Source organism: Streptomyces sp. NBC_01549, assembly GCF_026339955.1.
Lineage (GTDB): Bacteria > Actinomycetota > Actinomycetes > Streptomycetales > Streptomycetaceae > Streptomyces.
The window spans coordinates 3,754,767-3,812,437 of record NZ_JAPEPW010000001.1 but is presented as its reverse complement, the minus strand read 5'-3'; the positions used below and the strand labels follow the sequence as shown (position 1 = coordinate 3,812,437).

Below are 57,671 nucleotides of genomic sequence, written 5' to 3'. Positions count from 1 at the left end.
TGATGGCCTCGGGAATGCCCGGCACCTCGTGATCGAGCACGCGCCGGGTGGCCTCGGGCGTCCGGTCGGTGGGCGAGATCCCGGTCCCGCCGGTGGTCACGATCACGTCGTACCCGCCGTCGACACCCGCGCGCAGCGCCGCTTCCACCGGGTCGCCGTCCGGCACCACCCGGGGACCGTCGACCTCGAAGCCGCACGCCGTGAGCCCCTCGGCGATCAAGGGGCCGCCCCTGTCCTCGTAAACCCCCGCGGCGGCTCTGTTCGAGGCCGTGACGACGAGCGCGCGGTACGACGGTGCCGTCATGCCCGGCTCCAGTCGCCCGACTTTCCGCCCGTCTTCTCTTCCACCCGTACGTCCGTGATGACCGCCCCCTTGTCGACCGCCTTGACCATGTCGATCACGGTGAGGGCCGCCACGCTGACCGCGGTGAGGGCCTCCATCTCGACGCCCGTACGGTCGGTGGTCTTCACGGTGGCGAGGATCTCGACGGCGTCGTCCGCGACCGACAGATCAAGCTTGACACCCGACACCGACAACGGGTGACAGAGCGGGATCAGATCCGGGGTGCGCTTGGCGCCCATGATGCCCGCGATGCGCGCGGTGGCCAGGGCGTCGCCCTTGGGGACGCCCTCACCACGCAGCAGTTCGATCACACGGGGCGAGACCAGGACACGGCCGCTGGCGCGGGCGGTGCGCGCGGTCACGTCCTTCCCGGAGACGTCGACCATACGGGCGGCGCCCGCCTCGTCGATGTGGGTCAGTCGGTCCTGCGTACTCATGTCTGCGCGGCGCTCCCGGTCGGGCCTCTTGTGCGCGACACGGTACCGCCACTCGGGGCACTCAGCCGAGCAGGACCACTTCGACCTCGGTGCCGGACTCGACCGAGGTGACGTCCTCGGGGACGACGATCAGCGCGTCGGCCTGGGCGAGGGCCGCGACCAGGTGGGATCCGGCGCCGCCGACCGGGGTCACCCTGCCGTCGGCGTACCTCCCGCGCAGGAACTGCCGGCGGCCGTCGGGCGAGGTCAGCGCCTTGCCGGTCTCCAGGGTCGCCTTGGTGGTGGGGCGGTGGACGTCGTCCAGGCCCATCAGAGTGCGGATCGCGGGGCGGACGAACAGCTCGAAGGAGACGTACGACGAGACGGGGTTGCCCGGGAGCGCGAGCAGCGGGGTGTGCTCGGGGCCGATCGTGCCGAAGCCCTGGGGCTTGCCGGGCTGCATGGCGAGCTTGCGGAAGTCGATGCCGCTGCCCGCCTCGTCCTCGTCGCCCACCGAGGACAGGGCCTCCTTGACGACGTCGTACGCGCCGACGCTCACGCCGCCCGTGGTCACCACGAGGTCCGCGCGGATGAGCTGGTCCTCGATGGTGGCGCGGAGCGTCTCGGCGTCGTCGGCGACCGCGCCCACCCGGTAGGCGATGGCCCCGGCGTCGCGGGCGGCGGCGCACAGGGCGAAACTGTTGGAGTCGTAGATCTGGCCGGTGCCCAACGCCTCGTCGGGCTGGACGAGTTCGCTGCCGGTGGACAGGACGACCACGCGCGGGCGCGGGCGCACGCGTACGGTGCCGCGACCGATCGCGGCGAGCAGGCCGATCTGGGGCGGGCCGAGGATCGTGCCGGCCTCGAGCGCGCGGTCTCCCGCCTTCACGTCGCTGCCCTTCGCGCGCACGTGCGCGCGTGCCTCGGCCGGGCGGTGGACGTGCACCTGGCCGGAGGCGCCCTCGGGGGCGGCGCTGTGGGCCCGCATCCCGGAGACCGGACCCTCGCCCAGACCGCCGTCGGTCCACTCCACCGGGACGACGGCCTCAGCACCGGGCGGCAGCGGGGCGCCGGTCATGATGCGGGCTGCCTCACCGGGGCCCACATGGGGCTGCTCGCCCTGGCCTGCCGCGACATCGCCGACGACCGTGAGGACCGCCGGGTACTCCTCGCTCGCGCCCGTGACATCGGCGACCCGGACCGCGTACCCGTCCATCGAGCTGTTGTCGAACGGCGGCAGGGAGACCGCCACCGTGACGTCCTCGACCAGGACACAGCCCTGGGCGTCGAGGAGTTGCAGCTCGATGGGTTCGAGGGGACGAACGGTCGCGAGGATGTCCTCCAGGTGCTCGGTCACCGACCAGAGGTGGTCCTGGCCGGTGACACGGGTCGCGGCGCTGCTCAAATTCCTACATCTCCTCGGCTACGTAACTGCGAAGCCAGGTCCGGAAGTCCGGGCCCAGGTCCTCACGTTCGCACGCGAGCCTGACAATGGCACGCAGATAGTCGCCACGGTCGCCTGTGTCATAACGGCGCCCCTTGAAGACGACGCCGTGCACGGGGCCGCCGACCTTCTCGTCCTGCGCGAGCTGCTGGAGGGCGTCGGTGAGCTGGATCTCGCCGCCGCGGCCGGGCTCGGTCTTGCGGAGTATGTCGAAGATGTGCGGGTCGAGAACGTAGCGCCCGATGATCGCGTAGTTACTGGGCGCGTCCGCCGGGTCCGGCTTCTCGACCAGGCCCGTCACCTTGACGAGGTCGCCCTCGTCGGTGGTCTCGACGGCCGCGCACCCGTAGAGGTGGATCTGCTCGGGCGCGACCTCCATGAGCGCGATGACGCTGCCGCCGTGCTGCTCCTGGACCTCGACCATGCGGGCGAGGAGGGGGTCACGGGGGTCGATCAGGTCGTCGCCGAGGAGCACCGCGAAGGGCTCGTGACCGACGTGCGGAGCCGCGCACAGGACGGCGTGGCCGAGGCCCTTGGGGTCGCCCTGGCGCACGTAGTGCATGGTGGCCAGGTCGCTGGACTCCTGGACCTTGGCGAGCCGGTCGGCGTCGCCCTTCTTCTGAAGGGCGGACTCCAGCTCATAATTGCGGTCGAAGTGGTCCTCGAGAGGGCGCTTGTTGCGGCCGGTGATCATCAGGACGTCGTCGAGACCCGCCGACACGGCCTCTTCGACCACGTACTGGATCGCCGGCTTGTCGACGACCGGCAGCATCTCCTTGGGAGTGGCTTTGGTGGCCGGCAGGAACCGGGTGCCGAGGCCTGCTGCGGGGATGACAGCCTTGCTGATCCTGGGGTGCGACTCAGTCATGCCCGTAACCATATCCGGTGGCTATGAGCAGAATCTGATACTCCACCTTAATAACTCTCATATGAGCGCACAAGGAACGGTAAGGGAGCGATCCGTGAGCCACGCCGGACGTGAGGCAGAGCCTGACAAGCGAATGTTGCGGCGAGGATTCCTCGCGGTGAGGAGCAGGTTGACACCCTACGACCTGCGGGAAGCCGCCGGAACCCTGGCCCTGCGGGCGCTGGAGCTGCCGGAGCTGGCGCGGGCGCGCACGGTGGCGGCGTACGTCTCCGTGGGGAGCGAGCCGGGCACCCTCGCACTCCTGGACGCGCTCCACGCGCGCGGGGTGCGCGTGCTGCTGCCCGTCCTGATGGCGGACAACGACCTGGACTGGGGCGCGTACGCCGGAGAGGGCTCCCTGGAGCGTGTCCAACACAGCGGCAGGATGGCCCTCTTGGAGCCGGCGGGCGAGCGATTCGGCCCCGAGGCCGTCCAGGAGGCGGACACCGTCCTGCTGCCCGGCCTGGCCGTGGACCGGCGCGGGATGCGCCTGGGGCGCGGCGGCGGCTCGTACGACCGCGTGCTGGCCCGTCTGGAGCGCGCGGGGGCCGATCCCGCGCTGGTGGTGCTGCTGTACGACGCGGAGGTCGTCGAGCGCGTCCCGGCGGAAGCGCACGACCGTCCCGTCCACGCGGTGGTGACGCCTTCGGGGGTGCGCCGCTTCGGCTGACGGAGCCCGGGTGCTGAAAGGGCCCTCCACGCGTGCGTGGAGGGCCCTTTCAGCTGTCGCCGTCAGTGGCTCACGGTCGCCGTCGAAGGCTCACGGCTTGAGCACCAGGGTGTCGCTCGTGCTCTTGTCGACCGCCTTGCCCGAGAAGGACCACGGCAGCAGTTCACCCTTGGCCCACTTGTCCGTCTGGTCGGTGTAGTGGGCGCTGTAGGCGTGCCCTGAGGCGCCGGAGAGGTTGATCCACTTCGACTTGTCGAAGTCGTCGAGGTTGACCACCATCCGCATGGAGGGCACCCAGACCACTCCGTAGCCGCCCGCGGCGTTCCAGCCGGTCGCGTTGACCGTCGCCTCGCCGCCGCTGAGCTTCCAGGGGCCGCGGTTGAGCATGTACTGCAGGACGCCGGGACCGTCGGTGCCCAGGGTCTGGTTCTTCAGGAACAGGCGGTGCAGCCGGCCCCAGCTCCAGGTGTCCATGTCCTTGCCGAGCTTGGCGGTCAGCTCCCAGCGGGCGTCCTTCATGGCCCGCCCGAACAGCTCGTCGCGGTTGTCGGCCGCCTTGTCCAAGCGCGTCTTGGGCGCCTTCCACCAGTCGTCGTTCTGGTCGTCGATGATCTTGCGGACCACCTCGAACCAGCGGTCGCCACCGTCCGGCTGCGCCTGGTCCGCCTCGCGCTGACCGCACTCACGCACGGTCTGGTTCTCGTCCGCGGGGCCGGTGGTGTCGACCGGGGCGACGTTCAGGCACTGGCCCTTGACCCGCAGCTCCTTGGGCAGCTTGTTGCCGAAGGCCAGCTTGAGGATGTTGCGCCAGGTCGCGTTGAAGTACGCGGCCGCCGCGGAGTCGGCGTCCTGGGTGTAATCCCAGCCCTCCAGCAGCTTCTGCGCGTCACGGACGTTCTTGTCGGGGACGTCGATCTTGAGCAGCTTGGGCACGATCAGCTTGGCGATCTCGCTGCTGTCGTCGAGCTGCATCTGACGCATGTCGTCCGTCGAGATCTTGCCGCCGCCCTTGGTCTTCGCCTCGATGAGGTCGGTGATCCGCTGGCTGCGCGTTCCGTAGCCCCAGTCCGTGGTGAGCGTGTAGGGGTACTTGTCCTTGTCGACGACCGCCTGGTTGGCGGTGACGATGTAGCCGCGCTTCGGGTCGTACTCGTAGGGCAGCTCGGACTGCTTGATGTAGCCGGTCCACGTGTACTTGGGGTCCCAGCCGGGCGACGGGAGCGAGCCGTCGTCGCCCTTCGCCCGGGTCGGGATCTTGCCGGGCAGCTGGTAGCCGATGTGGTTGTCGGTGTCGGCGTAGATCAGGTTCTGCGAGGGCACGTCGAAGGACGCGGACGCCTTGCGGAACTCGGACCAGTTCGACGCCTTGTCCAGCTGGAAGACGGCGTCCATGGAGTTGCCCGGGTCCAGGGCGGTCCAGCGCAGCGCGATGGCGTAGCCGTCACCGCGGTCGGGCGCCCCGCTGTCGACGGTGGCCTTCTTGCCGACCTTGACCAGTTCGTCGTCGCGGTCGGAGAGCAGTGGCATGCCGTCCTTGGTCTCCCGGACGACGATCGTCTTGCTGGCGCCGCCCGCGACCTTGATCGTTTCCCTGCGGGTCGTGAAGGGCAGCACCTTGCCGTCGTACTCGTAGCCCTCGCCGGTGATCTTCTCCAGGTAGAGGTCGGTGACGTCGACCCCGGAGTTGGTCATGCCCCAGGCGATGTCCTGGTTGTGGCCGATGACCACGCCGGGCATGCCCGCGAAGGCGTAGCCGGAGACGTCGTACTGGCACTTGCTGGAGACGCTCGTGCAGTGCAGGCCCATCTGGTACCAGACCGAGGGCAGCGAGGCCGACAGGTGCGGGTCGTTGGCCAGCAGCGGCTTACCGGTGATGGTGTGCTCGCCTCCGACGACCCAGGAGTTCGAGCCGATGCCGTTGCCGTTCACGCCGACGGCGGTAGGCACGTTGTCGAGCACGTTGTAGAGCTTGGAGAGCTGGCTCTGCAGGCCGTTGGGTGCGGTGGCGTTCCCCGCGAGGCCGGTGCCCGACGTGGACTGCGTCCCGCCGCTCGTCGTCGTGCTGCTGCCCTGGACGTACGACCCGGTGACGCTGTCGTACTGGCCCTCCTGCGTGATCGTCTTGTTCCGGCTGTACGGGTACTCCGGGTACAGGTCGGCGATCTGCTTCGGGCCGAGACGGCTGGTCATCAGGGAGCGGTCGATCTCGTCCTGCATGTTGCCGCGCAGGTCCCAGGCCATCGCCTTCAGCCACGCGACCGAGTCGACCGGGGTCCACTCCTGGGGCTTGTAGTCGTTGGTGAAACCAAGGGCCGCGTACTCCAGGGAGATGTCCTTGCCGTCCTTGCCCTTCAGGTAGGCATTGACTCCCTTGGCGTACGCCTGGAGGTACTTCTTCGTGGAGGCCGACAGTTTCTTGTCGTACTCCTCCTTGGCGACCCGGTCCCAGCCCATCGTGCGCAGGAACTCGTCGTTCTTGACCTGGCTCGAGCCGAACATCTCGGAGAGCCGGCCCGAGGTCATGTGACGGCGGACGTCCATCTCGTAGAACCGGTCCTGCGCCTGGACGTAGCCCTGCGCCATGAACAGGTCCTCGTCGGACGAGGCATATATCTGTGGGATCCCGTTGCCGTCCCGCTTGACGTCCACGGGGCCTGACAGCCCCTCGAGCGTGAGGGAGCCCGTGGTCTGCGGGAAGGAGGCACGGACGGTACTGGCCCCCCAGTAGCCGCCATAGGCAACGCCTCCGAAGAGGGCCAGAACCAGGACGATCAGGAACAGTCGGGCCTTGCGCCCCTTCTTCCTGCCGGACTTGCCCGGCTTCTGGCCGGAAGAGGCGGTGGTGTTCGGGGGCATCGCTGTCCTTGCTGTCCTAACGCGAGCGGCAGGCGGTCCTGGAGTGCTGGAGCAACCATAGGCGCAGGGCCCGACGCGCCTTGACGCGGAGTCGGGTACCAGGGCGGACGAACGTTCGATCTCGACCCCTGGAGCGTCAAGAAAGCGTCAAGAGTTAGGTAAGGTAACGAAGTACTTGGACTCATGTACCGACTTCGGGTGTCCGGATCGACGTGCGCGGATCGACGCGATCGCCTCGATTCCACGTGTCGACATCGACGCGATCACATCGAATCGACGTGTTCACATCCACACGTTCGAATCCAGTGCCCGGATTGGCGAGAAGGGAACAGCCGCTGACTGTCCACCACCTCAACCAACTCCTGCTCGTCTGCTCGCTCGTTCTGCTCGTCGCGGTGGCAGCGGTTCGTATCTCTTCGCGCAGCGGGCTCCCCAGCCTGCTCGTCTACCTCGGCATCGGCATCGCCATGGGCCAGGACGGGGTCGGCAACGTCCACTTCAACAACGCCGAACTGACCCAGGTCATCGGGTACGCGGCCCTGGTCGTGATCCTCGCCGAGGGCGGTCTCGGCACGAAGTGGAAGGAAATCGAGCCGGCACTGCCCGCGGCCACCTCACTGGCACTGGTCGGCATCGCGGTGAGCGTCGGGGTGACGGCCACGGCCGCTCACTACCTGATCGGCCTGGAATGGCGGCAGGCGCTCATCATCGGCGCGGTGGTGTCCTCGACGGACGCGGCGGCCGTCTTCTCGGTGCTGCGGAAAGTACCCCTCCCCGCGCGCGTGACGGGCATCCTGGAGGCCGAGTCCGGCTTCAACGACGCCCCGGTGGTCATCCTCGTCGTCGCGTTCTGCACGGCGGGCCCCGTGGAGCACTGGTACGTGCTGCTGGGTGAGATAACCCTGGAGCTGGCCATCGGTGCGGCCATCGGCCTCGCGGTGGGCTGGCTCGGCTCCTGGGGGCTGCGGCACGTGGCACTGCCCGCCTCCGGCCTCTACCCGATCGCCGTGATGGCGATCGCGGTCACCGCGTACGCCGCGGGCGCGCTCGCGCAAGGCAGCGGCTTCCTCGCCGTCTACCTCGCGGCGATGATGCTCGGCAACGCCAAACTGCCGCACTGGCCCGCCACCCGAGGCTTCGCCGATGGGCTCGGCTGGATCGCCCAGATCGGCATGTTCGTCCTGCTCGGCCTGCTGGTCACCCCGCACGAGATGGGCGACGACATCGTGCCGGCCCTCGTCATCGGCCTGGTGCTCACCATGGTGGCGCGCCCGCTGAGCGTCGTGGTCAGCCTGCTGCCCTTCCGGATTCCGTGGCAGGAGCAGACGCTGCTGTCCTGGGCGGGCCTGCGCGGCGCCGTACCCATCATCCTGGCGACCATCCCGATGGTGAACGGCATCGCGGAGAGCCGCCGGATCTTCAACATCGTCTTCGTCCTGGTCGTCGCCTACACCCTCATCCAGGGCCCCACGCTGCCCTGGCTGGCCCGGACACTGCGCCTGGGCGAGTCCGAGGGCCCCGCCGACCTCGGGATCGAATCGGCGCCCCTGGAGCGACTGCGCGGCCATCTGCTGTCCGTCGCGATCCCGGAGGGCTCCCGCATGCACGGCGTGGAGGTGGCCGAACTGCGCATGCCCTCGGGGGCCGCCGTCACCCTCGTCGTGCGCGACGGAACGTCCTTCGTGCCGCTGCCCACGACCGTCCTGCGACGCGGTGACGAACTGCTCGTGGTGGCCACCGACCCGGTCCGGGACGCGGCCGAGCGACGGCTGCGCGCGGTGGGCCAGGGCGGCAAACTGGCGAGCTGGCTGGGCCTGCCGGGCAACGGCACCGGACCACACTCCCGACATTCCGGACAGTGAACGGGACACGAAGAGGCGATGTGCATTCACAGGCGAACACCGCCATGGTGCTCACTTTCACAGGCACCGCAGCGCTCACCCCTGTACGATGAAGGCACACCTTGATCGAACCAACTCTGCCTGAAGCAGAGCTGGCGCGACCGTATGGCGGTCGTGACGCCCTCGCAGTGGGCGGCGCGGCATCTACCGCAGTTCCGCGCAAGAGGACAGCTCTCGGCGCCCGCCCGGCATAAGGGGTCGCGCCACCAGGCGGCAGAAAGGCACGGGCCGTGGCATCCACGGTCACCTCCCGCCCCGGGTACGGACAGCTGCTGCGAACCCGCGGCGCCTGGACGTTCCTGCTTCCCGGCTTCGCCGCACGTCAGCCCTTCGCGATGCTGACTCTCTCCCTCGTACTCCTCGTCCAGCACACCACCGGCTCGTACGGGGCCGCCGGCGCCGTCGCCGCCGTCACCGGCGTCTCCATGGCACTGTTCGCGCCCTTCACCGGCCGTCTCGCCGACCGCCACGGACAGCGGGCCGTCCTGCTGCCCGGCGTCCTGGTGCACGCCCTGGCAGGCTTCTCCCTGACGGCGCTGGCGCTGTCGGACGCCCCCTTGTGGGCCCTTTTCGTCGCCGCCGTGCCGACCGGCGCCTCGGTGCCCCAGGTCGGGCCCATGGTGCGTGCCCGCTGGGGCGTGAAGCTCCAGGACTCGCCCCTGATGACCACCGCGGCGGCCTTCGAGTCCGTGACGGACGAGCTGACCTTCGTGTTCGGCCCGCTGCTCGCCACGGCGCTGTGCACCGCCGTGCACCCGGCCGCGGGCCTGCTGACCGAGGCCGGGCTGACCCTGATCGGCGGTCTCCTCTTCGCCGCGCAGAAGAGCACCCAGCCCGCTGTCGCGGCCGCCGGGCACACACGCGTGGAGCACGGTTCCGCGCTGCGGGTCCCCGGAGTGCGCGTGCTGATCGTGACCTTCCTGGGCATCGGCTCCGTCTTCGGCGGTATGCAGGTCTCGCTCGCCGCGTTCAGCGAGTCGATCGGCGAGCCCGGTCTGAACGGCGTCCTGTACGGCGTCTTCGCCGCGGGCAACATGCTCTCCGGCGTCGTCTGCGGCGCCGTCGCCTGGAAGGTGGCCCCGCGGCGGCGGCTCGTCATCGGCTACGCCGCCCTGACGCTCGCCGCGTCCGGACTGTGGACCGCGCACTCCGTGGTCGTGCTCGCCGGCATCGGCCTCCTGGTCGGCATGTGCATCGCTCCGTCCCTGATCACCGGCTACACGCTGGTCGAGGGCCTGGTCCCGGCGGGCGCCCGCACCGAGGCCTTCACCTGGCTGACCGGCGCCGTCGCGCTCGGCCAGGCGGCGGCCGTCACGGTCGCGGGACAGCTGGAGGACCACTTGTGGGACGGTGCCGGATTCCTGGTGCCGATGGCCGGTACGGCACTGGCGCTCGCGACCCTGCTGGCCCTGCGCTCACGGCTGACAACACGGCCCACCGAACGCACCGTCGCACGTGGCGTCGGTCACCGAGTGCCGGTGACAGTGGACTGATCTCGCGGAATACGTCAGTATGGACTGTCGTTAGCACTCACTGAGTGAGAGTGCCAGGAGGAAGACAAGTGCCGACCTACCAGTACCAGTGCACCGAGTGTGGCGAGGGCCTCGAGGCGGTGCAGAAGTTCACCGACGATGCCCTGACCGAGTGCCCCAACTGCGGTGGCCGCCTGAAGAAGGTGTTCTCGGCCGTCGGCATTGTCTTCAAGGGCTCCGGCTTCTACCGCAACGACAGCCGCGGCTCCTCGTCGAGCAGCTCGCCGGCGACCAAGCCGTCGACCCCTTCGACGTCGTCCTCGTCGTCGACGACCTCGTCGTCTTCGTCGGACTCGAAGTCGTCGAGCGCGAAGTCGTCGGGCAGCGGCTCGTCGAGCAGCAGCTCGGCCGCGTAGAACCCGAACAGCGGTCCGGCCGCGGCTCGGCCGCACAGGACTTTTCCCCGGGGACCCCGCCGTCGTACGACGGCGGGGTCCCCGGCGTTTTCGGAGGCAGTCCTTCGAAGCCAGCTACTGTGCTTGTCATGGCGAACGCAGAGATCGGTGTCATCGGTGGCTCGGGCTTCTACTCCTTCCTCGACGATGTGACCGAGATACAGGTCGATACCCCCTACGGGCCGCCGAGCGACTCCCTGTTCCTCGGCGAGATCGCCGGACGACGGGTCGCCTTCCTTCCCCGCCACGGCCGCGGCCACCATCTGCCGCCGCACCGCATCAACTACCGGGCCAACCTCTGGGCGCTGCGCTCCGTCGGCGCCCGGCAGGTCCTCGGGCCGTGCGCGGTGGGCGGGCTGCGGGCCCAGTACGGTCCGGGAACGCTGCTCGTGCCGGACCAGATGGTCGACCGTACGAAGACACGGACGCAGACGTTCTTCGACGGGCTGCCGCTGCCTGACGGCACCGTGCCGAACGTCGTGCACGTGTCCCTGGCCGACCCCTACTGCCCCGTCGGCCGCAAGGCCGCCCTCGAAGCGGCGCGCGGGCGCGACTGGGAGCCGGTGGACGGCGGCACGCTCGTGGTGGTCGAGGGGCCGCGGTTCTCCACCCGCGCCGAGTCGCTGTGGCACCAGGCGCAGGGCTGGTCCGTGGTGGGCATGACCGGCCACCCCGAGGCCGCGCTCGCCCGTGAACTCGAACTCTGCTACACCTCGTTGACCCTGGTCACCGACCTCGACGCGGGCGCGGAGGCCGGCGAGGGCGTCTCGCACGACGACGTGCTGAAGGTGTTCGCGGCGAACGTGGACCGGCTGCGGGACGTGCTGTACGACGTGGTGGCGGCACTGCCGGGGAACGGGACGCGGGACTGTCTGTGCACGAAGGCGCTGGGCGGCATGGATCCGGGGTTCGAGATGCCGTGACGGCGCCTGCCGACAGCTGCCGACTGGCGCCGACAGGCCCCGACGGGCGCCTCGGCGGGGCCTTCCCCCGTGTGGAACCTCCCGTTCGGGTGAGGGAGTTGTCCACAACCCGTCGGTAGTCCACCGGCGCCGACGGGTACCGTCGCGAGGCCTCATCGTGGGATCGCAAGCCGATCTCTCGTCGCAGGTGGTGGTCCCATGGCACAGCACGCTCCTCTTGTACGCCCGCTTGTACGCCCGCATGTACGCCCGCAGGACACGGATCTCGTACGGGCGCCGGGCATGGATCCTGTACGTCAGCGCGGCATGGATCCTGTAGGGCCGCCCGGCACGGATCCTGTGCGGCCGCCCGGCGTGGACACGCCTCCGATCTGCGAGGTGCCTCAGTTCGCCCCCGTGCACGTGCGCGGCGGACGGTACCGGCTGCGGCGCCTCACCCGGCACAAGCGGCGGGCCGTGGCCGCGGGGCTCGCCGTCACGGCGGCGGCCCTCGTGGCGGCGGGCCCAGGTGACGCCGGGCGGGCCCGGGGCCATCCGACGGGAGCTCCCCCGTCCACGTCCGCTTCCTCTCCTCTGTCCCCTTATCCCTCCCCCCTCCTCTCTCCTCGCTCTTCTTCCTCTTCCCTGCGGGGGCGGGGCGCGGTGGAGATGGTGGCGGCGCCGGTGCGGATCGCCGACGCGGCCACGGTGCGGCTGCTCAGGCCCGGCGACCGGGTCGACGTGATCGCGGCGGACGGTGGCAGCGAGGGACGCGTGGTCGCGGCCGGGGCACGGGTGGCCGAGGTCCCCGACTTCGCCGCCACCGAGACCGGAGCGCTGGTGGTGCTCTCCGTGCCCCGGGCGACGGCGGCGCGGCTCGCCGGCGCGGGCACCACCGCCCGGCTGGCGGTGACACTGTGCTGAGCGCCGCTCCGAACACAGTGCGGACTGCCGTCCTGGATATCGAATCGGTGTCAAGTCGCCAGATCGAGCCGCCTCGTTGGACAGGTCCGGCGTGCCCTGCCGTAGGTTGCGGAGCTGTTTGTTCCACAACTTGTGCAGAGGGGCCTCTTAGTCAGCGAGAAGAAGCAACCCGGTGTCCTGGAGGGCTTCAAGGCCTTTCTGATGCGGGGCAACGTCATCGACCTGGCGGTCGCGGTGGTCATCGGCGCGGCCTTCACCAACATCGTCAACTCGGTGGTGAAGGGCGTCATCAACCCGCTGGTGGGTGCGATCGGCACGCAGAACCTCGACAGTTACAGCTCCTGCATCAAGACCTGCACCGGCACTGGGGACACGGCTACAAGCGTCCGGATCCTGTGGGGCTCGGTGCTGGGCGCCACGCTCAGCTTCGTGATCACCGCGGCCGTCGTCTACTTCCTGATGGTCCTGCCGATGTCGAAGTTCCTGGCCCGGCACGCGGCCCGACAGAAGGCGAGGGAGGGCACCCAGGAGGTCATCGAGGTGTCCGAGCTGGAGGTGCTCAAGGAGATCCGCGACGCCCTTGTCGCCCAGCGCGCTTCGGGACGCAGCCAGTACTGACGACGGGGCCGACTCCGCAAGCTCGGGGTCGGCGTCGGGCGGCTCGGGCGGCGAGGCCCGGCGGTTCAGAGGTGGTGCGGCGGCTTCTCGTCGAGGAACCGCTTCAGGTCCGCCGCACTGTCACTCTCGCCGCCGGACTGTTCGCCCCATCCCCGGTCCGTGTCGTCCGAGGACTGCCGGTCCAGCGGGTCGTCAAAGATCAGCGCGGACTTCGGATCACGCGGTGCGGACGCGTCACGCGGTTCGGGGGTGGGGGCGGTACTCATGCGTCCCAGGGTACGCCGAGGGGCCTCCGGCCCATCCAGGCACGGCCGCGGACCCCAGCCGAGCAACCCGGACTCCTTTCTGCTGTGCTTGGCCCTATGACGTCCAGCACCACTCCCGAGCCCACCCCGACGCCCAGGACGGCCCGGCTCGGGCCCCTGCGCAGAATGACCGCCCGGAGCAGGGACGAGGAGCACCGCGTCGCATCGCCGCTGGAGCTCTTCTTCGACCTGTGCTTCGTCGTGGCCATCGCCCAGGCGGGCATGCAGCTGGTGCATGCCGTGGCGGCGGGACACGCGGGCGAGGGCATCCTCAACTACGCGATGATCTTCTTCTCGATCTGGTGGGCGTGGATGAACTTCACCTGGTTCTCCTCGGCCTACGACAACGACGACGCGCTCTACCGGGTCGTGACGCTGGTGCAGATCGCCGGTGTCCTGGTCCTCGCCGCCGGGGTGTCTCAGGCGTTCGAGCACCATGTGTACACGGCCGTCTGGCTCGGCTACGTGATCATGCGCTTCGCGTTGATCGCCCAGTGGCTGCGGGCGGCCCGCGGCGCTCAGGGCCCCGAGAAGACCATGGCGTTGCGGTACGCGGGCGGTGTGTTCCTGTGCCAGATCGGCTGGCTGGGGCTGCTGGTCCTGCCGCAGTCCGGGCGTCCCTGGGTGTTCCTGGTGATGGCGCTCGCCGAGATGTGCGTCCCGTTGTACGCGGAGAAGGACTTCGTCACCTCCTGGCATCCGCACCACGTCTCCGAGCGGTTCGGCCTGTTCACGATCATCGTGCTGGGCGAGACGATCGCCGCGTCGACGGTCGCCGTGAAGTCGGCGGTGGACGAGCACGACGCGCTGCGCGAGCTGTTGCCGATCGCCGCCGGCGGACTGCTGATCGTCTTCGCGGCCTGGTGGATCTACTTCGTGGTGCCCATCCACGGGCATCTGCGGTCCAACAGACAGTCGTTCCTGTGGGGCTACGGCCACTATCTGATCTTCTCGTCGGCGGCCGCGATCGGCGCGGGCCTGGAGGTCGCGGTCGAGGAGGCGGTGGGCAAGACACAGATCTCGACGCTCGCCGCGTCCGCCGCGGTGACACTGCCGACGGCGCTGTACTTCCTCACCGTGTGGCTGTTGCACGCGCGTCATTTCAAGGTGGGCATCGCACAGCAACTCGTCCTGCCGATGACGGCGTTGCTGGTGATCCTGTGCACCTTCCTGGGCAGCTGGGCGGTGCTCGCGGCGGGCATCGTGGCGGCGCTGTCGGTGGTGGTCGGGCTGGCCCTGACGGCACGGACGGGCACGGGAGAGGGGGCGGGGACCGCGGATCGGGAAACACTGGAGGCATGACAGTTGACGCTCTGACGGATGTCGCGGGGCTGCGCGTGGGACACGCGACGCGTACCGGCGACGGTTGGCTCACCGGCACCACGGTCGTGCTCGCCCCTGCGGGCGGCGCCGTCGCGGCCGTGGACGTACGCGGCGGCGGCCCCGGCACCAAGGAGACCGACGCGCTCGACCCGCGCAACCTGGTGCAGAAGGTGGAAGCGGTCGTACTGACCGGCGGCAGCGCGTACGGGCTGGACTCCGCGTCCGGGGTGATGGCCTGGTTGGAGGAGCGCGGCCGCGGGGTGCGGGTGGGCCCCGATCCGGCGCACGTGGTGCCGGTCGTGCCCGCCGCCTGCGTCTTCGACCTGGGCCGCGGCGGCGACTTCGGGGCGAGGCCGGACGCGGCCACGGGCCGGACCGCGGTCGAGGCGGCCGACGCGAGCGCGCCGGGCGCGCCGGTGCCGGAGGGGTGCGTGGGCGCCGGGACGGGGGCGACGGTCGGGCCGATCAAGGGCGGGGTCGGGACGGCGAGCGCCGTGCTCGACTCGGGGATCACGGTGGCCGCGCTGGTGGTGGCCAACGCGGCGGGTTCGGCGGTGGATCCGCAGACGGGGGTGTTGTACGGGGAGTTGCTGCGAGACGGCCGTACGGCGTATCCCTCCGCCGAGGTCCACGAGGCGGCGCGGAAACGGCTCGCCGAGGCCGCCGCGAAGAACGCGCCTCCGCCGCTGAACACCACGCTCGCCGTCGTCGCCACCGACGCCGACCTCACCCGCGCCCAGGCCCACAAGCTCGCCGGCACGGCACACGACGGCATCGCGCGCGCCGTCCGTCCGGTCCACCTCCTGAACGACGGCGACACGGTCTTCGCCCTGGCCACGGGTGCCCGTCCCCTCACCCCCGACAACCCCTTGGCCCTCAACGAGATCCTCGCGGCGGGCGCGGATCTGGTGACGCGGGCGATCGTCCGCGCGGTACGAGCGGCCGACCCGGTGGACGGACCTGGCGGGGTGTGGCCGTCGTACGGGGAGCTGTACGGGAGCGCCTAGTCCGTGACGGCGAGTGGCCTGCCGCCTCGGCCGACACCAAGTCGAGGCGGTGGAAAGGCGAGTTCGCCGGGGGACCGTCGGGGCATTGTCCCGGTTCTGTCACGCGATGGTGTTGGGCCGGGGACGGAGGGAACCCTTCGCGGCACCGCTCGCTCTTTTCCCACGCACTGGAGCGGATCACGCACATCACGAGAAACTGGAGCAGCCCGTGGCAACGCCGAACATGACAGCGCGGCGCGCACTGGGTGCCTGTGCCGCCCTGATGGTCGGCGCCCTCACCCTGACCGGCTGCGGTGGCAATGCCAACGCCGACACCGACACCAACAGTGGCAAGGGCGGCGGCAACTCGGCCAAGACGTCCACGGCGAAGATCGCCATCTCGGCCAAGGACGGCTCGACGGACGCGTCCATCAACGCGACCGGCGTGAAGGTCAGCGACGGCAAGCTGACGGACGTGAAGATGACGGTGTCGGGGTCCGAGACGGCGGTGCCGGGGGCGATCACCGCGGACGGGACCGGCTGGAAGCCGACGGCGCAGTTGGAGCGCGGGACGAAGTACCAGATCTCGGCGACCGCGAAGGACGCGAGCGGACGTACGGCCGCCGCCAACTCCATCTTCACGACGGTCTCCTCGAGCAACAGCTTCATCGGCACGTACACGCCCGACAACGGCACCACGGTCGGCGTCGGAATGCCGGTGTCGTTCAACTTCGACAAGGTGATCAGCAACCAGAAGGCCGTGCAGTCGCACATCACGGTCACCTCCAGCAGCGGGCAGCAGGTGGCCGGGCACTGGTTCGGGGCGCAGCGGCTCGACTTCCGGCCCGAGGAGTACTGGAAGGCCGGTTCCAAGGTCACGATGAAGATCGACCTGGACGGCGTCGAGGGCGCGAACGGCGTCTTCGGGGTGCAGAAGAAGACGGTCACCTTCACCATCGGCCGCTCCCAGGTCTCCACGGTCGACGTCGACACGCAGACCATGACGGTCGTGCGCGACGGCAAGACGTTCAAGACGGAGCCGATCTCGGCGGGTAGCCCGGAGCACACCACGTACAACGGGCAGATGGTGATCTCCGAGAAGTTCGTCCAGACGCGGATGAACGGCTCGACGGTGGGCTACGGCGGCGAGTACGACATCCCTGACGTGCCGCACGCGATGCGACTGACGTCCTCGGGGACGTTCATTCACGGCAACTACTGGTACAACCGCGGGAACCCGCCCTTCGGGCAGCAGGGCACCAGCCACGGCTGCGTCGGTCTTGCCGATGTGCAGGGCGCGCAGGGGGACACCAGCGCGAAGTGGTTCTACGACAACTCCCTGGTCGGAGATGTCATAGTGGTGAAGAACTCGCCCGACAAGACCGTCTCGCCGGACAACGGACTGAACGGCTGGAACATGTCCTGGAGTGCGTGGACCGCGGGAAGTACGGTCTGACCTGGGGCTGTCTACGTCTCGGCGGGCCGCGCGGGAACTCGCCGCGTGGCCCGCTCGTTTTCTGTCCGTACGTTTTCTCGGTTCACAAGAATGATGTCCGACCGAGGGGCTACGGTATGCACCCACAAGGTGACATGCAGCAACGCCGGGAGAAGCCTTGAGCGTTCCGTACGAGACAGCAGCGTACGAACCCCCCGAGTCGCCCGAGTCTCCGGAGGAGCACCTCGAGCGGCTCCTCGGCCGTGCCCTGAACTCCTTCGAGCTGCCCGACGAGACGATAAGGCGGCTCGACTGCGCGCTGGCGCAGGACAGTTCGTTGCACTCCGCGCACCACAGCGCGGGGCTGCACCGCGAAACGTATCGGCACACCTGGCTGCTCGCCGACGGCTCGGCGGTCACGTTGTGGGAGCTCGTGCACAACACGGCGCTCGGGAGTGAGCCGCAGCACGAGGTGTACGTCGACGAGGAGGAGCTGCGCGCCGCCACGGCCCGGCTGCCGCTGCCGCCGGACGCGCCGGATTTCGAACTGCCCGTGATGGTCCATCTGTCGCCGATCCCCGAGCCGCAGCACGTCTACCTGACCGACGACTCGGCGGATCACGCGCGGCGGTTGCTGCGGCGGGCGGAGAACACCGACCGGCCGGGCCCCGACATCACGACGCCGCTGCTGCGCACGGCGTTCGCGCACCAGATCACCCAGGCCTTCGGGCGCCCCTGCCGGGCGGGCCAGGTCGGGCTGTGCTTCTCGCTCTACGAGCACGCGTTCCTGCTCCGCGACGGCCAGAAGATCTCCCTGTGGGAGGTCGAGCACACGGCGACGCCGGACGGCCGGCACATGTGCGAGGTCTATCCGACGGAGCACGCCGCACGGGCCGCCATGGAACGCCGGGCGGCGCGGCTCGCCTAGGACCTGGCCGGTCAATCACGGCGGAGAGGCCGTGGAGCCCGACCTGTCGAACCGAGCCCCGCCCGTCAGGGGCGGCTGTCGCTGAACTGGCGTACCAGGCCGGCGAAGGCGGCGCGTTCCTCGGGGGTGAGTTCCACGGACTCCGCGACGGGGCCGGAGCGGCGCTGACGGGGCAGGGCGCGGAGCACCTGCCCGTGGTGGCGTACGGCGGCCCCGGCGCGGGCGCGGCGCAGGAGGCGGGACAGGCCGACGACCCAGATGACGGTCGCGAGGGTGAGGACGGCCACGCCCATCAGCTGGAGGATCGGCACATGCTCAGGCATACGCTCCAGTAGACACCACGGTCCGGGGCTTTGGCCCCGGACCGTGACGTATCTCGCAGATGCCCTAAAAGGGCGAGTAGTTGGCCGTTCAGGCCGCGACCGGCTCCTTGGGGTCGACCTTCGTCGCTGTCGCGGCGTCGGCGACCCCCGTACCGGCACCCTCGGGGGCCTGCTTGCGCATGCCCTTCAGGAGGACCACCAGGGCGGCGCTGACGCAGACACCGGCCGCGATGGCGATCAGGTAGAGGAAGGGGTTGCCGATCAGCGGGACCACGAAGATGCCGCCGTGCGGGGCCCGCAGTGTGGCGTCGAAGACCATCGACAGGGAGCCGGTGACCGCGCCGCCGACCATGGCGGACGGAATGACGCGCAGCGGGTCGGCAGCCGCGAACGGGATCGCGCCCTCCGAGATGAAGGAGGCGCCGAGCACCCAGGCCGCCTTGCCGTTCTCCCGCTCGGTCTGCGTGAAGAGCTTGCCGCGCACGGTCGTGGCGAGCGCCATGGCCAGCGGCGGAACCATGCCCGCCGCCATCACGGCCGCCATGATCTTCATCGCCGAGTCACTGGGGTTCGCGACCGCGATACCGGCCGTGGCGAAGGTGTAGGCGACCTTGTTGACCGGACCACCGAGGTCGAAGCACATCATCAGGCCGAGCAGCGCGCCGAGCAGGACGGCGTTGGTGCCGGTGAGGCCGTTGAGCCAGTCGGTCATGCCCTTCTGCGCGGAGGCGATGGGCTTGCCGATGACCACGAACATCAGGAATCCGACGATCGCCGCCGAGATCAGCGGGATCACCACCACCGGCATGATGCCGCGCAACGCCGCCGGGATCTTCACCTTCTGGATCCCGATCACCACACCACCGGCGATGAGACCGGCGGCCAGACCGCCGAGGAAGCCCGCGTTGATGGTGAGGGAGATCGCGCCGCCGACGAAGCCGGGCACGAGGCCTGGCCGGTCCGCCATGCCGTAGGCGATGTAGCCGGCCAGGACCGGGACGAGGAAGCCGAAGGAGACGACGCCGATCTGGAAGAACAGCGCGCCCCAGCTGTCCGCCTGGGTCCACATGAAGTGGTCCATGACCGACGGTGCCTTGTTGACCGTGTAGCCGCCGATCGCGAACCCGAGGGCGATCAGCAGACCGCCCGCGGCGACGAACGGGACCATGTAGCTGACGCCGGACATCAGCCACTTGCGGAGCTTGGTGCCGTATCCCTCGGCGGAGTCGCCGGAACGCTCCACCGGCGTACCGGGCGCGGAGCCCGCGCTGACCTCGCCGCGCGCGGCCTTGCCACGCACCTCGGTGATCAGCTCGGCGGGCTTGTTGATGCCCGCCTTCACACCGACGTCGATGGTGGGCTTGCCGGCGAACCGGTCCTTGTCCCGTACGGGCACGTCGTGCGCGAAGATCACACCGTCCGCGGCCGCGATGACCGCCGGGTCGAGCCGGGTGAAGCCGGCCGAGCCCTGCGTCTCGACGACGAGCTCGACGCCCGCCTCGCGGCCCGCGTTCTCCAGCGACTCGGCCGCCATGTAGGTGTGCGCGATGCCGGTGGGGCAGGAGGTGACGGCGACGATCCGGAACGGACGCTCACTCGTGGTGGTACCCGTGGCGGTGTCGGCGGAGGCCGCCGCCGACACCGCCACGGAGTTCTGGGAGCCCTCGGCGGGCTCGGAGCCCTCGGGCGCGGTCGAGGCCGCGGCCGCCGGGGACTTGTCCCCGCGGATGAGCGCGGCCGCGGCCGCCGCGTCGTCCACGGCCCGCAGCGCGGACGTGAACTCGGCGTTCATGAGCTGACGGGCCAGCGCCGACAGGATCGTCAGATGCGCGTCGTCGGCGCCCGCCGGGGCGGCGATCAGGAAGATCAGGTCGGCGGGGCCGTCCGGCGCGCCGAAGTCGATCCCGGCCGCGCTGCGCCCGAAGCCGAGCGTCGGCTCGGTGACGTGTTCGCTGCGGCAGTGCGGGATGCCGATCCCGCCGTCGAGGCCGGTGGGCATCTGGGCCTCGCGGGCGGCCACATCGGCGAGGAAGCCTTCGAGGTCGGTCACCCGCCCCAGGGTCACCATGCGCTCGGCGAGGGCGCGTGCCGCCGCCTCTTTGGTCTCGGCGGACAGGTCGAGATCGACCAGGTCCGCGGTGATCATCTCGCTCATCGCGGGCTCCTTCGCACGCGTATCGCCCGGGGGAAGTGGGCGGGGGTGGGGACGGGGGTGCCGCACTCGGGGAGGGCGGGGTCTATGGGAGTGGCGGAGGCGGGGCCGGGGAAACCCCGCCTCATCAGGGCCTGTTCAGGGGGTGCGGCCGCGGCGGCACCGGTCGTCAGGACAGCTGGGTTCGTCATGACACGGGCTCCGTGAGTACGCGGTCCGCGGGGACCTCCGACGTGACGGTCACGGCGGAGGGGTCTAGGTCGGCCGGGCCCGGCATCACACTGCCGGGCAGCTGTACGGCCGCGGCGCCGTGGGCGACGGCGGAGGCGAGGGCCTCCGGGCCGCGGCCGCCGGCGATCAGGAAACCGGCGAGGGAGGAGTCGCCGGCGCCCACGTTGCTGCGTACCGCATCCACCCGTGCGCTGCCGAACCAGGCGCCCGAGCCGTCCACGAGCAGCTGTCCGTCCGCGCCGAGGCTCGCGAGCACGGCGTCGGCGCCCATCTCACGCAGTTCCTCGGCGGCCTTGACCGCGTCACCGACGGTGGCAAGGGGGCGCCCGACGGCTTCGGCGAGCTCCTCGGCGTTGGGCTTCACCACGTCGGGCCGCTCGCGCAGCGCCGCGAGCAGCGCGGGGCCGGAGGTGTCGAGCGCGATCCGGGCGCCGGCCGCGTGGGCGCGGGCGACGAGGTCGGCGTACCAGGAAGGACCGAGTCCGCGCGGCAGGCTGCCGCAGCAGGTGATCCAGTCGGTGTCGCCGAAACGATACTGCTGACGCACCGTCTCGAGGAGCAGCTCCGCCTCGGCGGCGGTGAGCTCGGGCCCGGGGGCGTTGATCTTGGTGAGCGTGCCGTCCGGCTCGGCGACCGAGATGTTCGAACGGGTGGCTCCGGCGACCGGGACCGGCGCGACCTCGATGCCCTGCGCGTGGAGCAGCTCGGCGACGAGCGCGCCGGGCGCGCCGCCCAGCGGCAGTACGGCGACCGTACGCTGCCCCGCCGCCGCGACCGCGCGCGAGACGTTCACACCCTTGCCGCCCGGGTCCACGCGTTCGCCGGTGGCCCGGATGACCTCACCGCGGTCGAGCGACGGAACCTCGTACGTACGGTCGAGGGAGGGGTTGGGGGTGACGGTGAGGATCATGCGCGCACTACTTCCGTGCCACCGCGCTCGATGTCGGTGGCGTCTTCGGGGCTCAGCCCGCTGTCGGTGATCAGCAGGTCCACGTCGCTCAGGTCGCCGAAGCGGGCGAAGTGCTCCTGGCCGTGCTTGGAGGAGTCGGCGAGCAGCACCACGCGGCGCGCGGCACGGATGGCCGCGCGCTTCACGGCGGCCTCGGCGAGGTCGGGGGTGGTCAGTCCGTGCTGGGCGGAGAAGCCGTTGGCCGCGACGAACAGGACGTCGGCGCGGATCTCGGCGTACGCACGCAGCGCCCAGGCGTCCACGGCGGCGCGCGTACGGTGCCGGACGCGCCCTCCGACCAGGTGGAGCTGGATGCCTGGGTGGTCCGCGAGGCGTGCCGCGATCGGCAGGCTGTGCGTGACGACGGTGAGCGTCGCCTCCAGCGGAAGGTCCCCGGCGAGCCGGGCGATCGTACTGCCCGCGTCGAGGATCATCGTGCCCTCGTCCGGCAGCTCGGCGACCGCGGCCTGTGCGATGCGGTCCTTCTCGTCGGCCGCGGTGGACTCGCGCTCGGCGAGATCGGGCTCGAAGTCCAGCCGCCCGGCCGGTATGGCACCGCCGTGCACCCGCCGCAGGAGTCCCGCGCGGTCGAGGGCCTTCAGGTCGCGGCGGATGGTCTCCGCGGTGACCTGGAACTCCTCGGCCAGCGAGAGCACGTCCACCCGACCGCCGTCACGGGCGAGCCGGAGAATCTCCTGCTGCCGCTCCGGTGCGTACATGTCCGTTCGCCTCCGATTACTGTGCGGCCGATGCCCGAACTTGTGGTTTCAGTCGGGAGGCTACGCCCGGATTTCCGGAAAGTAAACAGGTTCGGGCCCCAGGTGGACACAAACGGGCATCGCGGTGAGCCTCTCCCCCGCTCGTTCCGGCCTCGCAGAAGCCCTGACGCCGTGTCATCGCGTCCGTATCCTGGACTGCGGGACACAACTTCTCGGGGGGTGTTGTGGACAGGGACGGTCTCCGTGCCCGCCCGGACCATGACTGGCAGCAAGCCGTGGTCCAGGCGCTGTGCGATTCCCCGGTCCTGGGCGACCGCGGCGTCCGCGCGATGCTGGCCGAGCTGATCAGCGACCGGCTGGGACGGCCGGTGGTCCTGCGGGAACAGGCGACCGCGCGGCTGCAGCTGCTCGAACTGGTGCGGTTCTGCGTCCGCGAGGAGATCGCGGCGAAGCACGGACTGTCCGCGCTGGCCGACGCGGTGTCACTGCTGGAGGGTCACAGCCGGACGGCCGACGCCGTCATCGAGCTCGTACGAGAGAAGGCACCACCCCGGGCCCCCTCGCGCACCGACCGCCCCGTTCACCTGTTCGTCTCCTACGTCGTCGCCGACCTGGCGTGGACCGCCTGGATCGCCTGGCACCTGGAGGAAGCGGGCATCGGCGTGCTCCTCGACGAGCCGGACCTCACGCCGGGCGACCGCGCACCGACCGGGCTGCTGGGCGGTCTGGAGCGGAGTGACCGCGCCCTCGCCGTGCTGTCCCCGGCCTACGTCGCCTCCGCACACGTCCATCAGGCCTGGCAGGCCTTGCACGACCGCAACCCCGAGGCCATGGCCGGGATGCTGGTGCCGGTCATGGTGGAGCCGTGCCGACCCCGTCGGCCGCTGTCCACGATCGCGTACACCGACCTCACGGGCCTCGGCGAGGACGAGGCCCGCACCCGGCTGCTGGCCGCCCTCGGCGTCACCCCCGCGGTCCCCACCCGGCACGCCGCACCTCCGCGCTTTCCCGACCCGGCGGGCCGACGTTGACGGGACAGGGCGGCGCGGGCCGCCACAACCCAGCGTTACGTATACGGGAGCGGATCGGCGAGGAGACGCTCGGCGCACTGCTCGGGGTCCCCGCGCTCCACGACCGCTACGCACGCGCCCTGCTGACCGACCTGGTGGGCGAGGCGGTGGGGCAACGGGCCGACCTGCGGGAACAGGCCACCGTGCCTCTGCAACTGCTAGAACTGTTCCGTTTCTGCACGCGGCACCAGGACGGACTGTCGGCGCTCGCACGGAAACTGCCGATGCTGGAGCCGGGCTGCCCACAGGGACCCGTCGTGCAGCGGCTCGCCGACGAATGGACGGCCGTGGACTCGCTCGACGGCCTGCCGGACGTCACCGGCTCCTGGCAGTTCCTCGGTGACACCCTGACCACGCTGACCATGTCGTACGCCATGCGCACGGCCCTCGTCCGGACGGCCACCGACGCCAGGGTCTGCGCACCGCCACCGCACGCCGACACCTGCTGGCACGACTTCCTGCACATGGCCGGGCAGGGGGCCGCGCGCGGTGGGCTGCCCCCCTGGATGGTCTACCTCGACCGCGTTGCCGACGCGATGGGCCACCCCGTCGCGGTCGAGCTGCTCGCACGCAACCGGCAGTGGGCCCTGAGCTGCGGCCTGGCCGAGCTGCTCGACCTCGACCGCGTCCGGACTCCGGCACCACCGCCGGCGGTCAGGCCGGGCCAGGAGTACCTGGCGATCCACATCGCGCCGGACCCGCTGGAGGACGGGCGCTACACGGTCTCGCACTCCCTCATGTCCGACGCCGGCGGCCCGAACTGGCAGCACGGCGACCCGATGCAGCGGGTGCCGACCGACGGGCTGCAGCACGCCGTGACCCGCGTCATCAAAGCGGTCGAAGGGGGTGGCGGCGACCGGCTGGCCCATGTGTGGCTGGAGTTCGTGCTCCCCTTCGAACTGCTCAACCTGCCCGTCGACTGGTGGCCCCGGGACACCGCCGAAGTACCGAACGTACCGCTCGCGGTGGACTACCCGGTGGTCGTGCGCAGCCTCGACCGGCTGCAGAACCGGGACTGGTACCGGTTCTGGCGTACCCGCTGGCAGCAGCTGGCACGCGACGAGCACCCGTCGGAGTCGGTGTACGTCAACGTCGCGCACAAGAACGGCAACCATCTGCGCGGCCTGGAGGCCCGCCTCGGGGACAACGAGCACTGCGTGGCCCTGGTGCTGAGCGAGCCGCCGCTGCCCGACCGGGGAAACGGCCGCCGGGAACTGCAAGCGGCCCTGCGCAGCGGGCTGCCCGTGGTGATCTGGCACCGCGCCGGCCGCTCCACCGAGGAGTTCCGGGGCGTCCTCGACGGACTCCTCACCGAGGGCCTGTCGCGGTTCCCCGCCAAGGTGGCCGCCTACCGCCGCCGCGCGGCGATCGACGCCGCCGACGACGAGGACGCCGCGCACATCGGCCGTCATCTCGCGGTCCTGTGGGACGACCCAGACCGCAAACCCGTACGTCCCGAGCCACCGTGACCACGGACCACGTGACCAGGGACCACGGGGCCACGGAGCCACGGACCAGCAGTGCGGACCGACACCACCGGTACGGACATCGCAGCTCAGGACATCGCAGCCCAGTCGTCGTACGGAGGGACTCCGCTCATGCCGCCGAACAGCCAGTCGTGGGGACTGTACCGAGGCACGGGGCTGCCCGGTGCGCCACCGGAGGAGTGGCCCGAGGCACCGGCCTGGCGCAGCTTCGGCGGCGGCCCCGAGCTTCCCCCGCCACCCGTCGACGACCCGTACGCCCGCGCGGTGCTGGGTGACATCGGACAGCCGCTGCCGGCTCCGCCGGACGAGGTGGCCCGGGTGAACGTGGCGCTGCACCTGCGTCGCCCCCTGCTCGTCACCGGCGAGCCCGGCACCGGCAAGTCGTCCCTCGCCTACCGCATCAGCGGGGAGCTCGGCCTCGGCCGCGTCCTGCGCTGGCAGATCACCTCCCTGAGCACACTCCGCGAGGGCCTGTACGACGGCCCGTACGAGGGCCGCGGCGACGGCGGACGCGAGGGTGAGCACGGCGGGGGGATCCGGCTCGGTCCGCTGGGTACCGCCTTCCTGCCCTACCGCAGGCCCCGTGTGCTGCTGATCGACCGGCTGGACCGGGCCGAGATCAGCCTGCCCGAGGACCTGTGCACGGTACTGACGGCCGGGGGGTTCGTCCTGCCCGGCGCCGGCTCCACCGCCCCGCGGGTGTCGTCCCACGACGATCCGTCGGCCGCGGTGCCCCTGCCCGACACAACGGTGCGCTGCCGTGCCTTTCCCGTCGTGGTCATCACCACCACAGGTGAGCGGGATCTGCCGCCGGATCTCGTACACCGCTGTGTGACCCTGCGGTCCCGGCGTCCCGAACCGGACCTGCTGCGCGCCATCGCCGCGAACCGGTTCCCGTCAAAGCCCGGACGTCCCGGCCCGGCGCCGGACGCGGTGGACGCCTTCGTCGAACGGGCCACCGCTGCCGAGGGACCGGTGGTGGAACGGTTCCTGGACGCACTCCGGCTGGCCGCCGACGGTGTTCTGGGTGCCGTGGCGGAGGCCGGCAACTGGCAGGAGGCCGTCGACACCCTCTGGCAGTGGACCGCGCCGGAGGAGCCATGACCGGGCCCGGCCCGTTTCCCTCGGCCCTCCCGCCGGGGCTCCCGCAGGCCATGCGGCGCGTCGGCTCCGCGCTCGGCAGGACCGGTGCCCGGGACGTGGCGGTGGTGGTCGACACAGGGCCGACGATGGGGATCTGGCAGCCGACGGTCCACGAGTTCGCCACGACGCTGCACCGGTGCGGCGCCTTCGGCCAGATCACCACGCACCGGCTGCCGTACGGGCACAGCGCCGATCCGGCGACGCTGCCGCGTCACCGCGCCGGCACCCGGCTGACCCTGCTCCTCACCGATGGCGCGGGCCCGCGCTGGCACACCCACGAGGTGGAACCGCTGCTGCGCCGCTGGGGCCAGTCCGGACCGCTCGCGCTGATCCATCTGCTGCCGCACCGGGTGTGGCACGCGACGGGGCTGCGTGGCTGGCAGGTGCTGCTGCGCTCGCCCGCCCCGGGCGCGGCCAACCACCGGATGCGGTGGCGGCCCCGCGGCCTGGGCCCCGATGTCCACGACCTGCCGCCCGCCCACCGTCCCGACGTGGCCATCCCGTTGTTCGAACTCACACCCCGGTGGCTGGAGGCCTGGTCCAGACTGCTGGGCGGAGCCCCGCCTTCCTGGCTGCCGATGACGGTGACGTTCCCACGCGCGCGCGTGCCCGCGGGTCCGGTGGCGGCAGAACCTGTTCCCACCTCGGCGGCGCGGGTGGCGTTCTTCCAGTCGTCCGTGCCCCGGAACGTGTTCACGCTCGCCACCATGCTTTCCGCGGTCCCCCTGACCGCCGCGCTGATCGAGGAAGTCAGAGGCGCGCTCGTGCCCGGCGCCTCCCTCACCGACTTCGCGCAACTGCTCGTGTACGACCTGGTCCGGCCGACGGACGCCGGGCACACCACCTTCGCGTTCGCCCCCGGGATCCGCGACGAGCTGCTGGCCACCGGACGGCGTACCGATGTGGTGCGGGTAGTCGAGTTGATCGGGGATCGCCGGGGATCCGGCGGGGAACACTTGTGGCGACTGCCCCGGTTGCTGCGCGGGGCCGCCGTGCACCGACTCCCGCCGGTCGACGCGGAGTCCGGGCCGTGGCTCATGGCCGAGAGCGCCGTGCTCCACGCCCTGTCCGGGCCGTTCCTGAAGCCGGCAAGGGAGGTCGACGAGGCCCTCGCGGCCGCCCCGGCCGACCGGAAACGCCCGCAGCGCGCACAGCAGCACGGCACCACCACACCCACAGCACGCGCAACACCCACAGCACCCAGCGATGCCGTCGCCCGACCCCCGGGCGACGCCGACCGTCGAACCGATCAGGGGAAGAGGAGGCCGGTGATGCCGCAGCAGGCCCCGGCGAGCACGGTGGGCAACGGACGTACCGGGAGCACGCCCACGGTCTGGGGAAACATCCCGCCCAGGAATCCGAACTTCACGGGCCGCGAGGAACTCCTCGACAAGCTGCGCGGGCGGCTGCTGCGGGAGAAGGCGACCGCCGTGCTGCCCCACACGCTGCACGGCATGGGCGGCGTCGGCAAGAGCCTGCTGGCCGTCGAGTACCTCTACCGCCGCATGGCGGACTACGACGTGGTCTGGTGGATCCCCGCGGAGCGCACCGCGCAGATCTCCCTGTCCCTGGTGGAACTGGCACCGCGCCTCGGCCTGCCGGCCGGGTCCGACGCCTCGTCGACCGTCGCCGCGGTGCTGGAGGCACTGCGCGTCGGCGTGCCCTACGCCAACTGGCTCCTGGTCTTCGACAACGCCGAAAGCCCCGAATCCGTGAAGCAGTTCTTCCCCGCCGGAGGACCTGGCAACATCCTCATCACCTCACGCAACCCCCAATGGGCCTCCCTCGCCCGGCCGTTGGAGGTCGACGTCTTCATGCGGGAGGAAAGCAAGCAGCTGCTGCGCATACGCGGCCCGGAGATCAGCGACACGGACGCCGACCGGCTCGCGGAGGCACTAGGTGACCTGCCGCTGGCCATCGAGCAGGCCGCCGCATGGCACGCGGAGACGGGCATGCCCGTGGACGAGTACCTGCACCTGCTCGACGAGAAGCGCGTGGACCTGCTGCGCGGCACCGCGCCCCTCGACAACCCGCATCCGGTGATAGCCGCCTGGAACATCTCCCTGGACCGGCTGGAGGCCAAGAACCCGGCCGCGTACCAACTGCTCCAGTTGTGCTCCTTCTACGCGCCCGAACCGATCGCGCGGAGCATGTTCATGCGAATGCCGCCCAGCTCCATCACCCCCGAACTGGACGCCGCCCTGGAGGATCCGATCCGGCTGGGTCAGGCCATCCGTGACATCGGCCGCTACTCCCTGGCCCGCTTCAGCCACCGCACCAACTCCCTGCAGATGCACCGGCTGGTGCAGGCGGCTCTGCAGTTCCGGATGACGGAGGAGGACCGGGCCACCATGCGGCACGGGGCTCACATGCTGCTGGTGGCCAGTGACCCCAACGACCCCAACAACGCCCTTCGCTGGGACCGGTACGGCGCCCTCTATCCCCACGTGGTCGTCTCCGGCACCGTGGAATCCGACGAGACCTGGGTACGTCGTCTGGTGGTGAACGAGGTCAAGTACCTGCGGCGCTGGGGCGACTACGAGTCCTGTCTGGAACTCGCCCGGTCCGCGTACGAGAACTGGTTCCACCGACTCGGTGAGGAGCACGCCCAGACCTTGGAGATCGCCCGCTCGCTGGGGTTCCTCCAGTTCAGCATGGGCCGCTACAAGGAGGCCGCCGAGCTCAACGCGACGACACTGGAGGCCTACCTCAGGTCGCTGGGACCGCACCACCAGGACACGTTCGCGGCGCTGGGCAACGTCGCCATAGACCACCGTGTGCGGGGCGCCTTCACGGAGGCCCTCGAACTCTCCGACTCCGTGTACCAGCAGTATGTGCAGCTCATCGGTCCGGACGACCCGGAGACGATGCGGGCCGCGCACAACCTCGGTGTAAGCCTGCGCCTGGTGGGCGAGTTCGCACGCGCCTACGAACTGGACCAGCAGACCTGGCGCAACCGGACAGAGGTCTTCGGCCAGGACCACATCGACTCCCTGCGCACCTGGCTCGGGATGATCGTGGACCTACGCGAACTCGGTGACTACGACACCGCCTTGACCTACCACCGGGAAATCACCGAGCAGGCCACCACACTGCTCGGTGGCAGCAACCCGTTCACCCTGTCCTGCATCCGCCTCCTGGCCGTCGCGCTGCGCAAGGCCGGCGAGCACGAGGAGGCCGCGACAACGGCGGAGCGCATCCGCGCCGAGCTCGTACGCCAGTACGGCGACCACAACCCCGATTCGATGGCGGCCACGCTCGAGCTGACCATCCACCTGCGGCACCGGCGAAACCTGGAGGAAGCGCTGCGCCTGGGCACCGAGATCTGCCGTCGGTACGAAGACACCTATGGCAAGCAGCATCCGCACGCCCTGTCCGCCGCCGTGAACCTCGCGGTCACCTACCGGCTGTTGGGCGACGCGCCCGCCGCCCAGTACATCGACGCCATGGCGCTGGAGCAGCTCACGGAGAGGCTGGGCGCGACGCACCCCTCGACGCTGGTGTGCCGCACCAATCTCGCCAGCGACCACTACGCACTCGGCGACCCGGCCGGCGCCCTGGCCCTCGACACCGAAACGGTACGCAGGTCCCGGCAGGTCTTCGACGCCGAACACCCCTCCACCCTGGCCTGTGCAGCGAACCTGGCGATGGACCTGCGGGCCGTGGGACGCGTCGAGGAGGCGGAGGCTCTGCACGGCGACACCCACGACCGTCTCCTGCGCACCTTGGGCAGCGGCCACCCGGCGGTCGCCCAGGCCTCCGACTGGGACCACCGAGCGGACTGCGACATCGACCCGATGCCACTGTGACGGACCCCGCACCGCACGCGTCGAGCCCGCCCACCGGCCCGGCCGGTGCCGGCTTCGCTAGTGTGCGAGCCAGTGGGCCAGGAGCACCGGATCCGGCGGGGTGGACAGCATCTGGCCGATGGCCAGGGCCAGTTCGGGGTGTTCGGTCAGGGCGTTCCCGGCGGCTCGCTCGCCGCACTCGGCCAGCGCCAGGCCGAGCCCGGCCCAGGCGGCGGGCCTGGCGCCCGGAGCGTCGAGCTCCTCGCTGTACAGCTTGACCGCGATCGCGGCGTCGCCGTCCACCAGCGCCAGATCGGCGGGGACGACACCGGGCACCTTCCTCGCGGGGTCCTCCGCCACGCGCAGGATGTCGAACTCGACGGGAGCGACGAGGCTGAGGCGCGCCAGCAGCGCGAGCGTGTCCAGACGGCAGGCCTGCGGGTCGGCCCGCAGCGCGGGCTCGGGGTGGCGTGTGACGACGTCCGCGGGCCGCCCCGCGCACCAGGCCTCCGCCAGTTCCTTCGCGTGTGCCGCGGGCACATGGAGATGGTGTGCGCGCCAGGTCGCACGGTGGTGGACCGCCGCGAGGTCCGCGAGGCGCTGTTCGCGTACTCCCACCGGTTCCCCATGCCAGCCTGCGGTCTGTTCGTCCAGGCTGTCGATCAGCATGTGCCCCAGCAGAGTGAGCGCACGGTGCTCGCGCAGAGTCCCCAGCACCGTGCGCACGGCGCTGCGCCACAGCGCGTACTCGAAGCCCGCGAGCCCCTCCACACCGCGCGTGCGCCAATAGCGCGCGACGCCGGAGAAGGCGTACGCCCCATGCACAAGCCCGCCGAGAGGGCGTGGGTCGTCGCGCCAGGGGGCGTAGAGCAGATCGTCGCACTCCTCGAACAGAGGGGTGAGAAAGATGAGGCCGTTGAGCAGGGTGTGCCGGAACTCGTGCAGGACGGCGATCCCGAGCTGGGCCGGGAGGACGTCCTCGTCCTCGTCCGGCTCCGACAGCAAAAGGCACCCGAACGCATCGCTGGACGAAGCCGCCCGTGCGCGCAGCCGCTCGCCCCGTGGCAGCGGAACGACGGAGCGCAACCCCGCGGTCAGGGCCCGGGCGCTGATCGGGTGATCGTCCACCAGCACCGTCCACATGCGGGCGAACCAGCTCTGCCAGGAAGCGAACTGAGCGGACGAGAGCCGTCCGGACGCCGTCAGCGCAGGGACCGGTGCGTAGGGTCCCAGGTCGTCGAGAGTGAGGGTCAGGGCCATTCCCGCGTGCTCCGCGCGCAGCCGCCGCTGCCCCTCCCATCCCAGGGCGTCGTTCTCCGAGTCGTCCGGCAACGTCACAGTCACGTCGCCCGCGGCGACCCGGACCGCACCGTCGTGCCCCCACACCTCGGCGGTGCCCCAGGGGCCGCCGCCGACCGTGGCCCGGCCGAGGCCCGGCAGGAACACGCGTCCGTCCCGCACCGGCACGCGCGTACGGAAGTCGGCACCGGCGGCGATGAACACGGCCGCCGCCAACTGCCCGAGGAAGCCCAGTTCCACACGCAGAGGAGGCTCACCCGAAGTCGCCGCCGGATCCGGACGGGACAGTCTGCGCAGCAGGCTCGCCGCCCACACACCCACCTGCGGGTCGAGGAGCACCGTACGGAAGGCCGCCGGGTCCGCCCGCTCGGCGGCTTCGAGCAGCGGCCAGGCCCGACGTACGTCGTCGGCGTCCGCTGCCGCGTCCCGGATCGCACGCAACAGCAACAGGCGTCGGCTCGACTCCGCGTCGAGCAGAAAGCCGACGGCTTCCTCGTCCTCGGTGACGGAGTTCAGCGCGTGCAGGACGGAATCGGAGAGGTGGTGAAGGCTCGTCGGCACGACGTTTCCTCGTTCACGGGGTCGTGACGTGTGGGGCGCTCCCCGGCGGCCCGCGCCCGAGGCGCTAATCGCCGTCGCTACCAGCGATCGTGGACATGGGACGGCCGACCCGATACATCAAGCGCTCGATCGAAGGCCGCAGAACGGTGTCATCAAGGGCCGCGACCTCCTCGAGCGACAGTGCCGACAAGGTGGGAAGCCAGGATTGCGGCGCCCCGGACCCCGCCGCTTCACGGGGGCTGGCGTGTTCCCTCGATGACATGGCGTCACCGTATATCAAGAAACGCTGAACCACCGCGACAGCGTCGTGTGGCCGCCCGCCGGAGCCGGTCGGCCCGAAAAGGCAAGGGCCGACCGAGATGATCGTTGGCGTCGGGTCGGCGGCATCGCGGTCCACCTCGGGGCCGACCGCTTCATGGGCACGGCACGCCTCCGGCAAGGTGTTCGGCAGCTCGTTCTTGCTGGAAAGACCTTGGCGTTGCCGAATGTCGGGGTGTGGCAAAGAGGATGCGGGCCCACCCGGGATGGGCCCACATCCGGAGTCAGTGGCGGGTCTCCCACCACAGGATGAGCAGGGTCACGGCGCCGCTGCCGAGCTTGTACGCCGCACCCTGCAGGAACTCGCTCGGGATGTTTCGCCCCTGTCGCCCGAACCATTTCCGCAGGCGGCGGACGGTTTCAGTATGTTGCCTGCCCCGCCGGGCGGAATGGTTGGGCCGACGGTTCGCGTTACGCTCCTCCATACGGAGTTCCTCTCGTTGATGGGCGTGCTGGAACACCGCGCAAGGAGCCCTCCCAACACCGTGGCCTGAGAAACCAGTTGGGGATACAGGGCTCCTTCTGCGTGTTGCGGCACCGTATATCAACGTGTGCTCTCAAGAAACGCTGAACCACTCCCCAGCGAGTGTGCCCGCCCTCCGACAGCGGAGGGCGGGCACACAACCAAAACGTCATCACCGAGACGTCAGCTCCAGGACGTCAGCCCATCAGCACCGGCTCACCGTCGGACACCGGGGCGCCCGCTGCCAGGTTCGTGCCCTCCCGGTCGCCGAGCGGGGTGTCCTCCCCCGCCCCCTCCACATGCTGCGCCGGCCGCTTCGGCAGGGCGAACATCAGCAGGAAGATCGCGACCATCACCGCCACGACCCAGCCCAGCGCGTGCTGGAAGCCGTCGACGAAGGCCGGGCCCACCTGGGCGCGGGTCAGGTGGTCGCCGATCTGGCCGAAGAAGACCACGGACACCAGGCCGAGTCCGAGCGCGTTGCCCATCTGCTGCACGGTGTTGATGAGCCCGGACGCCGAACCGGAGTGTTCGCGCGGGACCTCCGACAGCACCGCGTCGGTCAGCGGGGCCACGATGAAGCCCATGCCCGCGCCCATGACGACCAGCGGAAGCGCCATCTGCCAGGAGGCGATGGACAGGCCGTACCGCTCGGACTCCCAGATGTAGAGCAGTACCCCGACCGCCATGATCAGCGCGCCCGCCTGGAGCACCTTGCGCCCGAATCGCGGGACGAGCAGCTGCACCGACATGCCCGCCGCGGCCGAGACCGCGATCGAGAACGGGACCCCGGTCAGCCCCGCCCGCAGCGGACGCCAGCCCAGGCCGACCTGCATGTACAGCGTCCAGACCAGGAAGAAGATGCCGAGGCCGACCCCGAAGACGGTCTGAACGGCGATGCCCGCGGCGAAGCTCTTCACCTTGAACAGGGACAGCTCGACCAGCGGCGATCCGTCCCGCGCCGCCTTGCGCTTCTCGTACGCCACCAGCGCCGCGAAGACGAGAAGGGCGCCGCCCATCGACACGTACCCCCACAGCGGCCAGCCCAGCTCACGCCCGCGCGTCAGCGGGTAGAGCAGCATCAGCAGGCCCAGCGTCACGAGGGCCATGCCGACGAGGTCGAGCTTGAGGGCCTTGGGGGCCTTCGACTCGCTGATGAAGCGTCGTCCCAGGATCAGCGCGGCGATGCCCACCGGCAGGTTGATGAGGAAGATCGGCCGCCACTCCAGACCGAAGAGGTTCCACTCGGTGAGCAGCGCGCCGAGCAGCGGGCCGGACACGGCGCCCAGGCCGACGATCGCGCCGAAGAGCCCGAAGACCTTGCCCCGCTCGTGCGCCGGGAACGTCGCGTGCACGATCGACAGCACCTGCGGCACCATCAGCGCGGCCATCCCGCCCTGCAGGATGCGCGAGGCGACGAGCATCTCCGGGTTCGCGGCGAAGCCGCACAGCGCGGAGGCGATCGTGAAGCCGCCTATGCCGATCAGGAAGAGCCGCTTGCGTCCGTGGATGTCGCCGAGCCGCCCACCGGTGATGAGCCCGGCGGCGAAGGCGAGTGCGTAGCCGGCGGTGATCCACTGGATCTGGCCGACGGACGCGCCCTCGTCCCGCTGGATGGAGGGAATCGCGATGTTGACGATCGTGACGTCGACCAGGTCCATGAAGGCCGCGGTCATCACGATGGCGAGCGCGAGCCAGCGTCGCCGGTCGGCCCCGGCTGCCGGGCCCCGCGGCGGCTCGGCCGGGCTGCTGAGAGTGGTCTCGGTGGAGGTCATGGCTTGAAGGTAGGCCCCTATTAGGTCAGATCACGTCCTAGATGTGCGGCACTCTGGGAAACATGACGACGGACACCCCGGCCCGGCTCCTCCAGCTCCTCTCCCTCCTGCAGACGCCCCGCGAATGGCCCGGCGGCGAGCTCTCCGAGCGGCTGGGCGTGTCCCGGCGTACCGTCCGCCGCGACATCGACCGGCTTCGCGAGCTGGGCTATCCGGTGCAGGCGACGAAGGGGGCCGATGGCGGATACCGGCTGGTGGCGGGCAAGGCGATGCCGCCGCTCGTGCTCGACGACGAGGAGGCGGTGGCGATCGCGGTGGGGCTGCGGGCCGGTGCCGGGCACGCGGTCGAGGGCGTCGACGAGGCGTCCGTACGGGCCCTCGCCAAACTGGAGCAGGTCCTGCCGTCCCGGCTGCGCCACCGTGTGTCCACACTCCAGGCCGCGACCACCCCGCTGACCAGCGGGGACGGGGCGAGCATCGCACCCGAGACGCTGACCGTGATCGCCGCGTCGGTGGCCGGGCGGGAACGGCTGCGGTTCGCCTACCGCTCCGGGGACGGCACCCCGTCACGACGGCTGTCCGAGCCGTACCGCCTCGTCTCCACCGGCCGTCGCTGGTACCTCGTCGCCTATGACCTCGACCGCGACGACTGGCGCACCTTCCGCGTCGACCGGATCGCCGAGCCCTTCGCGACCGGCGTCCGTTTCACGCCACGCGAACTGCCGACGGGGAGCGCGGCCGAGTATCTGCGGCAATCGATGTACGGGCGCCAGGAGACGTACGACTTCGAGGTCGCCTTCGCCGCGCCCGCCGCGTTCGTCGCGGCCCGCCTGCCCAAGTGGCTCGGCGCGCCCGAGCCGATCGACGAGCACAGCTGTCTGCTGCGTTCCTCCGCCGGGGACTCCGTGGAGTGGCTCGCGGTACGGCTCGCGATGGTCGACTGCGAGTTCACGGTGCGGCGGCCGGCGGAACTGGTGGGGTGTGTACGGGAGTTGGGAGGGCGTCTGACTCGGGCGGCGGGTGGCTTCCAAGACGGGTCGGAGGGCGGGCCGGGAGACGGGCCAGAGGGCGGGCGCTCGGAAGGGCGCGGTGTCAGGGCCGGGTAAGTCCTGCGCGTGAGTCCTGCGCGTGAGTCCCGCACGTGAGTCCCGCACGCGAGTCCCGCACGCGAGTCCCGCACGCGAGTCCCGCACGCGAGTCCCGCACGCGAGTCCCGCACGCGAGTCCCGCACGCGAGTCCCGCACGCGAGTCCCGCACGGGCCCGACCGGTCCGCGGCGCGCTCACACGGCTCCCCACGGCGCGTTCACACGGCTCCCCACGGCGCGTTCACACGGCTCCCCAGGGGAAGTCGCTCAGGGCTTCCAGATGGCGTACCGCGAGCGCGACCGGCCCGGCCGGACCGTCGGCCGGCTCGTCCCCGGCGGCCCAGGCCTCCACCGCCACGCGAACGGCCGCACCGGCCACGGCGGCACCGAGCGGGAACTCCGCCCCGCCACCGGCCAAGGCACCCGCCCCGCCGCCCGCCGCGGAGGCCCTCGCCTCCAGCACCCGTGCCAACGTCCGCTCCGCCCCCTGACACGCCTCGCCTCACACCCTCAGCAGCGCCGGGCTCCCCTCGGCCAGTCGGAGCAGGGCACGGACCCAGTCCATGGACTCCGGCCGCACCCCAACGCCCGGGGTGAGGGTCTGGACGACGGCATGGCGAAGCGCCTCCGGCACGGACAGGTCGGCCGGGGCGTCGCGTACCGCCTCGGCCCACTTCTCGACGCCCGCGCGGAAGAGCGGGGCAAGGGACTCTTCCTTGCTGGAGAAGTAGCGGTAGAAGGTGCGGGGCGCGACACCGGCGGCGCGGGCGATGTCCTCGGCGCGGGTGGCGCGCAGACCGTGCCTCATGAAGAGCCCGGCCGCGGCCCGCGCGATCTCCATCCGGGTGGCAGCCTTGCGTCGCTCCGTGAGCGAGAGCCCGGGAGCGGCGGCCGTGCGGTCGGTACCGGTCACGGACGGCAGGTTATGCCCCTGTGGCACAATCTGCCATCCGGGTCACCCCGGGGTTCAGGTACGGGGTGGCCCGTCGGCCTGCCCGAAAACCACCGCTCCCCGGAACGCGAGTCCGGAACGAGTCTTCAACCACCCCCGACCACCCCCGACGAACCCTGAACAAAAAGGAGCCGAGCCCCGGCGCCAGGGGGGGGGAGGCGCCGAAGCTCGGCTCTGGAGAGTCCCGGCGCGGGGGGGGGAGTGCGTCGGGACTCGGTTCTGGGGGGTCTTGGGGCTGCGCCCCGGGACCCTGAACCCTGGGCCCTGAAGTCTTGTGCCCAGAGCCCAGCGAGTTAAGCGGCGTTACATGGCCATGTCCGATCGACTTATGGCCGAGCTCGAACCATCGGATCCGTCAGATCCGACAGATCCGTCTCGAACCCGTACGAACCATACGTGGCACACCGACCGTATGAACCACGCGAACCGCACGAACCGCGGACATTCTTAAGCCGCCGCGTCAAAACCGGTGTCGCGGGCCAGCTTCTTCAGCTCCAGCAGCGCGTGCTTCTCGATCTGGCGGATGCGCTCACGGGTGAGCCCGTGCTCCTTGCCGACCTCCGTGAGCGTGCGCTCCCGGCCGTCGTCGATGCCGTACCGCATCTTGATGATCGAGGCCGTGCGCTGGTCGAGGCGGCCGATCAGGTCGTCGAGCTCCTCGCTGCGCAACAGGGTGAGGACGGACTGCTCGGGCGAGACCGCGGAGGTGTCCTCGAGGAGGTCACCGAACTGGGTGTCACCGTCGTCGTCCACCGACATGTTCAGCGAGACCGGGTCGCGGGCCCAGTCCAGGACGTCCGTCACACGCTCCGGGGTCGAGCCCAGCTCGGCGGCGATCTCCGCGTGCTCGGGCTCCCGCCCGTTCTTGCGGTTGAACTCGCGCTGCACCCGGCGGATGCGGCCCAGCTCCTCGACCAGGTGCACGGGAAGGCGGATCGTGCGCGACTGGTCGGCGATGGAGCGGGTGATGGCCTGACGGATCCACCACGTGGCGTACGTCGAGAACTTGAAGCCCTTGCGGTAGTCGAACTTCTCGACGGCGCGCACCAGGCCCGCGTTGCCCTCCTGGATCAGGTCGAGCAGGGGAAGGCCGCTACGGGGATATCGCCGGGCCACGGCGACGACCAGCCGCAGGTTGGAGCGGATGAAGACGTCCTTGGCCCGCTCCCCCTCGGCGACCAGCGCCTCGAGCTCCTCGCGGGTCGCGTCCGCCTTGGGGGCATCCACCTCGTCGTCGAGGATCTGCCGCGCGAACACACCCGCCTCGATGATCTGGGAAAGCTCGACTTCCTTGGCGGCGTCGAGCAGCGGCGTACGCGCGATCTCGTCGAGGTACATGCCGACCAGGTCGCGGTCGGCGATTTCGCCGCCTACGGCGCGAACACTGCGTGCCGCGTCGGCGGTCTCGCCGGTGGCGGACTGACGACGGGCGACGGCACGGGTTGCCATGCGTGCTCCCTTGCGATGGTGGGCTTGCGGGTCCTAGTGGCGGCTCGGACACTCTTCCGAGTGCCCGGCATCCGAAGGAAACAACGACTGGAATCCGGACAGAATTCCCAACCCGCCCCCCTACTTTTCTGACCATGCAGTACCCTGTGCCGCCACAGTGGGAGGTCGGATGTCAACGGAACGTACAGAGGTGCAGGTCAGGCCAGGAGTCGAGGCCGACCTCGACGCCCTCACAGCCATCTACAACCACTATGTTCGCGAGACGCCCATCACATTCGACACTGCTGTCTTCATCTCGGAAGAGCGTCGTCCTTGGCTGCTCTCCCACCCTGAAGACGGCCCGCACCGCCTGATGGTTGCCACGGACACGGACTCACAGGGGACTCCCGGGAACGCACAGCGCATTCTGGGATACGCCACTTCCAGCGCCTTCCGCGCCAAGCCCGCCTACGCCACCTCCGTCGAGGTCACCATCTATCTCGCCCCGGACGCGGGCGGGCGCGGCGTCGGCACGTCGCTCTACAAGGCCCTGTTCGACGCGCTCGCCGAGGAGGACCTGCACCGCGCCTACGCCGGCATCGCCCAGCCCAACGAAGCGTCCGTGCGGCTGCACGAACGCTTCGGGTTCCGGCACGTCGGCACATACCGGGAGGTGGGCCGGAAGTTCGGCCGGTACTGGGATGTGGCCTGGTACGAGAAGGACCTCTAGGCCAGCCGAAGCGGAGACCTCCGGGCCAGGCGAAGCGGACCTCAGCCGAACTGCACCGACCGCTTGGCCAGCCCCAGCCAGAACCCGTCGATCACCGACCGCTGCTCGTCCAGCTCGCCCGTCGCCTCCGCCGCGCCCATCGTCACGAAGAGCGGGGCGAAGTGCTCGGTGCGGGGGTGGGCGAGCTGGCCCGCCGGGGACTTGCGGCCGAAGTCCAGCAGGGCGTCCCAGTCACGGGCGTCCAGGGTGCGGTGACCCCAGTCGTCGAACTCCACCGACCAGGAGGGGATGCCTCCCTGGCGCAACGCGGCCAGATTGTGAGTGAAGAAGCCGGAGCCCACGATCAGGACACCCTCGTCACGCAGCGGCGCCAGCTTGCGCCCGATCTCCATCAGCTTCACCGGATCGAGGGTCGGCATCGAGATCTGCAGGACAGGGATGTCGGCGTCGGGGAACATCTCGACGAGCGGGACGTACGCACCGTGGTCCAGGCCGCGGTCCGGGATGTCCTGTACGGGAATGCCGGGGGCGCGCAGCAGCTTCCTTACGGCTTCGGCGAGTTGAGGGGCGCCGGGAGCCGCGTACCGGACCTGGTAGTAGTGCTCGGGGAAGCCCCAGAAGTCGTAGACGAGCGGTACGGTCCGGACCGCTCCGAGGGCCAGCGGGGCCTCCTCCCAGTGGGCGGAGACCATCAGGATCGCCTTGGGACGGGGCAGCGCGGCGGACCAGGCCGCCAGTTCTCCGGGCCAGATCGGATCGTCGGCGAGCGGCGGGGCGCCATGGCTGAGATAGAGGGCGGGCATGCGCTCGTGCGGGGCATGCCCCTCGGCGACGGCAGACGTGGCGGCAGACACGGCGGCTACTCCCTCCGGGGGTCGATCGTAAGACCGATTGGGCATTTATTTGAAGTCTCAAGATCTCATGCAGAACCATACTCCCGATTTGTTTAATATTCAAGAAGGGGCTCGTACAGTGGAGTCCATGAACACGGCACCCGCTTCCGCTGAAGAGCCGCGCTGGCTCACCGACGAGGAACAGCGCACCTGGCGTGCGTACATGAACGCCGCCACCCTCCTCGAGGACCATCTCGACCGTCAGCTGCAGCGCGACGCGGGCATGCCGCACGTCTACTACGGCCTGCTCGTCCAGCTCGTCGAGGCGCCGCACAGAAGGCTGCGGATGACCGAGCTGGCCATGAGCGCGAAGATCACCCGCTCACGTCTCTCGCACGCGATCGCGCGCCTGGAGAAGAACGGGTGGGTGCGTCGCGAGAACTGCCCCTCCGACAAGCGGGGACAGTTCGCCGTCCTCACCGACGCCGGTTACGAGGTGCTGAGCAAGGCCGCGCCGGGCCATGTCCGCGCCGTGCGGCAGGCCTTCTTCGACCGGCTCACGCCCGAACAGCACAAAGCCCTCGGCGAGGCCATGCGGATCATCGCCGAGGGGTTGCAGCCGAAGGACGCGGGCGCGGACCTGCCTTGGTTGCGTTAACGGGGCTGACGGGGGGTGGACGCGGGTCCGCCCCGGCTCCGACGAACTCGGAACCGGGGCGGGCCCTGGGACTCGTACGGGCGAGGCGTCCCCACCCCGCGCCCGTACGCGAAGCACCTGAAGCACCGGAGGTACCAGCGGCGGTACCGGCGGTACGGGTGATCAGTGGGCGATCACCGGCACCTTGAGCTCGTCCTCGACGCCGTCGCCCCCACCGGCGGCCGCGGACATGTCCGGGCGGCCGGTGTTGACGAGGGTCGCGGCGATCGCGGCGGCGACCACCAGGATGCCGACGGCGAACCAGATGGCGTTGGTGTAGCCGTTCACCATGCCCTGCAGCTGGACGATCCGCTGCTGCGACTTGGAGGCGGCACCGGCGATGTGGTCCTTGATGTACGAGGTGGTCGCCGAGGCGGCGATCGTGTTCAGCAGGGCCGTACCGATCGCGCCGCCCACCTGCTGCGAGGTGTTGACCATCGCGGAGGCGACACCGGCGTCCTTCGGCTGGACACCGTACGTGGCCAGGGACATGGCGGGCATGAACGCCGTACCCATACCCAGGCCGAGCAGCAGCTGGGCCGGGAGCAGCAGACCCGCGTAGGAGGAGTCGATCTCCATCTGGGTCAGCAGCAGCATGCCCAGGGCGGCCAGCGCGAAGCCCGGCGCCATCAGCAGCCGCGGCGGGACGCGGGTCATCAGACGGGCGCCGATCTGGGTGGAGCCCGTGATCATGCCCGCGATCATCGGCAGGAAGGCGAAGCCGGTCTTGACCGGCGAGTAGCCCTTCACGATCTGCAGGTAGTAGGTCAGGAACAGGAACAGACCGAACATCGCGATGATCGCGAGGCCGAGCGAGAGGTAGACGCCGCCGCGGTTGCGCTCAGTGATGACGCGCAGGGGCAGCAGCGGGGCCTTGACCTTGGACTCGGTGAAGACGAAGGCCGCGAGCAGGACCACCGAGGCGACGAACAGGCCGATGGTCGTGGAGTCGCTCCAGCCGTTGGACTCGGCACGCGTGAAGCCGTAGACCAGGGAGACCAGGCCCAGGGTGGAGAGGACGACGCCGGGGATGTCGAGCGGCGAGCGGTTGCGGCCGCCGGCCGGCTCACGGATGACGAAGTACGCGCCCAGGGCGGCGATGATCGCGAACGGGATGTTCACGAAGAAGGTCCAGCGCCAGTTCAGGTACTCGGTCAGGAAGCCGCCGAGGATCAGGCCGACCGCGCCACCGCCACCGGCGATCGCACCGTAGATGCCGAACGCCTTGGCGCGCTCCTTGGCGTCGGTGAACATCACCGCGAGCAGCGAGAGCGCGGCGGGGGCCAGGAGGGCACCGAAGGCGCCCTGCAGGGCGCGGGCGCCGAGCAGCATCGCCTCGCTCTGCGCGGCGCCGCCGATGGCGGAGGCGCCCGCGAAGCCGATCAGACCGGTGACAAAGGTGCGCTTGCGGCCCCACAGGTCGGCGATACGGCCGCCGAAGAGCAGCAGACCGCCGAAGGCGAGGGCGTAGGCCGTGATGACCCACTGCCGGTTGCCGTCCGATATGCCCAGGTCCTGCTGGGCGGAGGGCAGCGCGATGTTCACGATGGTCGCGTCGAGGACGACCATCAGCTGGGCGAGCGCGATGAACGCGAGCGCTTTCCAGCGGTTGCTGTGTGCGTCGGCGAGTTCGGCCGCCGACTTCGCCGAGGCTGAGGTGCCTGTTTCAGACATGGGGATACCCACTCCGGTACTTCGCAGTGAAAAAGGTGAGGGAAAGTCACGGGAGCCGGCGGCTCGTCTCCGTAGACGGCCGCAAGCTTCCGGAAGCTGGTCGGACTTAGGACCGGCGCTGTCCCCCGATCTCATCGGTCGCGCTGGTCTGGCTGGTCTGGCTGCTGGTCAGGCTGTTCGCAGATCCTCCACGGTGACCGCCACCCCCAGCAGTACGGAGCGGGCCGGTGCCCGCAGACCGTCCAGGAACAGCTGCAGATGACGGTGTACGAAGCGGTCGATGCCCTGGCACGCGGTGCCGGGCAGCGGCCGGGTGAGCTGAGTGACGGCGATCATCAGGTCGCCGAATTCGACATCGGGCCGCAACTGCCCGGCCTCTCGGGCGCGCCTCGTCAGCGCCTCGACCAGGTCCACGGTCCGCTCGCGTGCGGCGAACAGATCCGGATGGTTCTGGTCGAAGGCTTCGGAGAGCATGGGGCACAGGGCGCCGATCCGCTCGTCCGCCGCGAAGTGCACGAAGTCGCTCAGCGCCTGGAAGGCGTCGCCGCCCTCGGCGAGAGCCGACTCGATCCACTCCGACGTGCGGTCCATGACCGAGCAGACGACCTCCCGCGCGAGCGCGTCGCGGTCCGGGAAGTTGCGGTACACCGTGGCGTTGCCGACACCGGCGCGGCGGGCGATCTCGTCGAACGGCACATCGGGGCCGAACTCGACGAACATCTCGCGCGCGGCGGCGACGATCCGCTCCCGGTTGCGCAGGGCATCGGCCCGGGGCCGGGGCACGCGACGCTTCACGGGGGTGGCGGTCTCCACGGCGTACTCCTCAGACGTAGGTGCAGGAAGACTGTGGCGCGATCCGGGGAATCCGTCCCCGTTTCGCTCGGACACATGGCTAAACGGGGAAACCGTCCCCGGTTATTTCCCGCATTCCGAGAGATGTGATGTGACCTGCGTCACTGAGCGTTGGGGGGTGGGGGAGCGGCGCGCGGCTGAGCGAGGGGGCGCGGCGCGCGGCTGAGCATCCGTGGCGGCACGCGGTGCGGTCGCGCATCCGGCGCGGCTCGCAGCTTCGCAGCCGCCCCGCCCTGCCCCGCCCCGCCCCCACCCGGGGCGGATGGTCAGCGCCCCCACCCGGGGCGGATGGTCAGCGCCCCCACCCGGGGCGGATGGTCAGCGCCCCCAACCGGGGCGGATGGTCAGCGCGGCCCGGCTCGTTGCTGACCATCCGCCCCGGCCCGAGGCCAAACCCCGCGACCAAACCCCCGCGGCCAAACCTCTGACGCCGCTCCCGTCACCCCTCCCCCGGCAAGAAACCCACGTTCGGGCTCTTCCAGCGCGCGGCCGCGCATCCCCCGCCACAGGGTGATCGCACAGGGTGCAGCCGGTGACCGGGCGGCTGCCGTGAGCGAAGGGCCCCTGTATGCAGCCGATGCAGGCCACCAGCCGCCGGATACGCTCGCGCCGCGTGGCCGCCCTCACCACGGTGACTCTTCTGACGCTGGCGGTCAGCACCTCCGCCGGCACCGGGCACCTCTCGGCGGGCTCCACGACGGCGGGCTCCATCGCGCTGGCCCGCTCCACGGCGCTCGGTCCCTGCATGATCAGCGGCGCGATGGGCGTACAGATGGGAGAGGGCATACCGACCCAACCCGGATACGCCCGCTCCACCGGCACCGTCCGAGCCCTCACCCTGATGGTCGACTTCTCCGACGCCCCCGGCCCGGGCAGCGCACTCGACCGGCTCGCCGAGTTCTTCCCGCAGACCCAGAACTGGTTTCGCACCAGTTCCTACGGCCGCCTCGACTACCGCCCCGAGACCCCCATCCACCACTGGCTGCGCATGCCCAAGCCCTTCAAGGCGTACGGCATAGAACGCGGCGCCCCCTTCGACCCCGGCTACCGCGACCTGGTCCAGGACATAGTGGCCACGGCCGACCCCGAGGTGGACTTCCACTCGTACGACCTCCTGAACGTGCTGGTGACGCCGAACGCCGGGCCCTCCGCCCTGGACACCGTCCTGTCCGTCACCTTCGCCGGCAACACCGAGGCGCCCATCGCCGACGGCGTCCCCGTCTCGAACGCGTCCTTCGTCTACAGCCGCCAGGACGACGGCTCCGGCTCCTACGCCGAGACCGGCTACCGGGTACTCCCCCACGAGAACGGCCACACCTTCGGCCTGCCCGACCTCTACACCCAGGAGGGCGGCGGCGCCGTCGGCCACTGGGACATCATGAGCGAGGACTGGGGGGCCGACAACGACCTCCTCGGCTGGCACAAGTGGAAGCTGGGCTGGCTCGACGAGTCGCAGGTCAGATGCGCCGCGTCGCCCGGGACGGCGGAGTACACCCTCACCCCGCTGTCCCGTCCCGGCGGCGAGAAACTGGTCTTCGTACCCACCGGCACCAAGACGGGGTACGCCTTCGAACTGCGCACCCGCGGCGGCAACGACTCCGCCGTCTGCCGCCCCGGCATCCTCATCTACAAGGTCGACGCGGGCGTGGACACCGGAAACGGCCCCATCACCGTCTACGACTCCAAGCGCCACAGCGGCGGCTGCACCCGCAGCCCCAACGTCCACGCGGAACTCTCCGACGCCCCCTTCGCCCCCGGCGAGTCCTTCAAGGACCCCAAGGCCGGCATCACGATCTCGGTCACGGCGGTGGATCCGAAGGGCGACTACCAGGTGTCCGTCACACGCAGCTGACCGGTCGCTTCCCCGCCGCCCCCGGTCTCCGACCTGCTGACCTGACCGTGCAAGGACTACGGTGTCTCTCCTGAGTCTCTTCAGAGATCCACAGCGGAGAGCCCATGCCATCGAACGTCGCGCCGCCCCCCGGGACCGGCACCAGCAGCGCCGAGGCCGCGGTGCCCGCCGAGGCCGTCACCCCCCTCATCCGCGGTATCGCCGTACTGCGGCGGCTGACCGACGCCGACGGAGTGTCCAGCCTCAGCGGTCTGGAGCGGTCCACCGGACTCGCGCGCTCCACCGTCGACCGGATCACCGCGACCCTGGCGCGCCGGGGGTACGTACGCCTCGACGGCCGCGACGCGGTCCTGGCCCCCCGTCTGATGGAACTCGGCAACGCCTACCTGGCCGCCCTGCGTCTGCCCCGCCTCCTCGACGCGCACGCCGACGCCCTCGCCGACGAACTCGACGAGTCCGTCTCGCTCGCGGTCGGCGACCAGGACGGCATCCGCTTCATCCACCAGGCGACCCGGCGCCGCGCCATGTCACTGAGCTTTCGCATCGGCGACCTGCTGCCCGCCGAACGCACCGCGCCCGGCCCCCTGTTCGCCACCGAATGGGACGAACGGGAGTGGGCACGGTGGCGCGAGCGGCGCACGGCCGATCCGGAGGACCGGGGGTTTCCGGCGGTCCCGGCCCGAAGCCGCCCGATCGAGTACGGCGAGGACGACCGCGACGCCGAAAGAGACAGACGCGCCACGACGAACGACACGACGAAGGAGCAGGACGTCGGCCGAGGCACACGTCGGCTGCCCACCCTCGGCGAAGACTTCGAGCAGCGTACGGCCGAGGCTCGCGAGGCCGGCTGGGCGCTGGACGACCAGTTGATCGAACCGGGGCTGGTCGCGATCTCCATGCCCGTACGCGAGGCGGGCCGCATCGCCTGTGTGGTGAGCGTGGTCAGCCACACCAGCCGGCACACCGCGGCCGATCTGCGCGACACCCTGCTGCCCCGGCTGCGCCAGTCCGTCGCCGCGATGGAACGGGAACTGCGCGAGACACAGCGCGCCGAATCCGCCGCGCCCCGTACCACCACCGCCCCCTCCGGCCTCGCCGTCTGGACCGGCGCCTCCAAACAGGAACTGGGCCGGGACTTCATCGAGTCGCTGGCCCGGGGCCTCACCGTGATCACCGCCTTCGGCGAGGACCGCGCCGAACTGAACCTCACCGAGGTCGCCCAGGCCACCGGGCTCGCCCGGGCGACCGCCCGCCGCGCCCTGATCACCCTGGAACACCTCGGATACGTCAGCACGCACGACCGCGTCTTCCGCCTCACCCCCCGTGTGCTGGGCCTCGGCTTCCCTCCCCTGTCGCGGACCTCGCTCGCCGAGATCGCCGCCCCGCACCTCACCGGACTCTCGCAGCGGCTGCACGACTCGGTGTCGCTGGCGATCCTGACCGGCGACGAGGTCCAGTACACGGGCCGCGTCTCCACCAGCCGCATCATGGGCGCCCACATCGCCATCGGCACCCGTCTGCCCGCGTACCCGACCGCGCTGGGCCGGGTGATGCTGGCGGACCTGCCCGAGCCCCCGCTCACCGAACTGCTCCCGTTGACCCCCCGCACGATCACGGATCCCGCTCGCCTGAAGGCCGTTCTGGAGCGCGTACGGCAAGAGGGATACGCCCTCGTCGACGAGGAGTTGGAGGTGGGGCTGCGCTCCATCGCGGTACCGGTGCGCGAGCGCGGTGGACGGGTCGTCGCCGCGGTCAATGTCGCGATGCACAGCAGCCGCCGTACGCCCGAGGAGTGCGTCACCGAGGTACTGCCGGAATTGCGGGCCACGGTGAGCCGGATGGAGGAGGACCTGTGGGTGGCGGGACGGTTTCGCCAGGTACCGCGGACATGACGCGTCAGCGCGTACCCCCTCCTGACGACCGTTCGCCCCGCCCACCAGGAAGCTCGCCGACATCGCGCTGGTGAAGGCGTCCCGGGCGAAGCCGGCGACAAGAATTTCCAGTACGGCCTGGACCGCGTCCTGGACGTCCTGAAAACCCGAACCGCCCACTGACCGAACGCCAGAACCCCCACCCCACCGAATCCGCTACGCTAGTCGCCGGGTCTCACCGAGATCCCCCCGCCTTCGTAGCTCAGGGGATAGAGCACCGCTCTCCTAAAGCGGGTGTCGCAGGTTCGAATCCTGCCGGGGGCACCAGTTCAGAAGGGGTCCACCTCCGAAATTTCGGAGGTGGACCCCTTTCTGACATCCAGATCTGACATCAACGGCGACGGGTCACTGACGACCGGGACGCCTCCTGAGCAGCCGGTCCATGTGGCTCATGGCCTCGCGCTGCGTGTCCTGCACGACGTGCGTGTACACGTTCATGGTGATGCTGATCTGTGAGTGACCGAGGATCTCCGTCACGACGCGGGGCGCGACTCCGGCCGCCGTGAGGAGGGGAGGCATGGTGGGCGGGGTCACCGGGCGGTCACACGTCCCGTGGTCGGCTTGCCGTGAGAGGCTGTTGACGGATTCGGCCGGGGGTTCAGGTCCCATGCCTCCACGGCGAAGTCGCTGCTGCCGGTGCCGGTCGTGCGGGCCTGCAGGCGCCAGGGCGCGTCGCCGAGCGGATAGAACCTGATCGTGAGGACCTGGCCGGTGGCGAGGTAGATCTCGGCGATCGAGCCGTCCACGATGACGCGGAGTTCGACGGGTGAGCCGGGGACCTTCGCGGCCGGGCAGGGGACGACGTAGGTGCCCGTCCGTGCGCGCGGGTCCCATGAGGCGTGGCTTCGGTCGACGGTGAGCTGACCGGCGGTGGGGTCGAGGCCGATGTCGAGGTATTCGGTGCCGTCCGCGGAGGTGACCAGGCGCAGACCACACAAGCCGGTGGGGTCGGGGATCAGTACGGCGGTGAGGTCGAAGGTGCGGCTGACCTGCCCCAGGTCGACCGGCCCGGATCGGGTGACGTGTCCGGTGCGGTGCAGGACGCGTTCGCCGCGCAGGGCGAGCAGCTCGCGGGCGGGGTGCTGGCCGACCGTGCCGTCGTCGGCCAAAGTCAGTTCGCGCGGGAGGGTGAGGACTCCCGCCCAGCCCGCTTCGTGCGCCCAGGTGTCGTCGCGGGCCTCCCACGCCCAGCCCCACAGCAGCCAACGGTCTTCTTCGGGGGCCTTGAGCAGGGCGGGGGCGTAGAAGTCCGGGCCGTGGTCCAGCCGTACAGGTGGCGCAGTTGCGGTGAAACGGGCTGACTCCTCCCGGCCGGTGTGCACCGTCACGTGGCTGGGGCCGCCCTCCGGCGTCCAGTCGCTGACGATCAGGACACCGCGGTCGCCGAAGGTCGCGTACTGGGGGCATTCCCAGCCCGCCGGGCCGTCGGCGGTGGTGGCTGGGCTGCTGGTGTGGAAGGGGGCGCGGTAATCCCAGTGCTCCAGGTCGTCCGATTCATAGAGCAGTGCCGCGCCGCGGCCGTCGGCGAGGGCCGCGCCGACGAGCATCCGCCAGTGGCCGTCCTGCCGCCAGACGTAGGGGTCCCGGTACATGGTGGTGTCGGCGGGCGGCTCCGGGATGAGGAGTTGGGGCCGCTTGGCCCAGGTGTGCCCGCCGTCGTGGGACTCGGCGGTGGTGACCGGCTGCCACCAGCGGCCCGTGCGGTTGGCGGAATAGAAGGCCACCAACCGGCCCTCGACGGAGATGGCGTTGCCGGAGTAGCAGCCGTCCGCGTCGTCACCACCGGGGGTGGGGGCGAGCGCGATCGGAAGCTCTTCCCAGGTGATCAGGTCCGGGCTGCGGAAGTGACCCCAGTGCATGTTCGCGTGCTGCGGACCGTACGGGTTGTACTGGCAGAACACGTGGTACTGGCCGTCGTGGAAGACCAGCCCGTTGGGATCGTTGATCCAGTTGCGGGGCGGTCGCAGGTGTACGGCGGGCAGGTGGGGATCGATGGGCGGCGTAGGCACACGAAGCCTTTCAAAGGGTGCGCTGAAGCACAGCGTGGGGGCAGAGAAGAGAGTGGGAGGACCGGCCGGGCAGGCGTGCGCCCCTGCGGTCAGCCTTGACTCCGCTGGAGGCGATGCTGTTGACGAAGGCCCGCTGGAACGCCACGAACAGCGTGAGCACCGGCACGGTGATCGAGGCGTAGGCCATGATCTGGCCCCAAGAGGGGTTGAGCTGGAAGAAGTACTGGGTGCCGACCATCACGGGCCGCAGGTTCTCGCTCTGGACGACCATCAGCGGCCACAGGTAGGAGTTCCAGGCCGGCAGTAAGGTCAGGATCGCCACCGTGGCGATCGCCGGACTCGACAGCGGCATGACGATGCGCCGGTAGATGCCGAACCAGCCGGCCCCGTCGATGATGGCTGCTTCGTCGAGCTCCTTGGGGATGCTCTGGAAGTACTGGTGGAACAGGAAGACGGAGAAGGCGTTGGCCACGAAGGGCAGGACCTGCACCCGGTAGGTGTCCAGCCAGCCTTCCGTCAGGGCGAGGTGGAAACCGTTCACCTGAAGCCAGGGCAGCTGGTTGACCCACCAGACCAACGGCAGCGCGAAGGTCTCGAACGGCACGATCAGCGTCGCGATGATCGCGGCGAGCACGACCTTCTTGCCGCGCCAACGCATCCGGGACAGGGCGAACGCCGCGAGGCTGTTGACGAAGATGCCCAGCACCACGGTCACCGCGGAGATCCCGATGGAGGTAATCAGGAACCGGGCGGCGGGAACCCGGTCGAATACCCCGGTGTAGTTGTCCAGGGACAGGTGGCCGACCGGCAGGAACGCCTTGATGCTGTCCAGGTCGCCGAAGATCTGCTGGTCCGGCTTGAGCGACGACACCAGCATGAACACGATCGGGAAGGCGAAGAACAGCGCGAGCACGATGCGCGCCGCCTGCAGGACGAGCGAGCGCAGCAACGGCATCCGGCGGCAGTCCGGGCGTGCGGGCGCGGAGGATGCGGAGGCCATGTCAGTCCTTCTCCCGGGTGAGGAAGCGCTGGATCAGGGAGACCGCCAGCACCAGAACGAAGAAGACAAGGGAGATCGCGGACGCGTACCCGGTCTGCTGCTGCCCGTATCCGGTCTGAACGGCCTGGTAGACAACCGTGGTGGTGGAGTCCAGCGGCCCGCCTTGCGTCATCACGTTGATCTGCGCGAACAGGCTGAACGCGGCGAGGGTGATGGTGATGAGCACGAAGTGCGCGTGGAGCGCAGGCCGGGCCAGGTCACGTAGCGGAAGCGGACCCAGCGGGTGGCGCCGCCGATGTCGGCGGCCTCGTACAGGTCCTGCGGGATGGTCTGCCGACATGCTCGATGGACACAGCAAGATCCGCGACGTGAGGTGCCAGTCGCTGCCGCAGGTCCTGGAACCGATCGGGCCAGCGGGGGTCGTAGTCACTGACCACGATCACGTGTGTCATGTCGGCAGTCTTGCAGGGTCACAAGGGCCTTTGGCAGTCATGGCGCGGGAACGGGCATGTGCGTTCAGACGCCGAACAGGAGCCGTTCGACGCCGGCCTTCAGCGCCGCTTCGTCCGCCCAGGGCGGGTTTGCGCCGGGGACGGAGCAGGTCTGGGCGGCGACGCAGGCAGCGAAGGCGCAGGCTTGGGTGACGTCTTCGAGGCTCAGCCCTTCGAGCCGGCCGCCGAGGTGGCCGAGGGCGGTGAGACGGTGCAGCAGACCTGCGGTGAAGGAGTCCCCGGCGCCGACAGTGTCGGCGACGTCGACGGCCGGGGCCGGGACGGTGACGCGGAGGCCGTCGAGGGAGGCGAGAGCGCCGCGTGAGCCGAGGGTGATGACGACGAGGCGCGCGCCGGCGGCGTGCCAGGTGTCGCACGCCTCTTCGGGGCCGACGCCGGGGAGGAGCAGGGCGAGGTCGTCCTCGCTGAGGCGGAGGATGTCGGCGAGGGCGCACCAGCGTGGGAGCCGTTCCCGGTAGGCGGAGGGCGGTACGAGCAGGGGGCGGACGTTGGGGTCGATGGACACGGTGACGTGTTCGCGTGCCTTGGCGAGGTGGTCCTCGATGCGGCTGCCGCCGGGTTGGCGTATCAGTGCCAGGGAGCCGGTGTGCAGGCAGACGGTGCCGTCGTGCGAGGTGCTGGCGAGTTCGTCGGCGGTCCACTGCCAGTCGGCGGCGCTGTCGGCGTAGAACGTGTAGGTGGCCTGGCCGGTCTCGTCGAGGGCGGCGACGGCGAGGGTGCTGGGCTCGGGGGCGGTCACGCTGCCGCTCAGGTCGACACCGGAGTCGCTGAGGCGGTTACGGAAGAGCGTGCCGAAGACGTCATGGGAGAGCCGCGCGAGGAAGCGGGTGGGGGTGCCGAGCCGGGCGAGGGCGACGGCGGTGTTGGCGGGGCCGCCTCCCGGCAGGACGCGCAGGGCGAATTCCCCCGGGCCGGACAGGGCGGGGGCGGTGAAGGCGTCCGCGACGCACTCACCGAGAACGGTGACACCGCTGGGTGACTCGAGTCGAGCCATGGTGACGGTCTGCCTCTCTGGGAAAGCGCGCGGAGCTGCCGCGATCCGCGCGTGGGTTTCGGCCGGTGCCCGGCGGGCCGGCGTACGTACGGGCGAAGGACACCGGGCGGTGGCCTGATGCAGCCCATGTCTAGGCATTGACATGCGGTGCGAAACGCCCGTAACTTCCTCGCAACCTAGCACTAACGCGCGTTATTAAAGCGCGAAACTGGAGGCAATGTCACGCCTCCGCTGGCCGAAGGGGACGGGAAGTGGCCACGGTAGGGACAAGCCGTGTGGCCATGAGCGAGGTGCGGGTGCCTTGCTGACCACGGTCTCCTTCGTCCTCAGAAAGGGACACCGAACATGGACTATCGCCATCTGGGCGGCAGCGGCATGCTGGTCAGCGCCATCGCCTACGGGAACTGGGTCACCCACGGCTCGCAGGACGAATTGGTCAGGCGCGTGGACAAGATCCTCGATCCGGTCGTCGAGCGGGACCCCGAGCGCATCGACGTGTTCGTCGAGCGGCCGTGAGCCCGCAGCCGCCGGGGACACGGCGGCGAGTCCACAGCCATGCCGTTGCCCTGCGGGCCGCCCTCCAGAGGCGTCACCCAGCCTCCAGCGACGGCACCGAGAAGGCGTCTCATTCCCATCCTTCTTCGTTACCCGGCGATGTATTGACATGGCGCATAAGGCGGCCGTAACTTCCCAGCAATGCAGTAGTAACGCGCGTTATTAAAGCGCGAAACCGGAGGGGTCTCGGCGCACCTCCACCGACCGAAGGGGACTGAAAGTGGCCACCAACAAGACGCAGCGCGTGACCATGAGCGATGTGGCTCGCCGCGCGAGTGTCTCGCGGACCACGGTCTCCTTCGTCCTCAACGACAAGCCCGGCGCAACCATCCCTGACGAGACCCGTCGGCGGATCCTGGACGCGATCGACGAGCTCGGCTACCGGCCCAACGCCGGGGCGCGGGCGCTGGCCGCCAACCGCAGCGGCTGGTTCGGTCTGATCACCGAGATCGTGACCGGCCCCTTCGCGGCGGAGGTGATCACGGGCGCGCAGAGCCGCGCCTGGGGTGACCGGAGGTTCCTGCTGATCGCCGCGAGCGAGGGCGATCCCGTGCAGGAGGCCGCCGCGCTCGACCAGATGCTGGAGCACCGCGTGGAAGGGCTGCTGTACGCCACGACCTGGCACCGGGCCGTCAGCCTGCCGAAGGCCGCCCGCGAGGTGCCGACGGTGCTCGTGAACTGCTACGACGCGGCAGGAGAGCTGCCGTGCATCCTGCCCGACGAGGAGTCGGGCGGATACAAGGCGACCCGCCGGCTCCTGGACGCCGGTCACACCCGCATCGGGTTCATCAACCTCGACCCGGCGATCCCGGCCGCCATCGGCAGGCGCGAAGGATACGAACGTGCCCTGCGCGAGGCCGGGATCACCCCCGACCCTGCCCTCGTCATCCCCGGCTGGGCCACAGCCGACGGCGCCTACACCGCCGCCTGCGAACTGCTGGACCGCCTGGCCGGCGACCGGCCGACCGCGCTGTTCTGCGGCAACGACCGGATGGCGATGGGCGCGTACGACGCGATCAAGGAACGTGGGCTGCGCATCCCGCACGACGTGGCCGTGGTGGGGTTCGACAACCAGGAACTCATCGCCGCCTATCTGCGGCCGAAGCTGACGACGCTCGCCCTGCCCTTCGAAGCCATGGGCACCAAGGGCGTCGACATGCTCGCCGCTCTCGCAGCGGGGCAGCCGCTCGACACCCACCGGGTGACGATCGACTGCCCGCTGCTCGAACGCTCGTCGGTCTGACTGCGAATCAGTCCGCCGAGTAATCCCATCCCGTCTTCGCCCTGTGTGTTGAAGAGAGGAAAAGAGTCTCCATTATGGCACCCTCCCGCATACCTTCACGGCGGCCCCGAGCCGTCCTGAGAGCGGTCACCGCGACCGCCGCCGCAGCCCTGGTCCTGTCCGCCTGTACGGGTGGCTCGGGCACCTCCGGCGCCGGTGACACCTCCGGCAACCAGCTGCTCACCATCCCGCGCGAGGATCTGGCGACGTTCACGCGCAACTTCAACCCGCTCTCCCCGCAGGCCGCCCCCATGACTATCCAGGCGGTCTACGAGCCGCTGGCGGTACACAGCATGGCCGACGCCAAGGACACGCCGTGGCTGGCCACCAAGTGGGAGCAGGCCAAGGACGGCAAGTCCCTCACCTTCACGCTGCGCGACGGCGTCAAGTGGTCGGACGGCCAGGCGCTCACCGCCGACGACGTCGTCTACACCTTCGAGCTCCAGAAGAAGGTGCTCGGTGGCTTCGACTACCTCGACAAGGTCACCGCGGTCGACGCCCACACGGTGAAGTTCTCCTTCAACAAGGCGTTCTCGACCGCCTTCTACGAGATCAGCGGCCACTACATCCTGCCGAAGCACATCTGGTCCAAGGTGAAGGACCCGGCGAAGTTCACCAACCCGAACCCGGTCGGCACCGGCCCGTACACCAAGATCGAGAAGTTCCAGAGCCAGTCGTACGAGCTGCGCAAGAACCCCGACTACTGGCAGCCGGACAAGCAGCAGATCGCCGGCATCCAGATGCTCGCCTTCTCCGGCAACGACAGCGCCAACATCGCCTTCACCAACGGCGAGGTGGACTGGACGCAGTCGTTCATCCCGGACATCGAGAAGTCCTTCGTCACCAAGGACAAGAAGCACAACCACTACTGGTTCCCGGCCACCGGCGCCATGATCAACTGGCAGCTGAACACCACCAAGGCGCCGTTCAACGACCCGGCCGCGCGCAAGGCGCTCAGCATGGCGGTAGACCGCGACCAGATCACCAAGGTCGCGATGAACGGCTACGCCGAACCCGCCGACTGCACGGGCCTGGCCCACACCTACGACAAGTGGCGTGACACGTCGCTGGCCGCCTCCTGCACCTGGACGAAGTACGACACCGACGCGGCAGCCAAGGCCCTGGATGCGGCCGGCTACAAGGAGAGCGGTGGCAAGCGGAAGCTGAAGAACGGCAAGGACTTCACCCTCGACATCTCCGTCGGCTCCGCCTCCTCCGACTGGATCTCGGTCGCCAACATCATCAAGCAGGACCTCGCGAAGGTCGGCATCACCGCCACCGTGAAGACGCCCGACTGGTCGGCGGTCTCGTCCTCGTACAACACCGGCACCTTCGACACCGGCATCGTGTGGAGCAACAACGGCGCCACCCCGTACGAGTACTACCGCGGCGTGATGTCGACCAAGATGGTGCAGCCGGTCGGCAAGCAGGCCACGGAGAACTACCACCGCTTCGGCGACAAGAAGGCCGACAAGCTCATCGACGCCTTCGCCGCCGCCACGGACGAGAAGACGCAGCGCGAGCAGACGAACGGCCTGCAGGAGCTGTACAACAAGGACGCGCCCGTCGTCCCGCTGTTCACCGGCCCCGAGTGGGGCGCGTACACGGACGCCCGCTTCACCGGCTGGCCCACCGAAGAGAACCCGTACGCCACCCTCGGCAACCGCAACGGCAGCACGATCCTCGTGCTCACCTCGCTGAAGCCCGTCAAGAGCTGACGCACGGATCGGCGGCCGTCCTCCTCCCCGGACGGCCGCTCCCCACCGCCCCCCTCCTCCTCCCCCCGCACCCCCTACGACAGGAGCACGACCCGTGCGTCTCATCCTGCGCAACCTGGGGTTCTATCTGCTCGCCTTCTGGGCCTCCCTCACCCTGAACTTCGTGCTCCCGCGCTTCATGCCGGGCGACCCGGTCTCCCGGATGTTCGCGCAGGCCCAGGGCACGATGCAGCCCGACCAGATAGCCCAGTTGCGGAAACTCTTCGGCCTCGACCACCGCCCCCTGTGGCAGCAGTACCTCAGCTACATCAAGAGCGTCTTCACCGGCGACCTCGGCATCTCCATCACCCGCTTCCCCACCCCGGTCACCGACGTGATCGGCTCGCAGATCGGCTGGACCCTGCTCCTCGGTGGCGTCGCGCTCGTCATCGCGGCCGTGCTCGGCAACCTGCTCGGCATCGTCGCCGCCTGGCGGCGCGGCGGCGTCCTCGACTCCGCCTTCCCGCCCCTGCTGATCTTCGTCGGCTCGTTCCCCTACTTCTGGCTGGCCATGGGCGCGCTGTACCTGTTCGGGGTGAGCCTCGGCTGGTTCCCCATGCGGCACGCCTACGACGTCGGACTGACCCCCGGCTTCAACGGCGAATTCCTCTCCAACGTCGCCACCCACCTGGTGCTGCCCGCGCTGACCATCGTGCTGGTCTCCATCGGCGGCTGGATGCTCGGCATGCGCAACACCATGATCGCGACCACGGCCGAGGACTACATCACGATGGCCGAGGCCAAGGGGCTCAGCCCCTCACGGATCATGTTCCGCTACGCCGCCCGCAACGCGCTGCTCCCCTCCGTCACCAACTTCGGCATGGCGCTCGGCTTCGTCGTCGGCGGCGCGCTGCTCACCGAGGTCGTGTTCGCCTACCCCGGCATCGGCTACCAGCTGCTGATGGCCGTCCAGGGCCTGGACTACCCGCTGATGCAGGGCATCTTCCTGACGATCACGGCGGCGGTGCTGATCGCGAACTTCCTCGTCGACCTCGTCTACGTCCGCCTCGACCCGCGCGTCCGCGTCCGCTGAAGGGGGCTGCCGACATGACCGCCATCGAGATCGCGACGGCCACCACGCCGACCACCCCCGCACGCACCTCCCGCCGACGCGGACTGGTGCGCCAGCTCATCGACAGCAAGAAGGCGTTGACCGGGCTGATCCTGCTCGCCGTCTTCGCGCTGCTGGCCCTGCTCGCACCCGTCCTCGCACCGGGCGACCCGTCGCTCATCAACTCCACGGGCAGCCAGGCCCCCTCGGCCGCACACTGGCTCGGTACGACCGCCAAGGGTCAGGATGTGCTCGCCCTCACCCTGTGGGGTGCGCGCAGTTCGCTCTTCGTCGGGTTCACCGTGGGACTCGTGGCGACGGGCGTCGCCATCGTCGTCGGCCTCGCCGCCGCGTACTTCGGCCGCATCGTGGACGACGCGCTGACCCTGGTCACCAACGTCTTCCTGCTGTTGCCCGGGCTGCCCCTGCTCATCATCCTGGCCGCGTTCCTGCCACCCGGGACCTCCACCGTGATCCTGGTGCTCGTCGTGACCGGCTGGGCGGGCTCGGCCCGGGTACTGCGCGCGCAGGCCAAGTCGATCCGGGGCAAGGACTTCGTGGCCGCGGCCGTCGTCACCGGGGAGCGCCCGCTGCGGATCATGTTCCGCGAGATCCTGCCCAACATGGCATCCGTGGTGATGACCACGCTCCTCGGCTGCGTGATCTTCGGCATCGGCGCCCAGGCCGGCCTGGAGTTCCTCGGACTCGGCGACAGCAGTGTCGTCAGCTGGGGCACCAACCTGTACTGGGCCAGCAACGACGGCGCGCTGATGACCGGCGCATGGTGGGCCTTCGTCCCCTCCGGACTGTGCATCGCGCTGGTCGCCTTCGCGCTCGCGCTGGTCAACTACGCGGTCGACGAGATCACCAACCCGAGGCTGCGCAACCGCCGTGCCCGCCGTGAGAGGAGGGGCTGAGCCATGGATCCCGTACTTGAGGTGAACGGCCTGCGCGTCGAATACCGCAGCGACGGACGCACCGTCGTGGGCGCCGACGACGTCTCCTTCTCCATCGGCGCCGGAGAGATCTTCGGCCTCGCCGGGGAGTCCGGCTGCGGCAAATCGACCATCGCCAACGCCGTGATGCGGCTGCTGAAGCCCCCGGCGGAGATCACCGCCGGCAGCATCCGCTTTCAGGGCAGGGACGTCCTCGCCCTGGACCCACGGGAGCTGCGCGCCTTCCGGTGGCGGGAGATCGCCATGGTCTTCCAGTCGGCGATGAACTCCCTCAACCCCGTCCTGACCATCGGCGAGCAGATCGTCGACATCTTCACCACCCACGAGAAGCTTAAGAAGCGGCTCGCGCGGGAGCGGGCCGGCGAGCTGCTTCAGCTGGTCGGCATCGACCCGGGAAGGCTGAAGGCGTACCCGCACCAGCTCTCCGGCGGCATGCGTCAGCGCGTGGTCATCGCCATGGCCGTCGCACTCCACCCCCGGCTGCTGATCATGGACGAGCCGACCACCGCGCTCGACGTGGTCGTGCAGCAGGAGATCATGGCGCAGATCCGCGACCTCCAGCGGGAGCTGGGCTTCTCCATCCTCTTCATCACCCACGACATGTCCCTGATGATCGAGCTGTCGGACCGCATGGGCGTGATGTACGGCGGACGGATCGTCGAACTCGCCGACGCCAAGGACCTGTTCGCGGGGCCGCTCCACCCCTACACCAAGGCGCTGATGAACGCCTTCCCGCCGCTGACAGGCCCGCGCCAAGAGCTCACCGGCCTCTTCGACGCCCCGCGCACCGCCGACAGCTGCGGCTTCCACGTCCGCTGTCCCGAGGACCGCTCGGACTGCTCCATGAACATCCCCGACCTGCGCGAGATCGCCCCCAGCCGGTGGGTGGCCCAGAGTGCCCAGGGAGCCCCCCGATGACCCAGCCCCTGCTGTCCGTACGCGGTCTGACCAAGGACTTCCAGGTCGGCACCGTCTTCTCCCGGAGCCGCGTCCGTGCCGTCAACGACGTGTCCTTCGACCTGCCGGCCGGCCGGATCACCGCCCTGGTCGGCGAGTCCGGCAGCGGCAAGTCCACCATCGCCCGCTGCCTCGCCCGCCTCGAACAGCCCTCCGCCGGACAGGTACTGCTCGACGGCCAGGACATCCTGCGCACCGAGCCGCGCCGGGCATCACGGGCGTACCGCCGCAAGGTCCAGATGGTCTTCCAGGACCCCTTCGGCTCACTCAACCCCGTCCACCGCATCGAGCACTTCCTCACCCGAGCCCTCGTCCTACACGGCCACTCCGCCACACCAGAGGCGCTGCGCGAGCTGATAAAAACGGTCGGCCTGACCGAGGACATGCTCCAGTCCTACC

At 70.1% G+C, this 57,671-nt stretch carries 49 protein-coding genes, 1 tRNA gene and 2 pseudogenes (2 of these 52 cut by a window edge); 29 read left to right on the top strand and 23 right to left on the bottom strand.

Annotated features, from left to right (window positions below; genetic code table 11):
• The 4 genes from OG819_RS17080 to galU form a co-directional block, all read right to left on the bottom strand.
• Positions 1-304: the 5' portion of a molybdenum cofactor biosynthesis protein B gene (locus OG819_RS17080; RefSeq protein WP_266433790.1), read on the bottom strand. Its footprint begins 209 nt before the window's first position; only the first 304 of its 513 coding nucleotides appear in the window; its start codon is at positions 302-304; its stop codon lies beyond the left edge, outside the window.
• Positions 301-780 (bottom strand): cyclic pyranopterin monophosphate synthase MoaC, encoded by a 480-nt coding sequence (gene moaC, locus OG819_RS17075; protein ID WP_053852462.1) that lies wholly within the window; start codon positions 778-780, stop codon positions 301-303. Before moaC ends, OG819_RS17080 begins: the two co-directional genes overlap by 4 nt.
• Before the next feature lie 61 nt (positions 781-841).
• Positions 842-2,164, bottom strand: a complete 1,323-nt coding sequence (gene glp / locus OG819_RS17070; RefSeq protein WP_266625351.1) for a gephyrin-like molybdotransferase Glp — start codon at positions 2,162-2,164, stop codon at positions 842-844.
• Between the two features lie 4 nt (positions 2,165-2,168).
• A complete protein-coding gene (gene galU / locus OG819_RS17065; protein WP_266433781.1) occupies positions 2,169-3,071 on the bottom strand; it encodes a UTP--glucose-1-phosphate uridylyltransferase GalU in 903 nt (300 codons plus the stop codon).
• Between the two features lie 133 nt (positions 3,072-3,204).
• Here galU and OG819_RS17060 point away from each other — a divergent pair, with 133 nt between their 5' ends.
• Complete coding sequence (locus OG819_RS17060; RefSeq protein ID WP_266634405.1) at positions 3,205-3,780, top strand: 5-formyltetrahydrofolate cyclo-ligase; 576 nt, start codon at positions 3,205-3,207, stop codon at positions 3,778-3,780.
• Positions 3,781-3,870: 90 nt separating this feature from the next.
• Here the strand turns inward: OG819_RS17060 and OG819_RS17055 are convergent, their stop codons facing one another.
• A complete protein-coding gene (locus OG819_RS17055) occupies positions 3,871-6,636 on the bottom strand; it encodes a penicillin acylase family protein (protein WP_266650203.1) in 2,766 nt (921 codons plus the stop codon).
• A gap of 314 nt (positions 6,637-6,950) precedes the next feature.
• Between OG819_RS17055 and OG819_RS17050 the strand changes: the two genes are divergently transcribed.
• The 7 genes from OG819_RS17050 to mscL all read left to right on the top strand — a co-directional run bounded on the left by OG819_RS17050 (position 6,951) and on the right by mscL (position 12,908).
• The gene (locus OG819_RS17050) at positions 6,951-8,498 is read left to right on the top strand and encodes a potassium/proton antiporter (RefSeq protein ID WP_266650201.1); all 1,548 of its coding nucleotides are present in this window, start codon (positions 6,951-6,953) and stop codon (positions 8,496-8,498) included.
• Positions 8,499-8,767: 269 nt separating this feature from the next.
• Positions 8,768-10,030 (top strand): MFS transporter, encoded by a 1,263-nt coding sequence (locus OG819_RS17045; RefSeq protein WP_266650200.1) that lies wholly within the window; start codon positions 8,768-8,770, stop codon positions 10,028-10,030.
• A 68-nt stretch (positions 10,031-10,098) separates the two neighbouring features.
• Positions 10,099-10,425, top strand: coding sequence for an FmdB family zinc ribbon protein (locus OG819_RS17040; RefSeq protein ID WP_266583003.1), 327 nt, complete (start codon positions 10,099-10,101; stop codon positions 10,423-10,425).
• A 128-nt stretch (positions 10,426-10,553) separates the two neighbouring features.
• Positions 10,554-11,387, top strand: coding sequence for an S-methyl-5'-thioadenosine phosphorylase (locus OG819_RS17035; protein WP_266583005.1), 834 nt, complete (start codon positions 10,554-10,556; stop codon positions 11,385-11,387).
• A 157-nt stretch (positions 11,388-11,544) separates the two neighbouring features.
• Positions 11,545-11,706 (top strand): hypothetical protein, encoded by a 162-nt coding sequence (locus OG819_RS17030; RefSeq protein WP_266652950.1) that lies wholly within the window; start codon positions 11,545-11,547, stop codon positions 11,704-11,706.
• On the top strand, positions 11,694-12,290 hold the full coding sequence (locus OG819_RS17025) for a hypothetical protein (RefSeq protein ID WP_266634407.1): 597 nt from the start codon (positions 11,694-11,696) through the stop codon (positions 12,288-12,290). The genes OG819_RS17030 and OG819_RS17025 overlap by 13 nt, the downstream gene beginning before the upstream one ends.
• Before the next feature lie 132 nt (positions 12,291-12,422).
• The gene (mscL, locus tag OG819_RS17020) at positions 12,423-12,908 is read left to right on the top strand and encodes a large conductance mechanosensitive channel protein MscL (RefSeq protein WP_266650194.1); all 486 of its coding nucleotides are present in this window, start codon (positions 12,423-12,425) and stop codon (positions 12,906-12,908) included.
• Between the two features lie 65 nt (positions 12,909-12,973).
• On the opposite strand, the gene OG819_RS17015 is transcribed toward mscL, so the two are convergent.
• Positions 12,974-13,174 carry a hypothetical protein gene (locus tag OG819_RS17015; RefSeq protein ID WP_266433765.1) on the bottom strand — a complete coding sequence of 67 codons (201 nt, stop codon included), beginning with the start codon at positions 13,172-13,174 and terminating at the stop codon, positions 12,974-12,976.
• Between the two features lie 96 nt (positions 13,175-13,270).
• Between OG819_RS17015 and OG819_RS17010 the strand changes: the two genes are divergently transcribed.
• From OG819_RS17010 to OG819_RS16995, 4 genes are all read left to right on the top strand, one after another.
• Positions 13,271-14,515 carry a low temperature requirement protein A gene (locus OG819_RS17010; RefSeq protein ID WP_266625363.1) on the top strand — a complete coding sequence of 415 codons (1,245 nt, stop codon included), beginning with the start codon at positions 13,271-13,273 and terminating at the stop codon, positions 14,513-14,515.
• A complete protein-coding gene (locus OG819_RS17005; RefSeq protein WP_266625365.1) occupies positions 14,512-15,543 on the top strand; it encodes a P1 family peptidase in 1,032 nt (343 codons plus the stop codon). The genes OG819_RS17010 and OG819_RS17005 overlap by 4 nt, the downstream gene beginning before the upstream one ends.
• A gap of 208 nt (positions 15,544-15,751) precedes the next feature.
• Positions 15,752-16,978 (top strand): Ig-like domain-containing protein, encoded by a 1,227-nt coding sequence (locus OG819_RS17000; RefSeq protein ID WP_266625367.1) that lies wholly within the window; start codon positions 15,752-15,754, stop codon positions 16,976-16,978.
• A 157-nt stretch (positions 16,979-17,135) separates the two neighbouring features.
• Positions 17,136-17,885, top strand: coding sequence for a DUF6227 family protein (locus OG819_RS16995; protein ID WP_266650192.1), 750 nt, complete (start codon positions 17,136-17,138; stop codon positions 17,883-17,885).
• A gap of 65 nt (positions 17,886-17,950) precedes the next feature.
• Here the strand turns inward: OG819_RS16995 and OG819_RS16990 are convergent, their stop codons facing one another.
• From OG819_RS16990 to OG819_RS16975, 4 genes are all read right to left on the bottom strand, one after another.
• Entirely contained in the window at positions 17,951-18,208 is a 258-nt protein-coding gene (locus tag OG819_RS16990; protein ID WP_266433754.1) for a hypothetical protein, read from the bottom strand.
• An 88-nt stretch (positions 18,209-18,296) separates the two neighbouring features.
• Positions 18,297-20,363 (bottom strand): fructose-specific PTS transporter subunit EIIC, encoded by a 2,067-nt coding sequence (locus tag OG819_RS16985; RefSeq protein WP_266625369.1) that lies wholly within the window; start codon positions 20,361-20,363, stop codon positions 18,297-18,299.
• Positions 20,364-20,547: 184 nt separating this feature from the next.
• Entirely contained in the window at positions 20,548-21,501 is a 954-nt protein-coding gene (gene pfkB, locus OG819_RS16980; protein ID WP_266433748.1) for a 1-phosphofructokinase, read from the bottom strand.
• Positions 21,498-22,259: a DeoR/GlpR family DNA-binding transcription regulator gene (locus OG819_RS16975; protein ID WP_266433746.1), complete on the bottom strand. Its 762-nt coding sequence runs from the start codon at positions 22,257-22,259 to the stop codon at positions 21,498-21,500. Before OG819_RS16975 ends, pfkB begins: the two co-directional genes overlap by 4 nt.
• A 224-nt stretch (positions 22,260-22,483) precedes the next feature.
• On the opposite strand from OG819_RS16975, the gene OG819_RS16970 reads away from it, so the two are divergent.
• The 4 genes from OG819_RS16970 to fxsT are packed head-to-tail and all read left to right on the top strand — an operon-like array spanning position 22,484 to position 29,768.
• The gene (locus OG819_RS16970; RefSeq protein ID WP_266650190.1) at positions 22,484-23,290 is read left to right on the top strand and encodes a toll/interleukin-1 receptor domain-containing protein; all 807 of its coding nucleotides are present in this window, start codon (positions 22,484-22,486) and stop codon (positions 23,288-23,290) included.
• Positions 23,287-24,798, top strand: a complete 1,512-nt coding sequence (locus tag OG819_RS16965; protein WP_266433742.1) for a hypothetical protein — start codon at positions 23,287-23,289, stop codon at positions 24,796-24,798. Before OG819_RS16970 ends, OG819_RS16965 begins: the two co-directional genes overlap by 4 nt.
• A 51-nt stretch (positions 24,799-24,849) precedes the next feature.
• On the top strand, positions 24,850-25,920 hold the full coding sequence (locus OG819_RS16960; RefSeq protein WP_266650188.1) for a MoxR family ATPase: 1,071 nt from the start codon (positions 24,850-24,852) through the stop codon (positions 25,918-25,920).
• Entirely contained in the window at positions 25,917-29,768 is a 3,852-nt protein-coding gene (gene fxsT, locus OG819_RS16955; protein WP_266650186.1) for an FxSxx-COOH system tetratricopeptide repeat protein, read from the top strand. Before OG819_RS16960 ends, fxsT begins: the two co-directional genes overlap by 4 nt.
• 57 nt (positions 29,769-29,825) lie before the next feature.
• Here the strand turns inward: fxsT and OG819_RS16950 are convergent, their stop codons facing one another.
• The 3 genes from OG819_RS16950 to OG819_RS16940 all read right to left on the bottom strand — a co-directional run bounded on the left by OG819_RS16950 (position 29,826) and on the right by OG819_RS16940 (position 34,163).
• Positions 29,826-31,607 (bottom strand): HEXXH motif domain-containing protein, encoded by a 1,782-nt coding sequence (locus OG819_RS16950; protein WP_266650184.1) that lies wholly within the window; start codon positions 31,605-31,607, stop codon positions 29,826-29,828.
• A gap of 542 nt (positions 31,608-32,149) precedes the next feature.
• Positions 32,150-32,350 (bottom strand): hypothetical protein, encoded by a 201-nt coding sequence (locus OG819_RS16945; protein ID WP_266625379.1) that lies wholly within the window; start codon positions 32,348-32,350, stop codon positions 32,150-32,152.
• 235 nt (positions 32,351-32,585) lie between these two features.
• Positions 32,586-34,163 carry an MFS transporter gene (locus OG819_RS16940; protein WP_266650182.1) on the bottom strand — a complete coding sequence of 526 codons (1,578 nt, stop codon included), beginning with the start codon at positions 34,161-34,163 and terminating at the stop codon, positions 32,586-32,588.
• Between the two features lie 62 nt (positions 34,164-34,225).
• Between OG819_RS16940 and OG819_RS16935 the strand changes: the two genes are divergently transcribed.
• Positions 34,226-35,269 (top strand): YafY family protein, encoded by a 1,044-nt coding sequence (locus tag OG819_RS16935; RefSeq protein ID WP_266650180.1) that lies wholly within the window; start codon positions 34,226-34,228, stop codon positions 35,267-35,269.
• A 222-nt stretch (positions 35,270-35,491) separates the two neighbouring features.
• On the opposite strand, the pseudogene OG819_RS16930 reads toward OG819_RS16935, so the two are convergent.
• Together OG819_RS16930 and OG819_RS16925 are read right to left on the bottom strand one after the other, a co-directional pair.
• Positions 35,492-36,091 (bottom strand): annotated as a pseudogene (locus OG819_RS16930) (TetR family transcriptional regulator).
• 558 nt (positions 36,092-36,649) lie between these two features.
• Positions 36,650-37,651, bottom strand: coding sequence for a sigma-70 family RNA polymerase sigma factor (locus OG819_RS16925; protein WP_266650179.1), 1,002 nt, complete (start codon positions 37,649-37,651; stop codon positions 36,650-36,652).
• A gap of 169 nt (positions 37,652-37,820) precedes the next feature.
• Here OG819_RS16925 and OG819_RS16920 point away from each other — a divergent pair, with 169 nt between their 5' ends.
• The gene (locus OG819_RS16920; RefSeq protein WP_266625385.1) at positions 37,821-38,360 is read left to right on the top strand and encodes a GNAT family N-acetyltransferase; all 540 of its coding nucleotides are present in this window, start codon (positions 37,821-37,823) and stop codon (positions 38,358-38,360) included.
• Positions 38,361-38,401: 41 nt separating this feature from the next.
• Here the strand turns inward: OG819_RS16920 and OG819_RS16915 are convergent, their stop codons facing one another.
• The gene (locus OG819_RS16915; protein WP_266634411.1) at positions 38,402-39,163 is read right to left on the bottom strand and encodes a dioxygenase; all 762 of its coding nucleotides are present in this window, start codon (positions 39,161-39,163) and stop codon (positions 38,402-38,404) included.
• A gap of 178 nt (positions 39,164-39,341) precedes the next feature.
• On the opposite strand from OG819_RS16915, the gene OG819_RS16910 reads away from it, so the two are divergent.
• Positions 39,342-39,851 carry a MarR family transcriptional regulator gene (locus OG819_RS16910; protein WP_266650178.1) on the top strand — a complete coding sequence of 170 codons (510 nt, stop codon included), beginning with the start codon at positions 39,342-39,344 and terminating at the stop codon, positions 39,849-39,851.
• Positions 39,852-40,013: 162 nt separating this feature from the next.
• Here the strand turns inward: OG819_RS16910 and OG819_RS16905 are convergent, their stop codons facing one another.
• Together OG819_RS16905 and OG819_RS16900 are read right to left on the bottom strand one after the other, a co-directional pair.
• On the bottom strand, positions 40,014-41,564 hold the full coding sequence (locus tag OG819_RS16905) for an MFS transporter (protein WP_266650176.1): 1,551 nt from the start codon (positions 41,562-41,564) through the stop codon (positions 40,014-40,016).
• Positions 41,565-41,732: 168 nt separating this feature from the next.
• Positions 41,733-42,377, bottom strand: a complete 645-nt coding sequence (locus tag OG819_RS16900) for a TetR/AcrR family transcriptional regulator (RefSeq protein ID WP_266650174.1) — start codon at positions 42,375-42,377, stop codon at positions 41,733-41,735.
• A 607-nt stretch (positions 42,378-42,984) separates the two neighbouring features.
• Here OG819_RS16900 and OG819_RS16895 point away from each other — a divergent pair.
• The 3 genes from OG819_RS16895 to OG819_RS16885 all read left to right on the top strand — a co-directional run bounded on the left by OG819_RS16895 (position 42,985) and on the right by OG819_RS16885 (position 46,466).
• On the top strand, positions 42,985-44,268 hold the full coding sequence (locus tag OG819_RS16895) for a M6 family metalloprotease domain-containing protein (RefSeq protein ID WP_266625391.1): 1,284 nt from the start codon (positions 42,985-42,987) through the stop codon (positions 44,266-44,268).
• A gap of 104 nt (positions 44,269-44,372) precedes the next feature.
• Positions 44,373-46,160, top strand: a complete 1,788-nt coding sequence (locus OG819_RS16890) for an IclR family transcriptional regulator C-terminal domain-containing protein (RefSeq protein WP_266650172.1) — start codon at positions 44,373-44,375, stop codon at positions 46,158-46,160.
• Positions 46,161-46,390: 230 nt separating this feature from the next.
• A tRNA-Arg gene (locus tag OG819_RS16885) sits at positions 46,391-46,466 on the top strand.
• 78 nt (positions 46,467-46,544) lie between these two features.
• On the opposite strand, the pseudogene OG819_RS16880 reads toward OG819_RS16885, so the two are convergent.
• From OG819_RS16880 to OG819_RS16860, 5 genes and pseudogenes are all read right to left on the bottom strand, one after another.
• Positions 46,545-46,709, bottom strand: a pseudogene (locus tag OG819_RS16880) (site-specific integrase); the annotation flags it as partial.
• Between the two features lie 20 nt (positions 46,710-46,729).
• Entirely contained in the window at positions 46,730-48,208 is a 1,479-nt protein-coding gene (locus OG819_RS16875; protein WP_266650170.1) for a glycoside hydrolase family 32 protein, read from the bottom strand.
• Between the two features lie 10 nt (positions 48,209-48,218).
• A complete protein-coding gene (locus tag OG819_RS16870; RefSeq protein WP_266650168.1) occupies positions 48,219-49,208 on the bottom strand; it encodes a carbohydrate ABC transporter permease in 990 nt (329 codons plus the stop codon).
• Between the two features lies 1 nt (position 49,209).
• Positions 49,210-49,434 (bottom strand): hypothetical protein, encoded by a 225-nt coding sequence (locus tag OG819_RS16865; protein WP_266650166.1) that lies wholly within the window; start codon positions 49,432-49,434, stop codon positions 49,210-49,212.
• Between the two features lie 290 nt (positions 49,435-49,724).
• Positions 49,725-50,714 carry a carbohydrate kinase gene (locus OG819_RS16860; RefSeq protein ID WP_266650164.1) on the bottom strand — a complete coding sequence of 330 codons (990 nt, stop codon included), beginning with the start codon at positions 50,712-50,714 and terminating at the stop codon, positions 49,725-49,727.
• A 345-nt stretch (positions 50,715-51,059) separates the two neighbouring features.
• On the opposite strand from OG819_RS16860, the gene OG819_RS16855 reads away from it, so the two are divergent.
• From OG819_RS16855 to OG819_RS16825, 7 genes are all read left to right on the top strand, one after another.
• Complete coding sequence (locus OG819_RS16855) at positions 51,060-51,230, top strand: hypothetical protein (protein WP_266650162.1); 171 nt, start codon at positions 51,060-51,062, stop codon at positions 51,228-51,230.
• Between the two features lie 259 nt (positions 51,231-51,489).
• Positions 51,490-52,512, top strand: a complete 1,023-nt coding sequence (locus OG819_RS16850) for a LacI family DNA-binding transcriptional regulator (RefSeq protein ID WP_266650160.1) — start codon at positions 51,490-51,492, stop codon at positions 52,510-52,512.
• Positions 52,513-52,586: 74 nt separating this feature from the next.
• Positions 52,587-54,269, top strand: a complete 1,683-nt coding sequence (locus OG819_RS16845) for an ABC transporter substrate-binding protein (protein WP_266650158.1) — start codon at positions 52,587-52,589, stop codon at positions 54,267-54,269.
• Between the two features lie 94 nt (positions 54,270-54,363).
• Positions 54,364-55,341 carry an ABC transporter permease gene (locus tag OG819_RS16840; RefSeq protein WP_266625476.1) on the top strand — a complete coding sequence of 326 codons (978 nt, stop codon included), beginning with the start codon at positions 54,364-54,366 and terminating at the stop codon, positions 55,339-55,341.
• A 14-nt stretch (positions 55,342-55,355) separates the two neighbouring features.
• Complete coding sequence (locus OG819_RS16835; protein WP_266625478.1) at positions 55,356-56,276, top strand: ABC transporter permease; 921 nt, start codon at positions 55,356-55,358, stop codon at positions 56,274-56,276.
• Between the two features lie 3 nt (positions 56,277-56,279).
• Positions 56,280-57,233: an ABC transporter ATP-binding protein gene (locus OG819_RS16830; protein WP_266650156.1), complete on the top strand. Its 954-nt coding sequence runs from the start codon at positions 56,280-56,282 to the stop codon at positions 57,231-57,233.
• A protein-coding gene (locus tag OG819_RS16825; protein WP_266625482.1) for an ATP-binding cassette domain-containing protein crosses the window boundary here: on the top strand, positions 57,230-57,671 show its beginning. The gene runs 602 nt beyond the window's last position; only the first 442 of its 1,044 coding nucleotides appear in the window; its start codon is at positions 57,230-57,232; the stop codon falls past the right edge of the window. Before OG819_RS16830 ends, OG819_RS16825 begins: the two co-directional genes overlap by 4 nt.

Bases quoted from the DNA above. Each gene is read 5' to 3' on its own strand.
- moaC (WP_053852462.1), bottom strand. From the start codon at position 780: ATGAGTACGCAGGACCGACTGACCCACATCGACGAGGCGGGCGCCGCC.
- galU (WP_266433781.1), bottom strand. From the start codon at position 3,071: ATGACTGAGTCGCACCCCAGGATCAGCAAGGCTGTCATCCCCGCAGCA.
- OG819_RS17060 (WP_266634405.1), top strand. From the start codon at position 3,205: ATGTTGCGGCGAGGATTCCTCGCGGTGAGGAGCAGGTTGACACCCTAC.
- OG819_RS17055 (WP_266650203.1), bottom strand. From the start codon at position 6,636: ATGCCCCCGAACACCACCGCCTCTTCCGGCCAGAAGCCGGGCAAGTCC.
- OG819_RS17035 (WP_266583005.1), top strand. From the start codon at position 10,554: ATGGCGAACGCAGAGATCGGTGTCATCGGTGGCTCGGGCTTCTACTCC.
- OG819_RS17025 (WP_266634407.1), top strand. From the start codon at position 11,694: ATGGATCCTGTAGGGCCGCCCGGCACGGATCCTGTGCGGCCGCCCGGC.
- OG819_RS17015 (WP_266433765.1), bottom strand. From the start codon at position 13,174: ATGAGTACCGCCCCCACCCCCGAACCGCGTGACGCGTCCGCACCGCGT.
- OG819_RS17010 (WP_266625363.1), top strand. From the start codon at position 13,271: ATGACGTCCAGCACCACTCCCGAGCCCACCCCGACGCCCAGGACGGCC.
- OG819_RS17005 (WP_266625365.1), top strand. From the start codon at position 14,512: ATGACAGTTGACGCTCTGACGGATGTCGCGGGGCTGCGCGTGGGACAC.
- OG819_RS16990 (WP_266433754.1), bottom strand. From the start codon at position 18,208: ATGCCTGAGCATGTGCCGATCCTCCAGCTGATGGGCGTGGCCGTCCTC.
- OG819_RS16985 (WP_266625369.1), bottom strand. From the start codon at position 20,363: ATGAGCGAGATGATCACCGCGGACCTGGTCGATCTCGACCTGTCCGCC.
- pfkB (WP_266433748.1), bottom strand. From the start codon at position 21,501: ATGATCCTCACCGTCACCCCCAACCCCTCCCTCGACCGTACGTACGAG.
- OG819_RS16975 (WP_266433746.1), bottom strand. From the start codon at position 22,259: ATGTACGCACCGGAGCGGCAGCAGGAGATTCTCCGGCTCGCCCGTGAC.
- fxsT (WP_266650186.1), top strand. From the start codon at position 25,917: ATGACCGGGCCCGGCCCGTTTCCCTCGGCCCTCCCGCCGGGGCTCCCG.
- OG819_RS16945 (WP_266625379.1), bottom strand. From the start codon at position 32,350: ATGGAGGAGCGTAACGCGAACCGTCGGCCCAACCATTCCGCCCGGCGG.
- OG819_RS16940 (WP_266650182.1), bottom strand. From the start codon at position 34,163: ATGACCTCCACCGAGACCACTCTCAGCAGCCCGGCCGAGCCGCCGCGG.
- OG819_RS16935 (WP_266650180.1), top strand. From the start codon at position 34,226: ATGACGACGGACACCCCGGCCCGGCTCCTCCAGCTCCTCTCCCTCCTG.
- OG819_RS16925 (WP_266650179.1), bottom strand. From the start codon at position 37,651: ATGGCAACCCGTGCCGTCGCCCGTCGTCAGTCCGCCACCGGCGAGACC.
- OG819_RS16920 (WP_266625385.1), top strand. From the start codon at position 37,821: ATGTCAACGGAACGTACAGAGGTGCAGGTCAGGCCAGGAGTCGAGGCC.
- OG819_RS16915 (WP_266634411.1), bottom strand. From the start codon at position 39,163: ATGCCCGCCCTCTATCTCAGCCATGGCGCCCCGCCGCTCGCCGACGAT.
- OG819_RS16910 (WP_266650178.1), top strand. From the start codon at position 39,342: ATGAACACGGCACCCGCTTCCGCTGAAGAGCCGCGCTGGCTCACCGAC.
- OG819_RS16905 (WP_266650176.1), bottom strand. From the start codon at position 41,564: ATGTCTGAAACAGGCACCTCAGCCTCGGCGAAGTCGGCGGCCGAACTC.
- OG819_RS16895 (WP_266625391.1), top strand. From the start codon at position 42,985: ATGCAGCCGATGCAGGCCACCAGCCGCCGGATACGCTCGCGCCGCGTG.
- OG819_RS16890 (WP_266650172.1), top strand. From the start codon at position 44,373: ATGCCATCGAACGTCGCGCCGCCCCCCGGGACCGGCACCAGCAGCGCC.
- OG819_RS16870 (WP_266650168.1), bottom strand. From the start codon at position 49,208: ATGGCCTCCGCATCCTCCGCGCCCGCACGCCCGGACTGCCGCCGGATG.
- OG819_RS16860 (WP_266650164.1), bottom strand. From the start codon at position 50,714: ATGGCTCGACTCGAGTCACCCAGCGGTGTCACCGTTCTCGGTGAGTGC.
- OG819_RS16855 (WP_266650162.1), top strand. From the start codon at position 51,060: ATGGACTATCGCCATCTGGGCGGCAGCGGCATGCTGGTCAGCGCCATC.
- OG819_RS16845 (WP_266650158.1), top strand. From the start codon at position 52,587: ATGGCACCCTCCCGCATACCTTCACGGCGGCCCCGAGCCGTCCTGAGA.
- OG819_RS16835 (WP_266625478.1), top strand. From the start codon at position 55,356: ATGACCGCCATCGAGATCGCGACGGCCACCACGCCGACCACCCCCGCA.
- OG819_RS16830 (WP_266650156.1), top strand. From the start codon at position 56,280: ATGGATCCCGTACTTGAGGTGAACGGCCTGCGCGTCGAATACCGCAGC.